The sequence below is a fragment of the Desulfoprunum sp. genome (genome assembly GCF_053613775.1).
The window spans coordinates 287411-328918 of record NZ_JBSHXH010000003.1 but is presented as its reverse complement, the minus strand read 5'-3'; the positions used below and the strand labels follow the sequence as shown (position 1 = coordinate 328918).

Below are 41508 nucleotides of genomic sequence, written 5' to 3'. Positions count from 1 at the left end.
CAACGTATCGGAAGCCGGTACAGAGGAATCGAATGGTGAGATTCCAGAGGGACTGCCGGGGTCCAAGAGCGTGGCATGTAGTGAGAGAAGCATCGGGAACTTGGGAGACCCTTCCACCTCCACCGATTTACCGATTGGCGGTAGGACAGTTCAATCACAAAAAGGCTGTCCGACGGGTCAACAAAGCGAAGAAAGTCAGATCATCTCATAGTACTCTGAGACGGTAACGCCGATCACATGGGGAAGGGGATGACGGTATTGTGCAGCCCGCAAAGGAAACTTGTACCGGATATGAAAGGCTGGATTATGCAAGCAAACCTCACTGAGGGGAATAGCAAAGAGAACATGCGAATGTTCTTGTACGAAGCGAGCAATACTGAGGAGCCTTGTGCGAGAAAACCGCACGCAGGGATCTGTGAGGGGGCGGTCGGGAAACTGGCCGTCCTACCTCGATGCCCTTCACTCATAATGAAACTAATAGTTGCATTTTGCTATTTTATGTTGTAATGTGAACTCATGATGCAAACTTAATCATGGAGGTAAGCAAAATGGCAATGGCGATAAGAATATCCGACGAGTTGGTAGGCGAAGCAAAGAAGCATAGCAAAATTGATCATCGATCTTTGACTGGTCAAATTGAGCATTGGGCCAGAATTGGTAAATGTTCTGAAGAAAATTCAGATTTGACTTACGGCCTCATCAAAGAAATTTTGATTGGGATTGAAGAGTTAGATCAAAATGAAAAAACAGAATATCAATTCGGTTGAAAGCCGATGAAAATTTATCAGTCGAGATCATTTGAGAAAAAAGTCAAGAAATTCAATGAACATGAAAAACATGAATTAGACAATGAAATCAAGCAGATTATTCAAAATCCCTCCATCGGATCTGAAAAAAAAGGCGATTTGAGGGGTATTTTTGTTCATAAGTTCAATCTTCAGAACCGAATGTATCTTCTTGCTTACCGCTTTATCAGGGAGGAAAGCCTTGAGCTTATAATGTTGGGGCCTCATGAAAATTATTACAGAGATTTGAAAACTTATCTCAAGAACAGATAAAAAATGGGCTAATCGGGTAGCCGGGGGAATCTCTCCCCCAGCCCCCACACCACCTGGCATGCGGGTCCGCACCAGGCGGTTCCCAAGAGCTACCGAGCCGTAGCCGGGTAATGGATGTTTACCCACAGATCTTTGACAGACAGCAAACCTTGACACTTGAGCCATTGATTGGTCATGCCCGACTGGGTGGCCAGCGTGCGTGAGAGACACCAGGGTCCCTTTCGGCTCATGCCGGCCGAGATAGCGGTGCGCAGGAAAGTTCCGAGCTTCGTCAGCTCACGAACCTTGGTACGACAATAGCGCCACTGCTTCCAATGGCACATGCGCACCCTGCGGCGCAGCCAGTGGTCAACTTCCGGAATAGGAGCATAAAGCTCGGAAATCCCGAAATAACCCATCCAGCCACGCAGATACTCGGTCAGCTTGGCAAAACGGAATTCCATGGAAACTCCCCAGCTCCGACCGGTCAGCTCCTACTGAGCAGGGGTGAAAGCGGACCACCCTGGGGAACTCCCTTTCGAGTCTCCTCAAAGCGGCCGTTGATCATCACCCCGGCCCGCAGGTACTTGCCGATCAGCTTGAGGACGCGTTTGTCGCGCACCTTTCTGCTGACCCGGCACATAAGGACATCGTGCTCGACGGTGTCGAAGAACTTCGCCAGGTCGGCGTCAACCGCCACGCGGTATCCCTTACGGATGTAGTCGCGCACCTGGTACACGGCATCGTGAGCCGAGAGGCCCATCCGGAAACCGAAACTCGCCTCCGAAAATCCCGGATCGAAGATCGGAAACAGCACCTGGGCAATGGCTTGCTGGATCAAGCGGTCAAGCACGGCAGGAATCCCCAGAGGGCGCGTGCCCCCGGTTGCTTTCGGGATCTCCACCCTTCTGACCGGCAGAGGTTTATAGCTGCCCGCAAAGATGGACGAACGGATCTTCACCCAGTGTCCGTGGGCAAAGGCCATGAAGTCGTCGATGGGCATGTCGTCCACGCCCGGCGCTCCACGATTGGCCTTGACCCGTTTCCAAGCCTGGCTCAGATTAGGCCGGGAAAGAATCCGTTCCAACAGGTATTCATTGGGATCGGGTATGCCGACAACGCGCCGACCACCTGTTCCCCCGGACGGGTTCATCGCACTGGTCGAGCTTGCCGGGCCTTTTCCCTGCTCTGGGTTCGGTCCTTCGTTCGCCAGTGGCGAACTACTATGACCTCTGCTGACTCCTGCCCGGACCTCAGACATGTTGCCATGAATGACGCTTTCCAACGGGAGTTGGACGCCGGCCGGACAGGCCTCCCCGGATAAGGACGTGATCTGTCGCTACGCAACCGCGGCATTTACCGTATCTCCTAAACCCGGGGCTTTGTCATGTTGTGCTGACTTACCCGGAGACTCGGCCTTGTATGCCATTTCCGTTCGTCGGCTCATAGCTTTGCGCTCCAGCTTCCTCCGGACGGTCCCTCGCGGTTCCGCCCTTGCTTTCGGCTAGTATTTATGTTCCTGTCATCACGACAGTAACGGGTTTACATACAGGGGACTTGCACCCCATGAGATCACGCCCATGCCGGGCGTACACCACCGGTTGCAGTGGACGGCGCTAACGCGCCGCCGCTGAACCGGAGCGTTAGCGTTTTTGACACGTTCATTATCGTTATTTGGAGGAAAAATGTGCGAACTTGACGAACAAGATAAAAGAATCGAACAAATTCTTGGTCGATTTGATATGGACGTTAGTGAAGAGTCTTCCTTGAAATATATGGATTATCTTAAACAGAATATTGAATTCCCATGTCAACTTACCGGTATTGAAGATTTTCCCTGGGAAGAATATTATGTATTTGGGCCTGGTAGTAAAAAAGAATATGAGAAGCTTAAAAAGAAACAACCATCTTATACAGATACATTCAATCTTATTAGCTTCGAGAATGATCTTGATGAAAATAATGGTATTTTAGTTAAAGTTGATCGATTATCCGATAAAAAGAAATTCTTATTACCATTAGCTGACCTAAAATCAACAGACGAGGAGTCAAAAAATTATCAGCTACTGGATGATTATTCAGTTTGGTTTGTTAATAACTAGCCCGTATTTCTCACTTAGAGAATGCAAAAAGGCCACGAGTGTTGTATATTCATTGTGATTCCAGCACGATAAATAACACAACACGAGTGACCTTATGAAAACAGAGTGTACAAGAAACTACAATTCATTTCAAGCTTTGGGGAAAAGAGAAATAGTCGCTGATTTCAGCGGAGGGACCATCACTTCCGATGGCGGTGGTTTGTTGCTGCGGGAGGTGGAGCAGCGCACGGCCGTTCTTCAGCGGTTTGCCAAATGCTTCACCGACTATCGCGATGAGAAACGTATAGAGCACAGTATATTGAACCTGGTTTCCCAGCGAGTAATCGGTCTTGCCCTGGGATACGAAGACCTCAACGATCATGATCATCTGGCCAAAGATCAGATGCTGGCGATTGCGGTAGGGAAAGCCGACCCGACGGGTATGGACCGGAAATCCGAGCAGGACAAGGGGAAACCGCTGGCAGGCAAAAGCACCTTGAACCGGCTGGAATTGACACCGGCAGATGCCACGGCGCAAAGCCCCTACAAAAAAATAGTTGTATCGCCGGAAGCGGTCGACGATCTTTTTGTCGATGTCTTTCTCGAAGCGCATGCCGAGGCGCCGCGGCAGATCATCCTCGATGTCGACGCCACCGACGATCCCCTGCACGGCAACCAGGAAGGGAAATTTTTCCATGGCTATTACAAGGCCTACTGTTATCTGCCGCTGTACATTTTTTGCGGGGAACACCTGTTGTGCGCCCGGTTGCGGCCAGCCAACAACGATGCCGCAGCCGGCACGGTTGAAGAGATCGAACGTATCGTCGGACGTATTCGTGCCTCCTGGCCGGATACCCGGATAATAGTTCGCGGCGACAGTGGATTTTGCCGGGAAGCACTGATGGTCTGGTGTGAAGACAACGATGTTGATTTTCTTCTTGGGCTTGCCAGAAACAACCGACTGGAGCAGGAACTGGCGGAAGAACTGGCTCTGGCCAAGGCACTGTACCAATGCAGCAACAAGGCCTCTCGTGTTTTCAAGGATTTCTGCTATAAAACCCAGAAGACCTGGCGTTGGCATCGTCGGGTTGTCGGCAAGGCCGAACATCTTGGCAAAGGGGCAAATCCCCGGTTTGTCGTGACCTCGCTCAAGGCCGGCAAGTACGATGCCCGTGAACTCTATGAAAAGATGTATTGCGCCCGTGGTGAAATGGAGAACCGGATCAAAGAACAACAGCTGATGCTTTTTGCCGACAGAACCAGTACGCAAAAAATGTTCAGCAACCAGATCAGGCTCTATTTTTCCTCCCTGGCTTACATTCTTGTCCAGGCTTTACGTCAATTTGGTCTTGCCGGTACGGACATGGCAAAGGCACAATGCGATACAATCAGACTGAAATTGTTCAAGATTGGCGCGAAAATCCGGATAACGGTACGCAAAGTATGGATTTCCTTTGCAGATGGTTATCCGTACAGAAGAATATTTGATCAAGCGTTGGCGAATATTGTGAAAATCCCCCTCCGGACGTGAACGGAGAGCAACAAATTTCCCATCCCAGAGGAGAAGTGCGCCCTGTTGACGGAAGATCCAATGGAAATTGAGGTACGGCAAGAAAAAGTGGTCGAGAAACTGTGATTATTGACCATTGAGTCGGTAGTTTGGAATCTCGAAAAAGAAGCCCCAGGCTTTTGACTGCTGAAATTTGATAGGATTGAGCCTCGATGAGAAATGCGGGCTAGGAGATACAGTGAATAGAATCGCTAACCAGCCAGTGCACCAGACCGGAAGGGCCGCGCGGCTTTGGTTTTTTCCGCCATTCGATGTATCTTGGTTTTTTGTAACTATTCAGCATCCAAAGAGACATCCGAGGCAACCATGAATGCCGGCCATCTCCCTTCGAACAGCAGACGCAATGCCTCCGTCGCAGTAACGCTCTGTTTTCTGCAGGTTGTCAAGTAACTGCGGATGCGACAAAATACCTTGGCGCCGTCCATCGATCGGAAGCAGCCCGACACCTTTTGTTGGACCTTGATCATGCGAAGATCATTCTCTGCCTGGTTGTTGGAAAAGGGGACGAGTGGGTCGACCATGAAGCGGAGCACGGCATCCTCAAATTTTCTGAGCCGCTCCAGGAGATTTCGCGCTTTTGATCTGGCAATTCTTCCCGGTTTCAGGTGGTATGCCTTTTTCTTCGGCTCAGGGCACTCGATTTCGGCTTCGGTCAACACTTCCCGGTATCGCTGCCGAAACAGCTCGGCGTCTGGCGGGTCGAGAGAACCACCGGCCTCATCCACCGCCCGGTTGATTTCCAGGAGGAGGTCACTCATCTGTTTGGCCCACTGCTGTCCATCCTGTTCGACGACCCTTTCCAGTTCCCGGAGATGATGGGCATTGCACAAGGCGTGGGCCGCACCATAGTTGAAGTAGGGCTTCCAGTGGTCATGGCAGAGTATGCCCTGGTAGCCGAAGAGGATTCCGATTTCGTCAAGGGCTTCTCCGCCGCGTTTCTGATGCGGGTAAAAATAGCTGTAGCTGTCGGTCGAGGTGTTGTGAAGCCAATATCGGCTGCTGTTGACATTGACTCCGGTTTCATCGAGATGAACCACGGGGGCTTCGGCCAGCCGATTCTTGACCCGGGTATCGAACAATTCCAGCCGCTCGAAGGCATCCCTGTTGAAGTTGACGATGGAGCCGGCACTGATCGGGATCTGCAGCTGATCGGCGAATTGCTCCTCGATACGATTGTACGGAATCATCTGGTATTGTGACATGTAAACCGAGTTGATTTTGATCCCGATGCCATACTGAATCGGCCGGGTAACGCCTTCCGGAAAAGGTGCGACATGCTTTTTCCCGTTTTGGTCGACAAGGATTTCCGCCTGCCATTCGGTGACAACGATGCCGATATCCAGATCGATAACCTGCCTGGCCTCATGGCCGCCACTCCTGTACTCTCCCGGCGGCAGGAGATCCTTGTCTATCGGGATGGGCTTGACGATATCGGGATCGCTGAACTGTTGCAGGGTCTTGCCGACATGGCCATGCTGCCCGCCTGGTTTTCGTCCACCGGCGGTTTTCCGCTCTTTTTTCCGGAACGGGTCCGCCGCGGGCGGTTTGCTGCTGTTCCGACTGTTGAGTCCAAGACGGTTGACCAGGATGGAGACCAGCAGGAGGAGAACTTCAAGGCTGCTTTTGAGCGCCGGGGAGAGATCTTTCTCCTCGGCGATCAAGGCTGTTACCCTTTTTACTGTAGCTTCCACATTGATATTGTCCACCGTCATGAAAATCTCCCGTGTTCATCGTTGTCACATTATAACACGGGTTTTTAGACCACAATTTTTCTCTCCAGGATGCCCGCCACGGCATTTTCAAAAATTTTACACCCGGGGGTATGCACCAGTGTTACGGTGTTGCCAAAACAGCTCACTTGGGGCGAATAAAGCAGTGCTCTGTGCTGAGTCGGAAACTGGTTGGATTCTGAAAAAATTTAACGAAAACCCTGTCAAGAACTTTATTGGATTTGATGAAAATAATTTGTGCTGAATAATTACATGAAAGAGTTCTATATTCCAAGCCTGCACTCAATCTTTTCCGAATTCCGATCGAGTATCGCATGTAAAAGTAATATCAAGCATTCCCGGTATAGTATCCCAACCAATATTGAGTGGCAAGATGTTTTTGTTAGGAAATCTCTTGCGGCTTTTTGCGATTATTTCCCGGTTATGCTGCAGCCGCATAACTGGGAAGATTTTTCGTATACCGCACCTCACCACTTCCCAACAGCAACTTTAACATGTGAGGAAATAGCTTCTTTTTGTTGAAACTCTCCTCACAAGCTGCGAAGCAACGAAGTCATCAATATCTTACCTGATGTATAATTTTGCTTGCAATTCCGCTATGGTATTTATTTCTTACCAATCGCTTTTTGGGATGGAGTGCAGGCTGGTCCCTGCTCGAAGAGAATGACATCCTGTCCAGATCCGCGATTCAGGCAGCCTTCGCATCACCCCCCTGTAACCGAACCACGACAATCAGCCCTATCATTGTGCAGACAAGGCGTTGTGTGCACAAATCTCTGACGATCCCATTGCCAAAGACCTTTTGAAAAGGTACTCTCAGGAGTATTTTCTGCGATTTCCTTGGGGAAATGGGCAAAACCCGGGCATCGATGAGGACAGCCCTCCTTCGTCCTGCCCCTCAACCCGCAGCGGAGATTTGCAGGCTGATGACTGCGTCCGGCAGCGGCGAACGGCATTCGCCATTTGCCGAAGGGGCGAATCGCCTTGCGGCACAAGGCCTCGACATCGACCGTGAATTAACCCGTATCGACCGTACGGAAAAGGACCGAGATGGAACAGGATACCAGACCGGTATTAGTATTGGGGGCCACCGGCTATGTCGGCGGCCGCCTGGTGCCCCTGCTGCTCGACCGCGGCTGCAAGGTGCGCGCGGCCGGACGCTCCGACCGCAAGATCCAGGGACGGCCCTGGGGCAGCCATCCCAACCTGGAGGTCGTCGTGGCCGACGCCCTGGACACCGCGGTGCTCACCGAGGCCATGCGCGGTTGCCGGGCGGTGTTCTACCTCATCCAGTCCGTCAGGCCTGGGGAACAGGATTTCGCCACCCTCGACCGGCGCATCGCCTATTCGACGGTCCACGCCGCCCATGCGGCGGGAGTGGACTGGATCATCTATTTCACCGGCCTCGGCAACCCGACGCACCTCTCGGACCAGCTGTGCTCGCGCTACGAGGTCGGGGAAATCCTGGCCCTCGGCGGCGCCAGGGTGACCCAGCTGCGGGCGCCGCTGGTCCTCGGCTCGGGCGGGGCCTGTTTCGAAATGATCCAGGCCTTCTGCGGCTACCTGCGGGTCATGTTCGCCCCGCGGTGGATGGACGCCAAGTGCCAGCCCATCGCCATCGCCAACGTGGTCGAGTACCTGGCCGGGTGCCTGGAGCACCCGGAGACCGCCGGCCAGGTGTACGAGATCGGCGGTCCGGAGGTCCTTACCTGGCGCGAGCTGTTCCACATCTATGCCGAGGAGGCCGGATTGCCGGAACGCATGGTCCTGGTCCTGCCCCTGCGCATCCACCGGATTTCCATCTGGTGGATGAACCTGGTCACCCCGGTGTCCGTGGCCCTCATCCGGCCGCTGGTGGAACGGATGCGCGATGAGATCCTCTGCCGCGACGACCGCCTCCGCCGGATCGTGCCGCAAAAGCTCCTGTCCTGCCGCGAGGCCATCGTCAAGGCGCTGGCGGAGGTGTATCGCCAGGAGGTGGCCTCCAGCTGCTTCGATGCCGGCTCCACCCGCCTGCCGGCGTGGGCCGGGGGCCAGACCCACCCCGAGACCAGGGTCTGCCGCGACACCTTCTCGATCACCCTCGACGGGCCGCCGGAACTGGCCTGGAACGTGGTCAAACGGATCGGCGGCGACACCGGCTGGTATTTCGGCACCTTCCTCTGGCAGATGCGCGGCTTCGTCGACGAACTGCTGGGCGGGCCGGGCCTGTCCCGCGGCCGCCGGCACGTCGACTCGGTGGCCATGGGCGATCACCTCGATTTCTGGCGGGTGGTGGCGGTGGAGGAACATTGCCGTCTCCTGCTGCGGGCCGAGATGCTGGCCCCGGGCGAGGCCCTTCTGGACTTCCGGATCCGAGCGCTTCCCGACGGCTCCACCGAACTGCGGATGACCCCGAGCTTCGAACCGCGGGGGATCTGGGGCAGGATCTACTGGTGGATCATCGCCCCGTCCCACTCCCTGATGTTTCGCCCCATGCTGAAGCAGATGGCCAAGGCCGCCGGAGTCCGTGTCCTGAGCGGCCCGGCCTGCGTTACCGAGGGCTGAACCCGGCGCGCCATCCCGGCGGCTGACAACGCCCGATCCTGACCAGTCGATCAGCAATCGATTCGGGAATGGACGGAGAGAGTTTCAGGGCGGGAAAGGTTGCATCGAGGGCTGCGGCACGATGCCGGCGCCGGGGGCCTGCAGGGGAGCACCACTACGGGGTGTTCGACTTCGATCTCGGGAACGAGCGCTCGCGCACCAGTCTCTGCTTCAGCTCCCATAGCCTGCGCGTCAGCGAGACATGGTAGAGGTGCGGGTTGACCATCCGCTTGACCCCGTCGTCGAGGTGTTCCAGATCTTGGTCCCGCCGCAGGCGCATCTCGGCGATGGTTTCCTCCGGCGGTGCATCGGGCCCATGGGGCAGCGCGACCCGCAGCCGTTCCACCCGGCTCAGTTCTTCCCGCCTGAGGGTGCGCTGGACGTGGGAGTCGACCGGGTGGTGCAGCTGCAGTTCCGCCATCTTGTCCAACTCCTCGTCCTCCATCGCCAGCACGTCGCATACCGCCCGGTCCCGTTGGTCGTACAGCCGCCAGGTCTGTTTGGCCCCCGGATTGATGGTCTTGCCGGGGGTCTCGGAGATCTTGATCGCCGGCAGCCACTGCCCCTTGTCCTTCACGGCGGTCAGCTTGTAGACGCCGTCGAGCGCCGCCGCCCCCTGGCTGGTGATCAGCGCCGTGCCCACCCCGAAGACCAGGCGCCGGATCAGGGCCTCCGGCTCCAGCCCGAGCTTCGGGGCTTCGGCGCGGATCTGGCTGAGGATCTGCCAGATGACCATCTCGTCGAGCTGATTGGAGAGGACGATGGTGGTGTCGGCGAACCCGGCACCATTGAGCGCCTGGGCGGCCTTCAGGGTCAGATAGGCCAGATCGCCCGAGTCGAGCCGGATCCCCACCGGGCGATGGCCCCTGGCCCGCAGCTCCTCGAACACCCGGATGGCGTTGGGGATGCCGCTCTCCAGGGTGTTGATGGTGTCGACCAGCAGCAGGCAGTCGTCGGGGTAGATCTCGGCGTAGGCCCGGAAGGCCCCGAGCTCGCCGCTCCCCAGGGCGGCAAAGGCCTGGACCATCGAGTGGGCATGGGTCCCCTTCGGGTCGAAGCCCAGGGCATGGGAGATCCCGACATTGCTGGAGGCATCGGCCCCACCGATCAGCGCCCCGCGGACCCCGGGGTTGCCGCCGTAGCCCTGGGCCCGCCGCAGGCCGAACTCGAGAATCGGCCGGCCGCCCGCCGCCTGCCGCATCCGCGAGGCCTTCGTGGCGATCAGGGTCTGGAAGTTCATGTGGTTGAGCAGCGGCGTCTCGAGGATCTGGGCCATGGCGAACGGCCCCCGCACCGTCAACAGCGGCACGGTGGGGTGGGCCACCCGGCCCTCCTGGAGTCCGTCGATCCGGATCTGCGCGAAATTTCCCTCCTGCAGCAGCCAGTCGAGAAAGTCCTCGCGAAACAGCGGGGTGCCGCTGCGGCCGGTCTGGCGCCGGAGGCAGGCGATTTCATCTGCGGTGAACCGCTCTTCCGTCATCCACTGCAGCAGGCTGCCGGTTCCCGCCAGGATGGTGTAGCCGGCCTGGTGCGAGCCGTAGGACGGGTTCTTGCGGTAGAAGTAGTCGAACTGGGCCGGCATCGTGTGCAGCCCCTGGCGGAAATAGAGCTGGGCCATCGTCAGCTGGTACTGATCGGTCATCAGAATCCCTTCGCTGAGTTGCCGCTGGGCCCGATTCATAGCCGGATCTCCTTCTCCCACTGGTGGATCAAGGTGGCGGACATCACCCGCCGGCCACCGGCGGCGACGATCCGCTGCAGGGCCTGCTCGCTGTCATCCGCCTTGACATTGACGCCGCGGCAGGCATCCTCGATCACCGTGACTGCATAACCCAGTTCCAGCGCATCGAGGGCGCTGTACAGGACGCAGTAATCGGTGGCCAGGCCGCAGAGACAGAGATCGGTGACCCCGCTGGCCTGGAGGTAGCGGTGCAGATCGGTCTGCTGGCGGCGGGCGTTGTCGAAGAAGGTGCTGTAGCTGTCGATCTCCGGGTTGGTCCCCTTGTACACCACATGGCGGATGAGGGCGGCGGCCAATGCCGGGTGGAAGTCCGCCCCCGGGGTGTTCCGGACGCAGTGGTCGGGCCAGAGGATCTGCGGGCCATAGGGGGTGTCGATGGTGGCCATCACCGGTTTGGCGTAGCGGCTGGCGAAGCTGATGTGACCCGGCGGATGCCAGTCCCTGGTGGCGATCACCTCCGGAAAGAGTTCCATCAGCGCATTGATCACCGGGACGATGCGGTCGCCCTCGGGCACCGCCAGGGCGCCGCCGGGGCAGAAATCGTTCTGGATATCCACGAGCAGCAGGGCGCTTTTCATGCGATGAATTCCGTCAGCGTAGAAAGGATGATATGCCGGACATTCCCGCCCGGCCAGGAAATAATCCATTTAACCTATCGATATAACAAATATATCCCGATATGCATATTCATATCATCTCACAAAACGGGGGTATTGGGAATGCCTTTCCTTCGAAATGGACCCCGCGCCCCCACCGGGAGACCTGACCTGCCCGCCCACCGGCGGCACCGGTGACGATGGCTCAATCGACGACGGTACAATGCGCTAGGCCAGGGCCCGGCGCATTCGCTTCATGTCCTCCTGTTTGCCGATCGCGACGATGACGTCAAGGGGATCGATGATCGCCTGCGGCCCGGGGTTGAAGATCATCCCGTTGTCGGCTTTCTTGATGGCGACGATGATCACCCCGAAATCACGCCGCAGGTTGCTGGTCACGATGGTCTTGCCGACAAGAGGCGAGGTCGGCTGCACCACGGCCTCTTCCAGTTTGAGTCCCAGATCACCGCTCATCATGGCGGAGTCGAGAAAATCGACAACGGTCGGTTTTTGCAGTATCTGGGCCATTCGGGCGCCCCCCATGTTATAGGGACAGACGACCCTGGATGCCCCGGCCCGCAGCAGTTTCGATTCATTCTGCAGGTCCGCGGCCCGCGACAGCACAAAGATATCGGGCTTGAGCCCTTTGGCCGTCAGTGTGATGAACACGTTGTCGGCATCGCTGGACACCGCGGTCGCCAGCCCCTTGGCGTGCATGAGGCCGGCCTGCAGCAGTACTTCATCGGCGGTTGCGTCTCCGGCCAGATAGAGATATTCCAGCTTTTCCAGCTGTTCTATCTTCTCGCCCTGTTTTTCGACGACGATGAAGGGGATATGTTCAGCGGCGAGTTCCTCGCAGATGACCATTCCGATTCTGCCGAAGCCGCAAACAATGTAATGTCCGGTCAGTTCAGCAATCTGCTTTCCCAATTTTCGCCTCCCCATGAGCTTGTACAGTTCTCCTTCGATAATGACCTTGGCTATCTGCCCCAGGGTATAGGTCAGTAAGCTGATTCCCGAAACGATGATGATGACGGTGATGACCCTGCCGGTCTGGGACAGCGGGGTGATCTCAGAAAAACCGACGGTGCTGATCGTGATTAGCGTCATGTAGAAGGCGTCGAAGACCGCCATATGCTCGATCGTCGTATATCCGATGGTTCCAAACGCAATGATGACGCAGAGGAGAAACAGGGATATCCGCAATTTTACAAATTCCATTTCTTTCCAAATCGGTCAGGGGGGTTGTCGGGGTACGTCATCGCTTCCGACAGGCGGGTACGGCCGGTGGATGCGGCAAGGAAATTGACTGCCTGGGGCCGCTCATGGAGACTCAGTCCTGCAACGCCTGGCCCCGCGAGGTGAAGGAGATGCCAAGCTGGGATTGGGTGCCGATCATGACGGTTTCGATGATCGGCGGGTTGGTGGGGGCGGCGGCCTGCCATTTGACGATGAAGTTGGCGCCTGAACCTCCGGAACTGTCATCCTGGGGGATGATATAGCGTTCCGACCCAAGCGGCCCGAGGATGACCGGCGCCTTGACAAATTGCCTCACCAGCTTGCCCTGGGTCTCATAATAATCGACCACCGTTATGGTGATGGGGTTGTCCGGATCGACATTGCGGATGCTGAGCGTCACCGACAGCAGCAGTTTTGCATTTTTGTTGCCATGATATATATGGGAATAGGCGGGGACATAGACGATCTGGCCGGTCGTCTTCGCCAAGGCTTCGGCGGCTCCGGCATTCATGGCCGGCAGGAGCGTCAGCATGAACAGGAGAACGGCAGGCAATATCAGGGGATATCGGTATCGCATCGTGGACCGTTGGTCTGAGGTTTTCATCGTCAATTCTCCGGTGGAGGCAGCACCCGTTGATACCAAGAAGATAGTAAATACTTCGGGGAAAAACAAGGTAATCGAAGCTTGTCGTGAATATGCGGGTGGGTCCGGCGCTTGGCCCCTCCCGGGATTCGCGTCCCTGCCCCGCAACCTCCCTCAAATCTGTTGCCCGCGAGCGGTGATTGGTTTATACCGGCACCGGAACCGGCGGTTGCCGCACTATACGGCATTCCGTCTCTCCGGAAACCGCGCGGCGATGATCGGAGGCGACCGCATGCCCCTTTCGTGACCGCAACAGCCTTCGCTCTCGACATCCTGCCCATGCGACACTGGAACCTGCGGATCAACCGATGAATCATAAGGATCTTGCCATAGCCCTGCTGGTGGTGACAGTCTGGGGGGCCAATTTCACCGTCATCCGCCTCGGGCTCGACGGCATTCCGCCGCTGCTGCTCGCTTCGATCCGATTTCTGCTGGCGGCCTTTCCGGCCGTATTCTTCATCCGCCGGCCGGCAGCGGGCCTGGGCCATGTCGTCGCCTACGGGCTGACCGTCGGCGTCGGCCAGTTCGGGTGCCTGTTCCATGCCATCGCCATCGGGATGCCGGCGGGAGTCGCCTCCGTCGCTCTCCAGTCGCAGGTCTTCTTCACCTTTCTCTTTGCCGCCATTCTGCTCCGGGAGCAGGTTCGTCCGCGGCAGGTGGCCGGACTCGTCCTGTCTCTGGCGGGGCTCTATCTGGTGGGGAATCTCTCCGGCAGGACAGCCGCCGTCAGCCCGGCCGCCCTGCTGCTGACCCTCGCCGCCGCCGCTTTCTGGGGGATATCGAATATCGTCGTGCGCAAGGCGGCGACCGCCGCCACTGCCTGCGGCCGGCGGCTCGACATGCTCAGCCTGGTGGTCTGGTCGGCCCTGATTCCACCGGTTCCCCTCTTCCTGCTCTCGCTCGTGTTCGAGTCCCCGGCGGCCATTGCTACGACCCTTGCCGATCTTGACGGCAAATCGCTCTTCGCCGTTGCCTATCTCGCCTTCGGCGCTACCCTCTTCGGCTACGGCGCCTGGAGTTCGCTGCTGTCCCGCCATCCGGCGAACCGGGTGGCGCCGCTGTCGCTGCTGGTCCCGGTGACCGGACTGATCGCGGCGAGGGTGGTCCTGGCGGAACACCTGACCGTCACGCAATGGAGCGGATGTCTCCTGGTCGTCGCCGGCCTGGTCGTGGCCAGCTTCGGGATCCCGCTGCGAAAACGACTGTTCCCGTCGACCTCCGGCTGAACCGCACCGGCATCCCGGCGGCCGCTGCCGCCACGATACGGTGCCCCTCCGGCCCGGCCGTGCTCCCCCGCCACCCCCATGCTGCTGTTTTTCGTTGATCATCCCCGGAGCAGCGAGTACGACCTCAGCAGCCTGAAGAAGCTGATGTTCGCCGGCCCTCCCGTCACCGCCGTGGTCTTCAGGAAAGCCATCGAACAGTTCGGCAACATCTTCATCCACGGTTTCGGGACAACCGAAACGATGGGATCGGCGACCATCCTGAGGACCGAGGAGATAGCTCAGGCGCTTGCCGAAAGAAGGACCGACATTCTCAGTTCCTGTGGAAAATCCTATACCGACATGGAAGCCGAGGTGGTGGACGAGCGTGGTAAGCCCGTACTGCCCGGTGTCATCGGCGAGATCCGCATCCGCGGGAAAGGGATGACGCTCGGCTACTGGAACAAGGCGGAAGAAACGAAGCGGGCCTTCAGGGATGGTTGGTACTATTCGGGCGACCTGGGCAAGGTGGATGCCTGTGGCTACATCCATATCGACGGCAGGAAAACGGAAATGATCGTCACCGGTGGCGAAAATGTGTTTCCGGCCGAGGTGGATAACGTCCTGTACCGGCACCCGGCTGTCGGCCAGGTTGCCGTCATCGGGGTTCAGGATCACAAATGGGGTGAGTCGGTCACCGCCTTCGTGGTGAGCAATCCAGGTGCGCAGGTCAGCGAGGACGAGCTCGGGGCCTTTTGCAGAAAGGAGCTTGCCGGGTACAAGGTGCCGAAAAAATTTCTATGGGCGGAGGACCTGCCCACAAGCGCCAGCGGCAAGCTGTTGAAAAACAAGCTCAAGGAGCAGTATGTCCAACGGCAGTTCCAGCAGGCCGGCAGCTCTTTCGCAAAACAGTCATCTGCCGTCCCGGAGGATGATTGACGGAATCCTGTCGCAAGCCGGCCGCAGGACATACCTGCCTGCCTGAACCGCCAGGACTGTTCCGTCGCTGCCTGCGTTCACCTTCCGATGTTGATCCGGCAATGAACCGGGACCGACCGGGGCAGGCGATCCGCCGTCAATCCGACAACCGCTTGGCGATACGGTGGTAGGTGTCCTTCAATTCCTCACCGATGACCTTGGCCTTGGCGATGTACTCCTCCGATGTCTCGACCGCATCGTCAGCAATCTCGGCGGCCTTGGTCTTGACCTGGCCCCATTTCTTCTCCGCCTCCGCGAATTCCTCCTTCGCGTCCATCGAGGCCAGATGCATCTTGAGGTTGACCTGATCCCGTTCCGTCTTCAATTTGTCCATCAGTCTGTCGAACTCTTCCCTCAATCCCATGGTTCACCCCTTTGGTTGATGTTCTCTTCGACCAGCTGCATCCACGACCGCCGATCCCGTATTGTTCAAGCCGGTGATGATATTTGCCATATTCAATAGTGATCACTGTTTATGGTCCCGTCAACCACGGAGGTGACCTTGCAATGAACCGGCGGCAGGACGGGCGGCTCAACTCATTTCTGCCCCGGAGTCCCGGCGAACAGGCCCTTCAACCAGCGCCAGAACCGCTGCAGGAGTGTCCCCCGGCGCTGGCGGTTGATCTCTTCCCGCCGTTTTTCGATGGCGATGATCTCCGCCGGGGTGAAATCCTTGCGGAACAGATTCTCGTCGGCCTCGGCGTCGAGCAGTTTCAGGACATCGCCGCCGAAGGGGACGACCGTCACCTCGATCTCCTGCCAGCCCAGGTTGCGACAGGCCACCAGCCGCCGATAGCCGGCCACCAATCGGTTGTTCTCGTCGAGGACGACCGGGTTGAGCAGGCCGACGTTGGCGATCGATTTCTCCAGGGCCGCGATATCACCGGCATCCTTGCGGATCCGCGCCCCCTCCTCGACGACGATCTCACTGATCGCTTTCTTCATCTCCGCTCCCCTCTCCGCCCGCAATTCCGAATATCATAGGATACCGCATCTTCATCTCTGTTGTCCATGATACTCAACATCCTCTTCTTCACATGCCTTTTGTCGCCCGCACGGTCTCGCCGCCCGCCGAGGATCGGCACCGATTCGACGGCTACTTCACCTCGAAGCGGACCGCCGTCGTCGTCAGGCCGGTCGTCGTTCCCGCGGTCCAGATCCGGGCCTGGGCCAGGTGCCCGCCCCGCGCCAGCGGCCACATGAAATGCCGCTCTCCGGCGCCGCTGGTCCCGATGACACTGCCGTCGACCAGCCACTCGACCCGTTCGATCCGGCCGGCACCGGCGATCCGCAACGGGTAGGCCTCGACGGTGTCGGGGATCCGCGGGTCCATGACCATCTGCAGGTTCGGGGTCGGCCGTACCAGCCGGAAGGCGATGTCGCCGCCGTCCGCCTCGCCGCCACCCGCCGGGGAGGAGCCGCCGTGCCGGCGGCAGACCGAACCCGGCCCCTTGCCCGGCAGGTATCGTTCCCGGATGCGCGGACACCCCGGCCCGGCCCGGCGGCCGCTCTCCCGGCAGATCTCGACAGTCAGCAGCCGCGGGCTGAGGAAGAGCGGGGCGGCCTCCTCGGAGCGGTTGAGGCGGGCGAACACGGAGCGCAGGGCCAGTCCCGGCCCGGTGGTGCCGGTCACCCCGTCGGTCGGCCGGCGGTCGAGATTGCCCATCCAGATCCCCACCGTATAGCGATGGTTGAAACCGACGGCCCAGGCATCGCGGTGATCGTTCGAGGTCCCGGTCTTGACCGCCGTCTGCACCGGCATCCTGAGGATATTGCCGTGGCCGAACTCGAGCTGCCGCGCCTGGGGATCGGCGAGGATGTCGGCGATCAGCGACGCCGCCTCGGCGCTGTAGATCCTCCCTGTCGGGGCCGCGGCATTTCTCCGGCCGTCGAGGGTGAAGCGCAGGGGTCGGGCAAGGCCGCTCCGGGCCAGCACGGCGTAAGCCTGGACCAGTTCGAACAGCGTGATCTCGCCATTGCCCAGGGCCAGACCTTCGCCGTAGTGATTGGCCGACCGTGACAGACTGGCGAAGCCCAGATCGTGCAGACGGGCCAGAAAGTCCTCGACGCCGAGGGCCTGGACGGTGCGGACGGCCGGGATGTTGAGCGAATTGCCGAGGGCCTCGCGCAGCCGCAGCGGTCCGTAATGTCTGCGGCTGTAATTGCGGAAGGGATGGATGCCGGAGCCGATCGGCCGGGCCAGAGGCGAATCGTCGATGATGGTCGAGGCGGTCCAGCCCCGCTCGAGGGCCAGGCCGTAGAGGAAAGGCTTGAGGGTCGATCCCGGCTGGCGCGGTGTCGTCACCGCATCGATCCAGCCGCCGGGCAGAGCCGTGGCCAGGCCGCCGCCGTTGACCCAGGCCAGGACCTCGTCGGTCTGGTGATCGACGACGAGCGCGGCGCCGTCAACCAGACCCCGGTCACCGATGTCGGCCAGGCTCTGCTCGATCATCTGCTGGATATCGCGCTGCAGGGCGGCATCGAGGGTGGTAAGGACCCGGGGTTGCACCCTGCCGTCAAACCGCGTCAATTGGCGCAGGAAGTGGCCGGCGTCGACCGGCAGCCGCCACTCCGGGGGACGAGCGCCGCCGGCAGCCGGATCACCGATTGCCGAGGCGGGGATCGTTCCGCTATCGACCAGGTAGTCGGCGAGCCGGCGCACCGCCTGGTGCAGCCGGTCATCGCCCCGCCCCGGTTCCATGCGGCCGGGGGCGCGGATCGCCGCCGCCAGGGTCAGCATCTCGACCGGATCGAGGGTATCGAGATCGCGATCGTAATACAGTCGCGCCGCCTGCCGGACCCCCCGCCGCTGCCGGGCATAGGGGACCTGGTTGAGGTAGAACTCGAGGATCTCGGCCTTGGAGAACCGCCGCTCCAGCTGCGCCGCCTCGATCCCTTCCAGCCAGCGGGACCACAGGGTGCGCGGTCGGGGATGGAGGATCCGCACGACCTGCTCGGTGATGGTACTGGCGCCGCGCACCGCCCGCAGGGACCTGAGGTTCTGGATCAGGGCGTGCCCCCGGGCCAGCCAGTCGCCGCCATGATGGCGGTAGAAACGGCGGTCCTCCGAGGCCAGGAAGGCCTGCTGCAACAGCGGCGGAATCTCGTGCAGGGCCAGCCAGTCGCCGACGTTCCAGGGATTGTCGTAGGTCGTGGAGAGGGGGAGGCCGTGGCGATCGAGATATTGCGGCCGCTGCACGTCCAGGGCCTGGGGCGCCAGCGCGGCCGGCACAGGGAAGAGAGCGGCCCCGGTCGCGGCCGCAAGCCACCAGGCCGCGCCCAGCAGCACCAGCAGCAGGACGCCGGCGGACAGCAGCCCGCCCCTTCTCCGGAAGACCTTGTCCTCTCCAGTCATGATCCGCCCCGCCCTGTCTCCGTTTTCACCACGTCGGCGCGGTGGCCCTATCTCCCTGGCCCCGCCGTCGCCGCCTCGACCCGCAGCCGCCCCGGCTCACTGTCGCCGAAGACATCCGGGGCATACATCTCCTCGGCGTGGACCGGACCGATCCGGAAATCGCCGGGGGTGATGGCCTGGGCCGCGTAGCGCAGGTGGTAGCGGCCCGCCGGCAGCCGCTCCGAGTAAAACCGCACCGCGTCATGCCGCAGTTCCCGGTGATAAAACCCCCAGCCGTACTGCCGCCAAGGGGTGAATCGTTCCCCATGGGATCCGGCGGCAAATTTTTCCTCCTCGCCGCCCGGGTCATCCGCCTGGGCCGTCGTCGCCAGGTCCCGGTTGACCGGTTCGAGGCCGCCGGGGACCGGATCGTCGACGACGACGAAGCAACGATCGGCCGACAGCTGGACAAAGAGATCGACCTGCACCACCTCGCCGCTCTCCATCGCCAGCGGCGGCTGCAGCAGTTGCCGCCGGCCGGCGCGGACGACGCTGTACTCCCGATGGACCTCGATGCCGGCGTTGACCGCGGTAATGGGCGGGTGGAGCGGGGTGTAGGCGAGCCGGGCGGCGTAGTAGAGACGGCCATCCCCCTCCTTTTCCAGGCCGAGCCGGGTCTTGCGGCCGGCATCGCCCGCGGTCAGCGGCCGCTGCAGCACGAGCGGCGGATCGGTGAAGGCGGTGAACCGCCCCATGCCGAAGGGCCTGGCATCCAGAGTCCCCTGGATCCGCATATCCGGGCGCTGCTGTTCGAAGAGCCGGGTATACTCGGTCAGGGCCTTGACGACGAACAGGTTCTCCTGGGTCCCGGCCCAGTGATCGCGTCCCTGGCGGCTGAGGGTGAGCGAGCGCATCATCCGTGCCGGCATCTCGCCGATGCCGGCGTCGGCCGGATTGGCGACGAGCCAGGCCAGCAGGTTGATCAGAATGGCGGCGTTGTCGCGGACCGGGGAGGCAAGCAGCGCTTGATAGCCGCTGTCGAGCGTCTCGCCGAAGACCTGGCCTCCCCCCGTCTCTCCGGCATGACTGAGGATTCCGGCCAGGACCTCATGCTGCTGCGGCAGCGGCATCCCGGTAAGAAGCATCGCCCGGAGGTAGAAGGAGCGCCCGAACAGGCTCATCGCCGGGAGCTGTGCCTGGTAGCGGCGGACGTCCCCGGCCGTCACCCGGCCCCGCTCGGCCAGCGCCGCCAGGGCCAGCGCCCGCACCGTCATCGTCATGCCCCGGCTGTAGTCGTCCGGAGTCGCATCGTGGCGGAGGAGATTGAGCAGATAGTCCTGCAGCCTGGCCTCGACAGGCGCCGGCGGCGGATGGCCCTGCTGCCGCATCCAGTTGAAGGCCTGCAGGGTGAAGGCGCTCAGGTAGGGCGAGACGTGCCGGTCCTCCGGGATATAGAAGGTCATGCCGCCGTTCGGGGCCTGGTGCTCGATCGCCGCCGCCAGCGTCTCCGCCACCGCGCCGGCGCTCTCGGGCCAGGAAAAATCGGTCTTCAGGAAGGGTTTGAGCGGGGGATACATGGCCGCCATCACCCCCCTGGTCAGCTTCTGCTCCCAACAGGAATAGGGGTAGTCGCGGACAAAGGCGAAGGCCCCGTCCACCCCGCCGACCACGGTGGGCGATAACTGCAGGCTGATCGAGCCCCTGTCCTCCCGAATGTCTTTGGGCACGGCGACCGGCACGATGGCCTCCGTTCCCGAGGTCATGCCGTAGACGGCCGAATTTACCACAAGCTCCTTGTCGAGGACCCGCAGGGTCTGCCTGAGGCCGTCGGTATCGGCGGCATCACCGGCGGACACCGTGAACTCGATCTTCCCCGCGCCGGTGGCGACCAGGGGCAGGCGCAGGTCGACCCGTTTGAACGGGGCGGCGGTGACCGTCTTCGCCAGCATCGCCGGTCCGCTGCCGGCACCGGCCGCCGCCGGTTGTGCCGGCCCCTCTGCCCTGATCACGACCTGCAGCCGGCGGGCCGTGTCGGTCCGGTTCATCAGGGTAAAGACGGCATCGAAACGGTCGCCCGTCACCACCTGATTGGGCAGGGCCGGACGGATCTCCGTCGACTGGTTGACCTTGAAGCCGCCCTGGCCCAGTCCCATCCGGTCCTCCGGGGTCACCGCCATCGCCAGCACCCGCCAGCCGGTGAGATTGTCCGGCACCCGGAAGCGGATGGTCGCCTTCCCTGCCGCATCGGGCCGCAATGACGGGTTCCAGTAGGACACGAATTTGAACAGCGACCGCATGCTGAGGTCGGGACCGCCGCCGCCGCCGGGGCTCGCCCCCTTGAGGGCCAGTTTCTCGCGTCCGACCAGCTGCATCACCAGGTTATAGTTGCTGAGATCGAGATCGTCGAGCGAGTAGAATCCCCGGTACGGATCGAAGGCCTTTTCCCCTTCGAGCAGGAGATCGAAGACCGCCTCGTCGAGCACCGCCACCGCCAGCTCGACCGGCGGGGCCGCCCCTTCCGTTCCGGCATGGCGCGGACTGACCTGGAGGTCGACCCGCACCTCGTCGCCCGGCCGGTACACCTCCTTCTCCGGCCGAACCTCGACCGCCAGCTCCTTGTAGGGGTCCTGCACCGGCACCTTGACATAGCCCATCCGCCAGGTGGGTTTGCCAAGATCCTCGCCCTGCGCTCCCGGCGGCCTGTCGACCCGGGGCGAGGTCACCAGGACCGACAGGTAGAACCCGGGAAGATAATCCGGCTTCACCGGAATCTCGATGATCTCGGAACTGCCGGCCAGGACCTGCTGCCAGCGGTGGATCACGCCGAAACGCTCGACGGTGATCAGGGCCTGCGCCCCGGGGAAGGGGTTCTGGACCAGGAAGCGGGCCGTGTCGCCGATCCGATAATTGTTCTTTTCCGGGAAGACATCGAGGAGATTGCCCGGGGTCGACTCCCAGACCATCGTCCCGGCCCCGGTCACCCAGCGCTCGATGACCGTCGCGTGGCGGCGGCCCCGGCCGTCGACGATCGTCGCGGTCAGGCGCAGCCGTCCGGCATGGCCGGGGGTGAACCGCATTTCGACCGGGCCGCTGCCGGAGGTTGCCTGCAGCTGCTGTTCGGGTTCCCAGCGGTGCTGGTACTCGGTGAGATAATCGCTGCCGGCCCCCTTGACCCGTGCGGCCCAGGTCTTTTTGTATTCGGTCGTCACGCTGACCGGGACATCGGGGACGATTCTGCCCTCGCGATCGACCACCACCACCCGCAGACCGGCGCTTTTGTTCTCTTCGAGGGTCCAGTCGCCCTGCAGCACCCCGACAAACCGGTCCCGGCCGTAACAGGGGGCGGAGGTCCGGCCGGCAATCGATTTGCCGCGGTCATCGCTGACGGTGCTCTCCACCGTCAGCCGCCCGAACCAGACCGGCGTCTCGACGACGGCAAACGAGCTGACCATCGTCCCCCTGTCATCAAGGTGCCCCTCGGTTTCGTAGAGGGTCTGGGGGCCGACCTCGCCGACTTCCCGGTATTCGGTACTGTCAAACTGGTAGCCGGAGATCTCGGGTCGATCCGGGATGAATGGCCGCGGTTCGAGGGTGGCCGTCACCTTGGTCGCCGCCTCGGTGTAGGGGCCGCCGGCATGGAGCCGGGCCTCGCTGGTCACCTCCACCGTATCGCCGGTGGTAAAGCTCTGGCCGTTGAGATCGGCGGTCACCTTGAACGGCGACGGGGTGAAATCACTGACCAGGACCCGCAACGGCTGCCATTCCTCCTTGGAAAAACTGCTCGTCAGCCGGAACCGGTACCAGCCGACCGCGCCGTTCCGCGGCAGTCTGATCTCGCCATCGAAGGACCCGAAAGGGGACAGAACAATATTTTTCCGCTCGTGGACGATTCTGCCCAATGGGTCCTCGACCGCCAGATGGTACCGCGGTGGACCGGACTTGGCCTTGCCGCCCTCTGCCTCCCGGGACGGAACGGCGGCGGCACCCTTCGCCGCCACGCCGGCCCCGATCGCCGGATCACCGGCATCACCTGCGACTCCCGGCGGCCGGGTGAAGCGCAGGTTGTTCTGGTCCCGGACGTAGATCTTGAACTGCACCGTGTCGCCGGCCCGGTAGATGCCCTGGGCCGTCGCCCCCCAGGTATGGATATGGCCGTGCAGCGGCCGCAGCCATTCGGGGATGTACTCCCGATTGGCCCCCTCCGAGGCGGCCTGGTACTCGTAGCGGACCGGCAGCATCGCCAGGTCGCCGTCCTTGACACAGCGCAGGAAGAGACCGGGTTTGTCCTCGCCGTCGGCCCAGATCAGCTCGAGGGTCGGATCGAGCGTGGCGGTGCCCGGCAGTTCGGCAACGCCGTCCGCCGCCGTCTCCGCGGCCGCCAGTATCCGGCCCGGTCGGTTGAGCTCCCTGAAGGTGCGGGCCAGTGCCTCCACCCTCACTCCGGCAACCGGTTCCCCTGTCCGCAGATCGGTGATCCAGACCAGACTGTTGTGATGGCCGAGCTTGAGGTGGACCTGAAAGGGGGTGACCTGGGCGAAAAACCACGCCTCCTCCGCCGCTTTGTCGGGGACCTGCGGCCGGGTCGTGAAGTGGCCCTGGACCAGGCCGGAGTCGGCGCCGACCATCGCCCGAACCCCGAGCGGGACCGGGATCGAGGCGTCCTGCGGCCCGTCGGGCCTGACCACCCGCCGCGCCCCCGCCATCCTGCCGGCCGCTGCCGCCGTCTCGTAGGTGAGATCGATCGCCTCGAGGTTGACCGCCCAGACATGGGCATCGGTTTCGAGCCCCTTCTCCAGGACCGGCAGATTCTTCAGCAACGCGAAATCCGGGACCCGGTGATCGGTGGCGAAGACCATATCGACCGGGTCGGCGAGCCGACGGCCGAACTGGTCCTTGATCGAGGCGGCGGCAAACTGCAGCCGGTATTCGGTGAAGGGGCGGAGAATCGACTCCGGCAGAAAAAGCGGGTACCGTTCTCCCTCGCTGTGGGTCTGGCCCAACCTGTAATAGGAATGGACTTCGTCCCAGGGATCGGCGTCGGGCTCCCGGCGGACCAGGGGAGGCGTCAGCTGCAGGCCGGCGGCGACATCTTCGGTCAGGACCGGGGATGAAAACAGCAGCGAGATGCCGCCGGAGGGCAGACAGCGCTGGCGGGCGGCCGGCGTGGTATCCGGGGCGACCACCACGGTCTCATTGCCCGCGTCCGTACACTCGATGCCGAGAAAACGGAACTCGGGGATGGCGAACAGGGTGTCGATCACCCGGTTCTCCGTTCCCGCCAGCCGGCCCTTCGTCGAGAGCAGGCCCGGTTCGACGCGCAGTTCGACCGCCATCCCGGTGGGCAGATCGGTCTGCGGCCGGACCTGCCACAGGCCATGGCTGTACGCATCCTCCTCGACCACCGCGGCAATGCGGCGTCCTCCGGCAACCGAATAGAACAGGTGGGCGGCGAGCGAGGCCGGGTCCATCGGCAGATTGAAACGGATCATGGTGACGGGCTGCGGCGGCGACAACCATTTGCCGAACCAGGCCTCGGTCACCCGCGGCAATTCGGTGGTGAACCGCATCCGCACCGCCTGGCTCAGGCCGGCGCCGTCCTCGGCGAGGGGGCCGGGGTTGACGGTCACTGTATAGCGGGTGGCGGGCTGGAGCCTCTCCTGTTCCGCCAGGTGGCAGGCCAGGGTCGAAGGGCTGAGCCAGCGCCATTGGCATCCCAGCTGCGGCTCGATGGTCACCGGGATCTCGGCCGCCTCCCGCTCCATCCGCCCCAGGGGGACGACCGGACGATCGAACTCGATGACCACCTGGCCGCCGGGCGGCACCTCAGCCCCGGCCGGCGTGATCCTGACCACCTCGATATCGTCGCCTTTCCCCCGTGCGGCGGCGATGAACGGCCGGGCGGCACACAAGGAGAGGAGGACGAGGCACCACACCAGGACGACGATAATCGGACCGGACGGTTCAGTCGAAGACAACGAGCTGGAACGGGTAGGAGTCTGCACGGCGGAACCCTCACGAGAAGGTGACAGGGTACGGGTGCGATATCCCGGGATATTGCCTCCCGCGGCGATGGCCGGTATTCCGACCTATCGTAGTGTATCACCACCGTCCCGGCAACTCCTTTTACGGGCTATGCCTTCCCTCCTGTCCCTGACAGATGCGGGTGGAGACGGGCGACATACCAACGACCAGATCAGGAAGAAGTCGAAAGTCCGCCATGATCAGCCGCAGTGCGGCACGCCGGTACAAGAATGGAAAATCGGCCCTGCCGACAGGCATCGGCAGGGTGAAGATCGCCGGCGGGCCTCCGGGCCGTGAACCGAATTCGACCCGGAGAACCAACCAGTCCGGAGATGCTCAGGAGTTCAGAATCTTGCGGGCGGACTCGTCATTGACATCGGAGACATGGGGGATCCCGGTCTCTCGCGCCGTTTCCCGGTTGCCGGAGAAGATATCGTTGCGGGTGACCTGGTTCAGGGAGAATTTTCTGCACCCGGCCATGAGCTGCTGTACCCCGCAGGCCAGTTTATCGGCCAGGGTGTAGAAGCCGATGGCGCCATAGGGGATGTTCTTCATCTCGTCCTTGCCGACCATCTTCTCGACATCGTGGTAGCCGGCGAAGATTTCATCGGCGGTCTTGCCCTGCTCGAGCACGGTCTTGGGCAGTTCGTTCCAGTTGCCGTTGACATGCTCCCTTCTTTCCGGATAGATGGCGCCTTCGATATTGGCCCCCAGAAATCCCGGAATCATGATGCCGCGTCCCATGCAGACCAGCTTGGTGTAGGGGGCGCCCAGGGCCAGGGCCTTGAAGATATGGTCTTCGAGGGCGAAACCGCCGGCAAAGGACATATCCACCACCTGCCTGCCCTTGGCGGCAAGCATATTGGCGTATTCATGGGCCTTGGAATGGAGGATGATCGACGGCACGCCCCAGCTCTGCATCATGTTCCAGGGGCTCATCCCGGTACCGCCGCCCGAGCCGTCGATGGTGAGCAGGTCGAGCTCGGCATCGGTGGAGAACTTGATGGCCATGGCCAGTTCTTCCATGCCGTAGGAGCCGGTCTTCAGGGTCACCCGATTAAAGCCGAGTCGGCGCAGGTACTCGACGCTGCTCATGAAATCTTCCCTGACCTTGTCGACCGAATTGAGCTGGGTTGCCCCCAGCCGGCTGTGCCGGGCAAAGGACTTGATCGCCCCCTGCTCGAAACCTTTCTGCACCTCCGGGATGGTGGGATCGGGATCGACCACATAGCCGCGCTCCTTGAGGAACATGGCGTACTCGATGCTCCGCACCTGGATCTCGCCGCCGATGTTCTTGGCACCCTGGCCCCATTTCAGTTCGATAATGCATTTGTCGCCGTATTTGTCGGCCACGTACTCGGCAACGCCGTTGCGGGTGTCCTCGACGTTGAGCTGGACGATGATGGCGCCATAGCCGTCATGGTAGCGCATATAGGTCTCGATCCGGCGGTCAAGCTCCGGCGCCGATTTGATCTTGCCCTTCTTCTCCAATCCGGGGTTGATCTCCGACTTGCGGTCGACGCCGACGACATTTTCACCGATGACCACCGGAATGCCGACCAACGCACCGCCGATGGCGAAGGAATCCCAGTACTTTTCGGCAATGAAGGTCGAACCCAGGGCACCGGTCATCAGCGGCATGCGGATCTTGGTCTTGACCTTTTTGCCGAACTCGGTTTCCAGGCTGACGTTGGGGAAGATGCAGTCATCCTGGCTGTTGGTAAGTCCATCCGTCATGCCCTGGGCCCCATAGGCATACCCCTGGATCCGCAGGGAATTATAGGAAACGCCGACATGCGTGGTATTGTTGGCGCCGGCGGTCACCAGGCCGAAACTGCGCGGGTAGAGCAGCTTGCGACCGACCATGCTGGACAGCCAGGTCTCACATTTTCCCTTGCAATCAGCCCGGCAGAGGGTGCACAGGCTCGATTCGGCGGCATCGCCGCGATTCATGGTGCCAAGTACGTCATTACTCTTTGAAAATCTCATGCTCGTCATCCTTGTGTTGAAATGAATGGATTTACGTCTGTACCGCTGCCTTGATACCCCGGCAGCGACTTTGGCCCGAGACTTTACGTCACGCAGTTACCAGCAGGAGCTGTATATTCATGACGGAATACCAGAATGCTCTACAAAAAAGATAGAAAACTACAATAATGTCATGCCGGAAAAAACATTAGCTGACTCCACCATGGAAATCAATCGATTTATATTGTCATCGGATAAAGGCTAAAAACAGATGAACTACCGTAACTCAGCCATTTAAGGGAATTCCGGAGAGGAATGGAGAACGCGTCCGCCGAAGCCGGTGCGGGCCCTGCCCATCGGACGATGATACCAGCGGGGGTGACTCCGGAAGAAAGTCCGCCCTTCTCCCGGAGCCGGAATTGTCGGCAGAATGGGTGACGGATGAGGTAAACAAAAGGAGGAGCCGTTCAGGAGTGAGCCGACGAAATATCTGCGGACTCTGTCGCCACAGACAAACGCCATGTGATCAACGCATGGCAGAGGGCGGGAGGTTGATATGGCGTATCATGTGGTTCCTTTTCTCTCAATCCGGGATCCCGGCAGCAGGCTAGACAGTCGGCTTCGGGGAGATCATGCGCCCCCCGTGCGGATCGAGCCGCTTCGCTGCGCCCTCCATGGTTGCGAGTTCACTGCCGGTCTTCGCTGAAAACATCCGCTTGAGACCGTATCCCAGCAGCATACCGAGCGGCAGGATGATCTGCAGCGCGACAGGTACAAACCAGAACAGTACGATAATGCTGTCGATGTGCGTCATGGCGTCACCTCCCGGCAATTGGAACACGGCCTGTCGGAATCTACATGCCACCGATCCGGATGAACCGGTCTCCATCCGTTCAATCCGTCCCCCGCGGTATCTTCGATGTCGGGGAAATACCGCTTCCTCGGCAGGCAGCAGGAGCATATTTCCGGCTATACCAACGCGGAAGTCCTCGAACGGGGAATCGACCTTTTTCTCCATTCCGTTCATCCGAGTGAAATCGACATCCTCCTGCAGCAAGTCTATCCCGACATGACCGCCTTTGTCGCCGCGCAGATTGACGACAACGTCAAGAAAGGGCTCCTCTTCCAGTACAATTGCCGCTACAGAAGAAAGGACGGGACCTATGTCAACCTCCTCAACAATATGCATATCCTGGAATTGGACGACAAGGGGCGGGCCTCGCTGGTGCTCGGCAATGCCATCATGCTGCAGAACGGGGGTGATCTGCCCCTGCGGATGAAAATCAAGCAGTTTCAGTTCAAGGAACTGGCGGAAACGGTAATCAGCCGGGTCCATACCCCCCTGCCGGAACACAAGCACCTGACGGCAAGGGAAATCGAGATCCTGCGCTATCTCGCCCATGGCTACACCGGCAGAGAGATCGCCCAGAAACTCTGCATCAGCCGGTTGACGATCGACACCCACCGCCGCCATCTCCTCCGAAAACTGCAGTGCAACAACGTGGTCGAAATGACCCGGATCGCCTTCCAGAACGCCCTGCTCTGAGCAGCCCGGGCGCCGCGGCATGGCCCCCGCCGAACCGAGGCCCATCCCCCGATCGGGGGAAAGACGCCGGTCCCCCTCCCTGTCCATGGCTAAAACCCGCTGGATATGGTAGATTTTCGATTTTGCCGCTCCCAACCCAACCCATTGCCGATACTGGACCTACATGACTGCATCGACCGGAAGAGTAAAGCGGAGGTGGATTGTCCTCTCGCTCATTATCGTGATTGTCGCCGCGATATCGCTGTTGCTGACCCCCCAGGTCCTGCGGCTGGACCGCATGGTCAGGGATCGACTGGAGGGCCGGATCTGGGCCCTGCCGGCCGAGGTCTTTGCCCGGCCTCTCGAACTCTACCCCGGCCTGGAACTCAGGCCGCAGGCGCTCGAGGACGAACTCGAACTGGCCGGCTACCGCCGGGAGGACCAGCCGGCGGCACCGGGGGCCTATGCCCGCCGCGACGACGGTTTCGAGATCGTCACCCGGGATTTTCCCTATCCCTCGGGCCTCGAACCATCGGCGCATTTCACCCTCACGCTGGCCAGCGACCGGGTCACCGCGATCACCCGCCACGGCACGGCGGAGCCCATTTCCCTGATCCGCGTCGATCCGGCCCGGATCGGCAGTTTCCATGCCCTGGAGCATGAGGACCGGCTGCTGCTCAGCCGGGCCCAGCTGCCGGAGCTGCTGATCAGGACCTTGCTCGCCGTCGAGGACCGGGATTTCTACAGTCATGGCGGCATCGCCCCGCGGTCCATCCTCAGGGCTCTGTTCGCCAACCTCCGGGCCGGGTCCACGGTGCAGGGCGGCAGCACCCTGACCCAGCAGCTGGCGAGGAATTTCTTTCTCACCCATGAACGGACCCTGGCGCGCAAGGCCAACGAGGCGATCATCGCCCTGCTCCTCGAACTGCACTACGACAAGGACACGATCCTCACCGCCTATGCCAACGAGATCTTTCTCGGCCAGGACGGCGGGCGGGCGATCCACGGCTTCGGGCGGGCCAGCCGCTTCTATTTCCGGCGGGATCTGGCCGATCTCAGCCCGGAACAGATCGCCCTGCTGATCGGCATGATCAAGGGACCGAGCACCTACGATCCCCGCCGCCATCCCGAAGAGAGCCTGCAACGCCGGGCGGTGGTCCTCGCCGTCATGCGCGATACGGGCCTCATCGACGAGCCCCTGTATCAACAGGCGATGGGCGAACCCCTCGATCATTCCACCCGGGCCATGAAGGGGGGGAGCCGCTATCATGCCTTCCTCGACCTGGTCCGGCGCGAGCTGCAGCGGGAGTACCGCGAGCAGGACCTCAACGGCAGGGGGATGAAGATCCTTACCACCCTCGATCCCCAGACCCAATGGCAGGTGGAGAATCAACTCGACCGGACCCTGGGCACCATTGAAAAGAAGGGCGGCACCCTGGAGGGGGCGGTGGTGATCACCGGCCGGGAAAACGGCGAGATCCTGGCCCTGGCCGGCAGCCGCAACGTCCGGATGGCGGGTTTCAACCGGGCGATCGACGCCCGCCGCCCCATCGGCTCGCTGATCAAGCCGGCCGTCTATCTGGCGGCCCTGGAACAGGGCTACACCCTGACCAGCCCGCTGCAGGACACCGCCATCAGCATCCCGTCGCCCGGCGGACAGACCTGGCGACCGCAGAACTACGATCGCCGCGAGCATGGGCAGGTGCCGTTGTATCAGGCCCTCGCCAATTCCTACAACCTCGCCACGGTCCGGCTGGGCATGGCGGTCGGGCTCGACAAGGTCATCGACTGTGCCAAGAGACTCGGGATGCAAGGCGACATCGCCCCCTATCCCTCGTTCCTGCTCGGCACCGCCGAGATGACGCCGCTCGAGGTCGGCCAGATGTACCAGACCTTCGCCACCGGCGGTTTCCATCAACCGCTGCGCTGCATCGACAGCGTCCTCGATACCGACAACGCCCTGCTGAAGAGGTACGGGATGGAGGTCGAGCAGCGTTTTGCCCCTGCCGGGGTGTTTCTCCTCAACACCGCCCTGCAGCATACCGTCAGTGAAGGGACGGGCCGGGCCTTGACCCGGTTCGTCCCGGCCGCGCATGCCGTCGCCGGCAAGACCGGCACCACCGACAACCTGCGCGACAGCTGGTTCGCCGGCTTCACCGGCGACAAACTGGCCGTCGTCTGGGTGGGCCGCGACGACAACCTGCCGGCCGGGGTGACCGGGGCCTCCGGGGCCCTGATCGTCTGGGGAAGTATCATCAAAGGCCTGCATCCCAGCCCGCTGGAACTGGTTGAACCGCCCGATATCCAATGGGCATGGATCGACAAACGCACGTTCGCGGCGACGAGCCGCCTCAATCCGGACGGGGTCGCCCTGCCGTTCGTGGCCGGCACCGCCCCCGAAGATGCCCCCGCCCTGCCCGGGATGGAGGCGATCGAACAGAAGACCAGGGGCCTGATGAACTCGGTCCGCAGCTGGTTCGAATAGCCATCCTCTCGGAGCGCCTATGACCGCAACCACCATCCGCCGCCCCTCCGCCAACCGGCTACTGCCGCTGGTCCCGTTCCTCCTGCTGTTGCTGCTGACGGTCATCCTCCACGGCTGTGCCGTGACCGTCCCGGCCCCCTCGCGCCCGAGCCGGCCGCAGCCGACTGAGATCCCGCCGCCGACCGCACCGGCGCCGGCGGAGGTGCCGGCGCCGGTCGAGCCGAGTCCGGGCGAAGTGGCCCGGCCGACCGGGCCGGCAGGCTCGCTCTACCTCGAGGCCGAGTCGGCACTGCGCTCGGGCAACCCAGGACGGGCCGAGATCCTCGTCGAACGGGCGTTGCGGATCGATCCAGGCAACGCCCGCTACTGGCATCTGCTCGGTCGGGCCAAGTTCGACCAAGGCGCCTATCCCCAGGCGATGCAGTTTTTCCGCAAGGCCGAAAGCCGGATCCGCGGCGACCGGGAACTGGCCCGCCGCAACCGGGAATACCTTGATGCCGCCGCGGCCAAGGCCGGCGGCCGGCAGTAGCGCCCCACCGGGCAGCGCTCGACGAACCGGATTCCGCACCTGCAGCAGGTCTGGTGGCGGAAGGACGGTCCGCAATCGGCCGCTGCCGCCACCACCACGGGAGGACCAACCATGTCCAGCAGTTTCGGCACCCTCTTTCGTATCAGCACCTTCGGCGAATCCCACTGCAAGGGCGTCGGAGTGGTCATTGACGGCTGCCCTGCAGGCCTGCCGCTCGGCGAGGAGGATATCCAGCCCCAGCTTGACCGCCGGCGCCCCGGCCAGAGCAGCCTGACCACCGACCGGGCCGAAGCCGACCGGGTGACGATCATCTCCGGTACCGAAAACGGCCGGACCCTCGGCACCCCGATCCTGCTCGAGGTCGCCAACCGCGACCAGCGCCCCGGCGATTACGGCGCCATGGCGGACATCCCCAGGCCGTCGCACGCCGATTTTACCTACCAGATGAAGTACGGTGTCAGGGCCTCCTCCGGCGGCGGTCGCTCCAGCGCCCGCGAGACCATCGGCTCGGTCGCCGCCGGCGCCGTGGCCCGCATACTGCTGCGGCAGAAGCTGGGTCTCGATATCGTCGCCTGGGTCAGCAGCGTCGGCACCATCGATGCCTCAGGCGTCGATCCCGCGGCGCTGACGGAGGCAGAGGTCGACCGCAGCCCCATCCGCTGCCCCGACCCCGGCGCCGCCGAGCGGATGCGCCGCCTGGTTGCCGACCTGAAGCAGGCCGGCGACTCCGTCGGCGGCATCGTGTCCTGCGTCATTCGCAACGTCCCGCCGGGGCTTGGCGAACCGACCTACGACAAGCTCGAGGCCAGGCTGGCCCAGGCGATGCTGGCCATTCCGGCCACCAAGGGGTTTGAAATCGGCGCCGGCTTCGCCGCCGCCAGGATGCGCGGTTCCCAGCATAACGACCCGTTCGTCAACAAGGGCGGCCGCCTCGGCACCGTCACCAATACCTCCGGCGGCATCCAGGGAGGGATCTCCAATGGCGAGCCGATCCTGTTCCGGGTGGCCTTCAAACCCCCGGCGACCATCGCCCTGCCGCAGCAAACGGTCGACTTTGCCGGCAATCCCGTGATCCTGGCCGCCGAGGGGCGACATGACCCCTGCGTCGTGCCGCGGGCGGTGCCGATCGTCGAGGCAATGGCGGCCCTGGTGATGATCGATATGGCCCTGCGGCAGGAATACCGCAAGACCTGGCAATGGAGCGGGGAACAGGGAGTATGAATCGGGGGACGGGTGTCGCCGGGAACGGGGGGAAGCACTCTAGGCCAGATCGACCTTCATCAGCATCAGGTCCTGACCGTCATCCCGGATGATGGTCACTTCCATTCCCTCCGTCCTCGGGTCCTGACGGCTCAGGATGTCGACCCCGAAGAGGAAGGATTCCTCGACAACACCGGCATTGCTGCCGATAAGGATCTCAGCCCGGGTGACCTTGTCCGCCTGGTGTTTCCTGGCGAGGTCGAGCAATTGCCGATGCAGGCCCTGGGCCAGCGAAAACTCGTGCACGCGTATTCTCCGTGACGTCGGAGGGAAGATCGATCCGGCTTCAGCCGTGCAGCAGTTGCGCCGCAGGTCGGCCGTGTTCCAGGGTGTAGTTGTAATACGAGGCGCAGATGCCTTCGACCGACAGCATACACGGACCGATCGGATGCTCGATGGTGCAGGCCTTGCCGAAGTCGGGACAGTCAGGCGGCAGGCCAAGACCGGACATGATCATGCCGCAGATACACTGGCAGTGGATTTCCTCGTCCGGCAGGCGGACGTTGAAGCGCTTGGTGGCGTCATAGAGCGACAGCTCGTCACGAATCACGAACCCGCTCTCCTCGATGATCCCGAGCCCTCGCCAGATGGTGTCGACGGCGAAAAACACCTCGGCGACCATCTTCTTGGCCTTGCGGTATTCCTCGGAAGAATAGACCACGGCCGAGAGGTTGTCGACCTGGGTTATCCCCCTCTTGATCTGTTTGACCATGTTGAGCAGGCAGCGCAGGATGTCCTCCTGCTCGAACCCGGCGATGCAGCAGGCCAGACGGTGTTTCTGGGCCAGGGTGGTGTAGGCCTCGGTATCGGAGAGGGAGTTGATGTGGTCGGAACAGAGCAGGCCGTCGATGTTGAGGTGGGGGTCGGCCAGCAATGAATCCAGGGTCGGCGGCAGCAGGCGGATGGAGGGGATGACGCAGAAGTTGTCGATCCCGCGGGAGGCGGCATCGAGGATGACCTCGGCAATGCCCGGCGCCGTCGCCTCGAAACCGACCGCCGGATAGACGATGATCTTGTCCGGGTTGGCCTCGGCGATCGCCAGGCTCTCCCCCGGGGTCGAGATGACCTCGACCAGAGCACCCTTGTCCCGGATCGAGGCCAGCGATTCCCGGGTCCCTCTGACCTGCAGCAGGTCTTCACAGGTCGTCGTAATGACATCCGGTTGCTTGGCGATCTTGACGAAGGCATCGATATGCCCGGAGGGCATGACGCAGACGGTGCAACCGGGCCCGGCGACGAGTTCGAGGTCGTGCGGCAGCCGCTCCCTCAGGTCATAGCGCAGGATTGCGCGATTTTGGGTACCGCAGACCACCATTACCCTGATCGGTCTGTCGACGATGTGCTGCAGTTCCAGTAAGAGTTCCTGGGATGACGGCATGATCACATTCCTGTTCCGGGCTGTCAGAGACTGATAAAAAAAGACGGGACCACAAGTGGTCCCATCCATGTCTAACACCTTCGGCCCATTCCTTCAACTCCCAATGCAGTGAAAGGCCGGTATCGGTCAACGTGGAATCAGGACTCTTCAGCCTGCTCCTTCATTACCGCATAGCTCTTGCTGTCGGTGATTTTCTCACTGTTCAGCCTGTCGATCTCTTCCTTGGTCAGATGAAACTTGCCGCAGGCCGGGCAGGTGGCGTCGAATTCATCGCCGACCGCCCGCGCCTTCAGTTCATCGATGGTCATATGACCGATATACCCGCACACGCCGCTTGGGTTCTCGGCTCGAACCTGATATCTTTTCTCTGTTTGTTCCGTCATTTCAGTCTCCTCGCGCTATATCAATATATCCCCGAGAGATGCCTGATGGGTATACACTATAAACTTTCTGTACAGAATATACAAACCATCATCGAAGGTGTCGTGAAAGTCGTGGCCGAAAAAACTCCGGCCCCTTCCCTTCAGCCCACCCCCCGGCCGTCGGTTTCGATACCGGCAGCCGGGATCGGGCCTTCATCTTTTAACTGACGATCCTGTCGATCTCCTCTCCCTTCGAATCGATGATGCTCACTGCCACAGGTACACCGCCATCCAGGCGGTGCGTAGCGCAGGACATTCAGGGGTCGTAGGCGCGCACCGCCATCTCGACCTGATTGAGCAGGCCCTGGTTGTAGACGCCCCCCTTGATCAGGGAGGTCGCCGCCTGTTTGACGCTCATGTTCATCGGGGCGATGTTGTGGGTGGTGCCGACGATCAGGTTGGCGCTCTTGATGCAGCCGTTGTCATCGGTGGTGTAGTCATGGATCAGGGTGCCGCGCGGGGCCTCGACGATGCCGACGCCGCGCCCGGCCTTCGGCTCGACCTTGGCCCTGACATTGGGATCGGTGATCCCTTCCCATTGAAGCAGCTCGATGGTCCGCTCGCAGGCATAGACCAGCTCGATCAGACGGGCATAGTGATACAGCAGGGTGGCCTGGGCCGGGCGACCGAAGGCGGCGCGGAACTCCTCCAGGGCGGCCTGGGCCTTCGGGGTGCTCATCTGTTCGCAGACGTTGATCCGCGCCAGGGTGTTGGCCCGATAGATGCCCTTGGGATTCTCGTAGTTCAGGTCGAACCCTTCACCCCAGGATTTGGCGTACGGCATCTTGGCATAGGCCCAGGGCTCGACGTGTTCGCCGAGGTAATCGGCGTAATCGACCCCCTCGAAGTCGACGTAGCTGCCGTCGGCCTTCATCAGCCGCTGCTTGCCGTCATAGATCCGGAACGAGCCGTCGGCCCGGTCGACGGTGCCGAGGAACCCGGTCTTGATCACCCCGAGGGTGCCGATCGTGTCCATGTACTTGGCGAAGACGTTGGTCTTGGCGAAGTCGAGGGCATAGCAGGCGAAATCGAGCAGGGTCCGGGTCCCTTCGAGCAGTTCCTGTCGTTCCGCCTCGACCATCGGCTTGGCGAAGCCGCCGACGACGCCGGCGATCGGGTGGATCGCCTTGCCGGCAAACTTGTCGAGCATCATCTGGCCGAGCTGTCGCATCTTGACGACCTTGGTCGCCAGTTCCGGCGCCGCCTTGACCACGCCGATGACGTTGCGGACGGCATAGTCGGCGTCCGGGCCGAGGACGAAGTCCGGGGCGGCGAGGAAGAAGAAGTGCAGGATCTTGTCGTTGATGTGGGCCATGACCTGGCACATCTCCCGCAGCTTGTGGCCGGTCGGGGTCGGGGTGACGCCGAAGGCGCCGTCGACCGCCTTGTTGGAGGCGAGATGGTGCATCCACGGACAGATGCCGCAGATCCGGTTGACGATGCGGGGGACCTCTTCCGCCGGCCGGCCCTCGATGAATTTTTCAAACCCGCGCAGGGACTGGATGTGCAGAAATGCATCTTCCACGTTGCCGGCATCGTCGAGATGGATGGCAATCTTGGCGTGTCCTTCTATGCGGGAAACTGGTGCTATGTTGAGTACAGTTCCCATATCAGCTTTCCTCCTCTTCTACCCGTTTTTTGACCGGTTTGAGCATCCCATGGGCGCCGGAGAAGCGCAGGATGGAGCGGCGATCGACCACGGAATTGAAATCGATACCATTGCTGGCCAGAGCATTCATCATGTCAAGCAGCTGGTTGCCGTCCTTACGGACCGGACCGAAACAGCCGCGGCAGGGGACGCGGGCGCTGATGCAGCTCGGCGCCCCCAGTTTGGCACAGCCGGCGGCGGTTACCGGCCCCATGCACATATAGCCCTGCTCGAGCAGGCAGCGCATCTCGCTGATCGGCTCGCCCGGGGTGAATTCGGCGTTGGTGATGAAGCGCTTGACCTTGGTGACGGCGCCCTTGCCCTCCCGTTTGGTCGGGCAGGTATCGCAGACGCTCTTGCCCGGCAGCACCGGCGGCCGGCCCTCGAGCAGGGAAACGATCACCTCGGCGATCAGGGCCGGATTCGGCGGGCAGCCGGGAAGCTGCATGTCGATCTTGACCTTCTCATCGCAGGCATACACCCTGTCAAGCGGTGCCGGCACCTCAACGGTCGGCACGGTCGCCCCCGGATCGGTGGTCAGGGTCTGATAGATGCCTTCCCAACTCGTCTTGCGGTCCTGGCCGTTCATCAGCGCCGGGATGCCGCCATGGGTGGCACAGGTGCCGAGGGCGATCAGGACCTTGCACTTTTTCCGCATCTCTTCCAGCACTTCCAGGTGCTCATGATTTGATACGCCGCCGGTGACGATACCGACCGTCGCCTCGGGGATCTCCAGAGTCACCCCTTCACCGCACTGACCGAAGTACTTATGGTCCATCAGGACCGGGGCATGGACGATATCGAGGGCCTCGGTGATGATCGGCACCAGGGCCTCGCCGATGTTCAGGATCGCGATCTCGCAACCGGAACAGGAGCCCAGCCATTCCAAAGCAGTAGGTACACCCATAGCAACCTCCTTTATGCCGAGACGGCGGCATCTTGATTGTTAATGGGGCCCAACTGCTTGATACGGTTTGTCATATCGGTGACTGCCTTGACAAATTTATCAGGCTCGGCGGAGGATACCCAGGTTATCTCGAAACGACCACTTTCATAGCCGAAATCTTCCAGCAGTTCGGTGATCATATCGGAACGGCGCATTGCTTTATAATTACCATCCAGGTAATGGCATTCACCGAGGTGTCAGCCAAGGACCATGACGCCGTCGGCCCCCTGGCCCAAGGCATCCATGACGTGTTCGGGATGGACCATCCCCGAGCACATCACCCGGATAATCCGCACGTTGTGCGGATACTGCATCCTGGCGGTTCCGGCCAGATCGGCGGCGGCGTAGGAGCACCAGTTGCAGCAGAATGCAATGATTTTCGGCTCAAAACTCATTTGTTCCACTCCTTGTATACATGAAAGTTCATTTCTCAGTTGTTCGACATGGGAATCAGACCGCAAGGGCCGCCTGAATCTGGCTGCTGATCTGCTTCATGGTAAATCCGGCGATATAGACGCCGCGCTTCGGGCAGGTACCCTGACACAGACCGCATCCCTTGCACTGGGCCTTGTTGACACTGATGATCCGTTTGCCCTCGCCGCCCTCAACGCCGGCCTCGATGGTCGTCAGGGTGATGGCGTTGTAGGGGCAGACATCGATGCACAGGGCGCAGCCGTCACAGTAATCGGGATCGACGGTGGCCTTCACCGCATCGAGCGATACCTGCGATTTCGACAGCAGGGTGGCGGCCCGGGCCGAGGCCGCCAGCGCCTGGGCGACCGACTCCTCTATCGGTTTGGGATAATGGGCGATGCCCGCCACGAACATGCCGTCGGTCGAGAAATCAACCGGCCGGAGCTTGGCATGGGCCTCCTGAAAGAAACCGTCGCCATCGACCGGGATCTTGTACAGCTTGGCGAGGTCGGCGGCATCGGCCTTCGGCCGGATCGCCGAGGCGAGAATCACCATATCGGCCTTGATCTTCAGCGGACGGTGCAGGACATGGTCCCAGACCTCGACATTGACATGGTTGCCGTCTTCGGTGACCAGCGGCTTGCCGTGCAATTCGTAGTTGATGAAGATGACCCCCATCTTCCGCGCCTGGCGGTACAGGGCCTCGCGCTGGGCATAGGTCCGCATGTCGCGGTACAGGATGTAGACGTTGCGGGACGGGTCCTCCTTCTTCAGCCCGATGGCCGACTGCACCGAGTGGGTGCAGCAGACCTTGGAGCAGTACATGTGCCCGGACTCGCGCGAGCCGACACACTGGATGTAGACGAAGTTCTTGCTCGACTTGATATGTTTCTCTTTCAGTTCATGGAGCTTGTCGAATTCGATCGAGGTCACCACCCGCTTGATCTCGTTGTAGCCATACTCCGTCGGCGAATAGATATTGCCGCCGGTGGCGATGATGCCGACGCCGTGCTCGATGACGGTGGAGATGCCGCTCGTCGAGGTGATGGTCGACCTGAAGTTGCCGACGAAACCATCGACCGCGGTGACTTCAGACCCCTTATGGATGGTGATTTTGTCGTTCCACACGACCTTGTCGATGAGTTTGGCGACCCGGGTCGGAATATGTTCGCCGGACCAGGTATGCTTCAGGTACAGGGCGTTGCCGCCGAGGGTCTCGGTCCGTTCGACGAGGTTGACCTCAAAGCCCTGCTCGGCCAGGTTCAGGGCCGCGGTCATGCCGGCGACCCCGCCGCCGACCACCAGGGCGGTCCGGGTGATCGGCACCGCGATCGGTTGCAGCGAGGTGCCATAGGTGACCTTGGCGGCCGCCATCCGCACCAGGTCCTTGGCCTTGGCCGTGGCATGGCTCGGGTCCTTGCTGTGGACCCAGGAGTTGTGATTCCTGATATTGGCCATCTCCACCAGGTACTCGTTCAGGCCTGCCGCCTTGAGGGTCTCGCGGAACAGGGGCTCATGGGTCCGCGGGGTGCAGGCGGCGATGACGATGCGGTTGAGGTTCTGCTCCTGGATCCGCTTGGTGATCTGCTCCTGGGTATCCTGCGAACAGGAGAACAGGTTGCGCTCGACGTAGACGACGTTGGGCAGGGTCGCGGCGTAGTCCTCGACCGCCTCGACATCCACCACCCCGGCGATGTTCGAGCCGCAGTGGCAGACGAAGACCCCGATTCGCGGATCTTCGGCGCTGATATCCTTTTCCTCGGGAAAGGTCGCCTCGGAGGTCAGCTCGTGCCGCGCCGGGGAGAGCAGGTCGGCCACCGCCGCCGCAGCGGCGGAACCCTCGACCACCGACTGGGGTATATCCTTGGGGCCGGCGAAGGCGCCGCAGGTGAAGATACCGGCCTGGGAGGTCTGGACCGGGGCAAAATCGGAGGTGGCGGCGAATTTGTCGGCCGTCAGCTGAATACCGGTGGTCTCGGCCAGATCGAGGACGTGCTTCGGCGTCTGCAGCCCGACCGAGAGGACGACCATGTCGTAATACTCCTCGACCTGGCGCCCCTTCTCGTTGATGTAATGGATGCGCAGGTCGCCGTTGGGGCCCTGCGGCTCGACGCCGTTGACGCGGCAGCGGACGAAACGGACATTGGACTCGTCCCTGGCCCGCTCGAGGTACTTGTCGAAATCCTTGCCGTGGGTCCGCATATCCATATAGAAGATCGTCGTCGCCAGCCCCGGGACGTGGTCCTTGGCGATGACCGCCTCCTTGATGGCGTACATGCAGCAGACCGACGAGCAGTAGCCGTTGCCGCAGAGGTTCTCGTCGCGGGAACCGATGCACTGGAGGAAGGCGACCTTGGTGACCGGCTTGCCGTCGGAGGGGCGGACCAGATGGCCTTCGGTCGGCCCGGAGGCCGACAGATAGCGCTCGAGCTGGAGGGCGGTGATGACGTTCGGCATCGTGCCGTAGCCCCAGACCTGGGCCGGTTTCGGATCATAGGCCTCAAAGCCGGGGGCGAGAATGACGGCGCCGACGTTGATCTGATGGGTCTTCTCGGTATCGTCGAAATTGATCGCCCCGGCATCGCAGACCTTCTCGCAGAAGCCGCAGGCCCCAGGTTTCTGCAGCCGGATGCAGCTGGCCGGATCGATCTGGTACTTCAACGGCACCGCCTGGGCGTACTTGACATAGATCGCCTTGCGCTTGCCGGTGCCGGCGTCGTATTCGCTGTCCACCTTCTTCGGACATTTCTCGGCACAGGCACCGCAGGCGATGCACTTGTCCATGTCCACATAACGTGGAGATTCTTTGACTGTTACGGTAAAGTCCCCGGCGCATCCGGCAATCCCGGTTACTTCGCTCAGGGTCATCAACTTGATATTTAAGTGCCGACCGCACTCAACCAGTTTTGGCGCGATGATTCACATCGAGCAGTCATTGGTCGGAAAGGTCTTATCGAGCTGGGCCATGGCCCCGCCGATCGCCCCTGATTTTTCGACCAGGTAAACGTAATATCCGGAGTCAGCGAGATCCAGGGCCGCCTGCATCCCCGTGACGCCACCTCCCACAATCATTACCGAGCCAACTTTTTTCGTGTCCAGCATGACAGGTGCTCCTCTTGATTATAATAGTGCATACCCCGAATTGCCGAGAATCCCTGGGTATTTCATTGTGTTCGAGCCCTTGCCGGCAAGCAGCGGGAACCGCGGGTCGTTGATTTCCGCTTCCGTTACTGCTTGTTCGGCATGATCAGCGAATCCGCGACCAGCTCCCAGATGTACTTGACCTCGATACCGAGATCGTACTCCTTGTTCAGCGACTTCATGATCTGGTCACGGCAGTTGTGACACGGGGCGATGACCAGGTGGGCGCCCGATTCGGAGATCTGGCGGGCCTTGATCCGGCCGTAGAAGACCCGTTCGGCGCTGTACGGCATCGCCCAGGCGCCGCCGCCGGCGCCGCAGCAGTAGGCCTCCATCCGGTTTGGATACATCTCGCGCAGATCGGGGCAACAGGCCCGGGAGATCTCCCGGCCTTCCTCGAAAAACGCCTGACCGAAGGCCTTGACGGATTTGCGGCCATAGTTGCAGGGATCATGAAAAACGGCAGGCATGGTATGGATGGTATTATCCAGTTGGATCTTCCCGTCCTTGATATATTCCATCAACAGTTCGAAAACCGAGACGATCTTGAACTCGTTGAAGACTTCCGGAAACCATCGATTCAACCCGGACCGGGTTGCAAAGTAGGCGTGGCCTCATTCGGGGAGGAGGAGAACCTTGCAGTTCAGCCTCCGCATGTTGTCGACAATCCGACCGACGATGATTTTCATCGCCGCATCGTCGCCGGAGAACAGGCCCCAGTTGACCCCTTCCCAGTTCTCCGAGGCGATGGTCCAGGACTCGCCGGCGGCATGGAAGATCTTCCACCAGAATTTCATGTCGTCCGGCTCGGCGTAGGGCTCCTTGGAGTTGACGGTGACCAGCACCCTGGCGCCGTGGACATCGATCGGGGTGACAAAGCCGGGGCAGCTGTCGGCGGCCAGTTCCTCACCCAGTTCCTGGCAGAGGAAGACGAAGTCGTCTTTCGGAATACCGAGGTTGTTGCCGCGCTCGAGGCACATCGCCACCCCCTTGTGGATCGGCCCGGGCACCTTGTCGCGGTCGCGCAGACCACG

The 41508-nt window shown here is 61.5% G+C and carries 32 protein-coding genes and 1 pseudogene (1 of these 33 running past the window's edge); 13 read left to right on the top strand and 20 right to left on the bottom strand.

Translation table 11 applies throughout. The features are described from left to right. The 3 genes from ACWGKN_RS03975 to ACWGKN_RS03965 form a co-directional block, all read left to right on the top strand. Nucleotides 1–211, top strand: a 211-nt coding sequence (locus ACWGKN_RS03975) for a hypothetical protein (RefSeq protein WP_452094718.1), incomplete at its 5' end; no start/stop codon positions are given. A gap of 337 nt (nt 212–548) precedes the next feature. Further along, nucleotides 549–767 carry a TA system antitoxin ParD family protein gene (locus ACWGKN_RS03970; protein ID WP_035231284.1) on the top strand — a complete coding sequence of 73 codons (219 nt, stop codon included), beginning with the start codon at nt 549–551 and terminating at the stop codon, nt 765–767. A 6-nt stretch (nt 768–773) separates the two neighbouring features. Continuing rightward, nucleotides 774–1058: a type II toxin-antitoxin system RelE/ParE family toxin gene (locus ACWGKN_RS03965; protein WP_035231282.1), complete on the top strand. Its 285-nt coding sequence runs from the start codon at nt 774–776 to the stop codon at nt 1056–1058. Nucleotides 1059–1147: 89 nt separating this feature from the next. Here the strand turns inward: ACWGKN_RS03965 and ACWGKN_RS03960 are convergent. Further along, nucleotides 1148–2190, bottom strand: a pseudogene (locus ACWGKN_RS03960) (reverse transcriptase domain-containing protein). Between the two features lie 532 nt (nt 2191–2722). Between ACWGKN_RS03960 and ACWGKN_RS03955 the strand changes: the two are divergent. Together ACWGKN_RS03955 and ACWGKN_RS03950 are read left to right on the top strand one after the other, a co-directional pair. Next, a complete protein-coding gene (locus ACWGKN_RS03955; RefSeq protein ID WP_452094717.1) occupies nt 2723–3139 on the top strand; it encodes a calcium-binding protein in 417 nt (138 codons plus the stop codon). Between the two features lie 94 nt (nt 3140–3233). After that, nucleotides 3234–4649 (top strand): IS1380 family transposase, encoded by a 1416-nt coding sequence (locus ACWGKN_RS03950; protein ID WP_452094716.1) that lies wholly within the window; start codon nt 3234–3236, stop codon nt 4647–4649. Between the two features lie 311 nt (nt 4650–4960). On the opposite strand, the gene tnpC is transcribed toward ACWGKN_RS03950, so the two are convergent. After that, the gene (gene tnpC / locus ACWGKN_RS03945) at nt 4961–6400 is read right to left on the bottom strand and encodes an IS66 family transposase (RefSeq protein WP_452094715.1); all 1440 of its coding nucleotides are present in this window, start codon (nt 6398–6400) and stop codon (nt 4961–4963) included. A gap of 1068 nt (nt 6401–7468) precedes the next feature. Here tnpC and ACWGKN_RS03940 point away from each other — a divergent pair. Further along, the gene (locus tag ACWGKN_RS03940) at nt 7469–8965 is read left to right on the top strand and encodes an SDR family oxidoreductase (RefSeq protein ID WP_452094714.1); all 1497 of its coding nucleotides are present in this window, start codon (nt 7469–7471) and stop codon (nt 8963–8965) included. Between the two features lie 154 nt (nt 8966–9119). Here the strand turns inward: ACWGKN_RS03940 and ACWGKN_RS03935 are convergent, their stop codons facing one another. The 4 genes from ACWGKN_RS03935 to ACWGKN_RS03920 all read right to left on the bottom strand — a co-directional run bounded on the left by ACWGKN_RS03935 (nt 9120) and on the right by ACWGKN_RS03920 (nt 13184). Next, entirely contained in the window at nt 9120–10685 is a 1566-nt protein-coding gene (locus ACWGKN_RS03935) for a nicotinate phosphoribosyltransferase (protein WP_452094713.1), read from the bottom strand. After that, on the bottom strand, nt 10682–11323 hold the full coding sequence (gene pncA, locus ACWGKN_RS03930; protein WP_035228524.1) for a bifunctional nicotinamidase/pyrazinamidase: 642 nt from the start codon (nt 11321–11323) through the stop codon (nt 10682–10684). Before pncA ends, ACWGKN_RS03935 begins: the two co-directional genes overlap by 4 nt. A 246-nt stretch (nt 11324–11569) precedes the next feature. Beyond that, nucleotides 11570–12562, bottom strand: a complete 993-nt coding sequence (locus ACWGKN_RS03925; RefSeq protein WP_035228526.1) for a potassium channel family protein — start codon at nt 12560–12562, stop codon at nt 11570–11572. A gap of 112 nt (nt 12563–12674) precedes the next feature. Further along, a complete protein-coding gene (locus ACWGKN_RS03920) occupies nt 12675–13184 on the bottom strand; it encodes a DUF3124 domain-containing protein (RefSeq protein WP_052159839.1) in 510 nt (169 codons plus the stop codon). Between the two features lie 347 nt (nt 13185–13531). Between ACWGKN_RS03920 and ACWGKN_RS03915 the strand changes: the two genes are divergently transcribed. Next, the gene (locus ACWGKN_RS03915; protein ID WP_424253919.1) at nt 13532–14449 is read left to right on the top strand and encodes an EamA family transporter; all 918 of its coding nucleotides are present in this window, start codon (nt 13532–13534) and stop codon (nt 14447–14449) included. A gap of 78 nt (nt 14450–14527) precedes the next feature. Next, nucleotides 14528–15364 carry a class I adenylate-forming enzyme family protein gene (locus ACWGKN_RS03910; RefSeq protein WP_424253921.1) on the top strand — a complete coding sequence of 279 codons (837 nt, stop codon included), beginning with the start codon at nt 14528–14530 and terminating at the stop codon, nt 15362–15364. A gap of 136 nt (nt 15365–15500) precedes the next feature. Here the strand turns inward: ACWGKN_RS03910 and ACWGKN_RS03905 are convergent, their stop codons facing one another. From ACWGKN_RS03905 to ACWGKN_RS03885, 5 genes are all read right to left on the bottom strand, one after another. Then, nucleotides 15501–15767, bottom strand: a complete 267-nt coding sequence (locus tag ACWGKN_RS03905; RefSeq protein ID WP_035228532.1) for a hypothetical protein — start codon at nt 15765–15767, stop codon at nt 15501–15503. Nucleotides 15768–15940: 173 nt separating this feature from the next. Continuing rightward, nucleotides 15941–16348: a ParB N-terminal domain-containing protein gene (locus ACWGKN_RS03900; RefSeq protein ID WP_424253923.1), complete on the bottom strand. Its 408-nt coding sequence runs from the start codon at nt 16346–16348 to the stop codon at nt 15941–15943. Nucleotides 16349–16499: 151 nt separating this feature from the next. Further along, entirely contained in the window at nt 16500–18758 is a 2259-nt protein-coding gene (locus tag ACWGKN_RS03895) for a transglycosylase domain-containing protein (protein ID WP_424253925.1), read from the bottom strand. A 47-nt stretch (nt 18759–18805) separates the two neighbouring features. Beyond that, on the bottom strand, nt 18806–24739 hold the full coding sequence (locus ACWGKN_RS03890; protein ID WP_452094712.1) for an alpha-2-macroglobulin: 5934 nt from the start codon (nt 24737–24739) through the stop codon (nt 18806–18808). A gap of 355 nt (nt 24740–25094) precedes the next feature. Continuing rightward, the gene (locus tag ACWGKN_RS03885) at nt 25095–26747 is read right to left on the bottom strand and encodes a glutamate synthase-related protein (RefSeq protein ID WP_035228539.1); all 1653 of its coding nucleotides are present in this window, start codon (nt 26745–26747) and stop codon (nt 25095–25097) included. Nucleotides 26748–26772: 25 nt separating this feature from the next. Between ACWGKN_RS03885 and ACWGKN_RS03880 the strand changes: the two genes are divergently transcribed. Continuing rightward, entirely contained in the window at nt 26773–26991 is a 219-nt protein-coding gene (locus ACWGKN_RS03880) for a hypothetical protein (protein ID WP_424253930.1), read from the top strand. A 342-nt stretch (nt 26992–27333) separates the two neighbouring features. Here the strand turns inward: ACWGKN_RS03880 and ACWGKN_RS03875 are convergent, their stop codons facing one another. Beyond that, entirely contained in the window at nt 27334–27540 is a 207-nt protein-coding gene (locus ACWGKN_RS03875; protein WP_035228541.1) for a hypothetical protein, read from the bottom strand. A gap of 105 nt (nt 27541–27645) precedes the next feature. Here ACWGKN_RS03875 and ACWGKN_RS03870 point away from each other — a divergent pair, with 105 nt between their 5' ends. The 4 genes from ACWGKN_RS03870 to aroC all read left to right on the top strand — a co-directional run bounded on the left by ACWGKN_RS03870 (nt 27646) and on the right by aroC (nt 32486). Further along, complete coding sequence (locus ACWGKN_RS03870; RefSeq protein WP_424253932.1) at nt 27646–28272, top strand: LuxR C-terminal-related transcriptional regulator; 627 nt, start codon at nt 27646–27648, stop codon at nt 28270–28272. Between the two features lie 163 nt (nt 28273–28435). Further along, nucleotides 28436–30736 (top strand): penicillin-binding protein 1B, encoded by a 2301-nt coding sequence (gene mrcB / locus ACWGKN_RS03865; RefSeq protein WP_035228545.1) that lies wholly within the window; start codon nt 28436–28438, stop codon nt 30734–30736. Between the two features lie 19 nt (nt 30737–30755). Beyond that, nucleotides 30756–31265, top strand: a complete 510-nt coding sequence (locus ACWGKN_RS03860; RefSeq protein ID WP_035228548.1) for a tetratricopeptide repeat protein — start codon at nt 30756–30758, stop codon at nt 31263–31265. Nucleotides 31266–31376: 111 nt separating this feature from the next. Next, nucleotides 31377–32486, top strand: a complete 1110-nt coding sequence (gene aroC, locus ACWGKN_RS03855; RefSeq protein WP_035228549.1) for a chorismate synthase — start codon at nt 31377–31379, stop codon at nt 32484–32486. Between the two features lie 39 nt (nt 32487–32525). Here aroC and ACWGKN_RS03850 read toward each other — a convergent pair whose 3' ends face one another. From ACWGKN_RS03850 to ACWGKN_RS03815, 8 genes are all read right to left on the bottom strand, one after another. After that, nucleotides 32526–32771, bottom strand: coding sequence for a hydrogenase maturation nickel metallochaperone HypA (locus tag ACWGKN_RS03850; RefSeq protein ID WP_035228550.1), 246 nt, complete (start codon nt 32769–32771; stop codon nt 32526–32528). Nucleotides 32772–32811: 40 nt separating this feature from the next. Continuing rightward, nucleotides 32812–33903 carry a hydrogenase formation protein HypD gene (gene hypD, locus ACWGKN_RS03845; RefSeq protein ID WP_052159843.1) on the bottom strand — a complete coding sequence of 364 codons (1092 nt, stop codon included), beginning with the start codon at nt 33901–33903 and terminating at the stop codon, nt 32812–32814. A 137-nt stretch (nt 33904–34040) separates the two neighbouring features. Then, on the bottom strand, nt 34041–34286 hold the full coding sequence (locus tag ACWGKN_RS03840; protein ID WP_035228552.1) for a hypothetical protein: 246 nt from the start codon (nt 34284–34286) through the stop codon (nt 34041–34043). A 295-nt stretch (nt 34287–34581) separates the two neighbouring features. Beyond that, the gene (locus ACWGKN_RS03835) at nt 34582–35934 is read right to left on the bottom strand and encodes a Ni/Fe hydrogenase subunit alpha (protein ID WP_035228555.1); all 1353 of its coding nucleotides are present in this window, start codon (nt 35932–35934) and stop codon (nt 34582–34584) included. A 1-nt stretch (nt 35935) separates the two neighbouring features. Further along, complete coding sequence (locus ACWGKN_RS03830; protein ID WP_035228557.1) at nt 35936–36880, bottom strand: NADH-quinone oxidoreductase subunit B family protein; 945 nt, start codon at nt 36878–36880, stop codon at nt 35936–35938. An 11-nt stretch (nt 36881–36891) separates the two neighbouring features. Continuing rightward, entirely contained in the window at nt 36892–37314 is a 423-nt protein-coding gene (locus tag ACWGKN_RS03825; protein WP_424254602.1) for a hydrogenase iron-sulfur subunit, read from the bottom strand. 55 nt (nt 37315–37369) lie between these two features. Then, the gene (locus ACWGKN_RS03820) at nt 37370–40435 is read right to left on the bottom strand and encodes an FAD-dependent oxidoreductase (RefSeq protein WP_452094711.1); all 3066 of its coding nucleotides are present in this window, start codon (nt 40433–40435) and stop codon (nt 37370–37372) included. 125 nt (nt 40436–40560) lie between these two features. After that, nucleotides 40561–41508 carry the 3' portion of a 4Fe-4S dicluster domain-containing protein gene (locus ACWGKN_RS03815; RefSeq protein WP_424254609.1) on the bottom strand. Its footprint extends 510 nt past the window's final position, so only the last 948 of its 1458 coding nucleotides appear in the window; its start codon lies beyond the right edge, outside the window; the stop codon is at nt 40561–40563.

Coding starts and splice junctions, on each gene's coding strand:
- ACWGKN_RS03970 (WP_035231284.1), top strand. CDS start 549: ATGGCAATGGCGATAAGAATATCCGACGAGTTGGTAGGCGAAGCAAAG.
- ACWGKN_RS03965 (WP_035231282.1), top strand. CDS start 774: ATGAAAATTTATCAGTCGAGATCATTTGAGAAAAAAGTCAAGAAATTC.
- ACWGKN_RS03955 (WP_452094717.1), top strand. CDS start 2,723: ATGTGCGAACTTGACGAACAAGATAAAAGAATCGAACAAATTCTTGGT.
- ACWGKN_RS03950 (WP_452094716.1), top strand. CDS start 3,234: ATGAAAACAGAGTGTACAAGAAACTACAATTCATTTCAAGCTTTGGGG.
- tnpC (WP_452094715.1), bottom strand. CDS start 6,400: ATGACGGTGGACAATATCAATGTGGAAGCTACAGTAAAAAGGGTAACA.
- ACWGKN_RS03940 (WP_452094714.1), top strand. CDS start 7,469: ATGGAACAGGATACCAGACCGGTATTAGTATTGGGGGCCACCGGCTAT.
- ACWGKN_RS03935 (WP_452094713.1), bottom strand. CDS start 10,685: ATGAATCGGGCCCAGCGGCAACTCAGCGAAGGGATTCTGATGACCGAT.
- pncA (WP_035228524.1), bottom strand. CDS start 11,323: ATGAAAAGCGCCCTGCTGCTCGTGGATATCCAGAACGATTTCTGCCCC.
- ACWGKN_RS03925 (WP_035228526.1), bottom strand. CDS start 12,562: ATGGAATTTGTAAAATTGCGGATATCCCTGTTTCTCCTCTGCGTCATC.
- ACWGKN_RS03920 (WP_052159839.1), bottom strand. CDS start 13,184: ATGAAAACCTCAGACCAACGGTCCACGATGCGATACCGATATCCCCTG.
- ACWGKN_RS03915 (WP_424253919.1), top strand. CDS start 13,532: ATGAATCATAAGGATCTTGCCATAGCCCTGCTGGTGGTGACAGTCTGG.
- ACWGKN_RS03910 (WP_424253921.1), top strand. CDS start 14,528: ATGCTGCTGTTTTTCGTTGATCATCCCCGGAGCAGCGAGTACGACCTC.
- ACWGKN_RS03905 (WP_035228532.1), bottom strand. CDS start 15,767: ATGGGATTGAGGGAAGAGTTCGACAGACTGATGGACAAATTGAAGACG.
- ACWGKN_RS03900 (WP_424253923.1), bottom strand. CDS start 16,348: ATGAAGAAAGCGATCAGTGAGATCGTCGTCGAGGAGGGGGCGCGGATC.
- ACWGKN_RS03895 (WP_424253925.1), bottom strand. CDS start 18,758: ATGACTGGAGAGGACAAGGTCTTCCGGAGAAGGGGCGGGCTGCTGTCC.
- ACWGKN_RS03885 (WP_035228539.1), bottom strand. CDS start 26,747: ATGAGATTTTCAAAGAGTAATGACGTACTTGGCACCATGAATCGCGGC.
- ACWGKN_RS03880 (WP_424253930.1), top strand. CDS start 26,773: ATGGATTTACGTCTGTACCGCTGCCTTGATACCCCGGCAGCGACTTTG.
- ACWGKN_RS03875 (WP_035228541.1), bottom strand. CDS start 27,540: ATGACGCACATCGACAGCATTATCGTACTGTTCTGGTTTGTACCTGTC.
- ACWGKN_RS03870 (WP_424253932.1), top strand. CDS start 27,646: ATGTCGGGGAAATACCGCTTCCTCGGCAGGCAGCAGGAGCATATTTCC.
- mrcB (WP_035228545.1), top strand. CDS start 28,436: ATGACTGCATCGACCGGAAGAGTAAAGCGGAGGTGGATTGTCCTCTCG.
- ACWGKN_RS03860 (WP_035228548.1), top strand. CDS start 30,756: ATGACCGCAACCACCATCCGCCGCCCCTCCGCCAACCGGCTACTGCCG.
- aroC (WP_035228549.1), top strand. CDS start 31,377: ATGTCCAGCAGTTTCGGCACCCTCTTTCGTATCAGCACCTTCGGCGAA.
- hypD (WP_052159843.1), bottom strand. CDS start 33,903: ATGCCGTCATCCCAGGAACTCTTACTGGAACTGCAGCACATCGTCGAC.
- ACWGKN_RS03840 (WP_035228552.1), bottom strand. CDS start 34,286: ATGACGGAACAAACAGAGAAAAGATATCAGGTTCGAGCCGAGAACCCA.
- ACWGKN_RS03835 (WP_035228555.1), bottom strand. CDS start 35,934: ATGGGAACTGTACTCAACATAGCACCAGTTTCCCGCATAGAAGGACAC.
- ACWGKN_RS03830 (WP_035228557.1), bottom strand. CDS start 36,880: ATGGGTGTACCTACTGCTTTGGAATGGCTGGGCTCCTGTTCCGGTTGC.